Annotated in this window: 57 protein-coding genes, 1 other RNA gene and 1 other annotated feature (2 of these 59 cut by a window edge); of the genes, 13 read left to right on the plus strand and 45 right to left on the minus strand. The window is 51.1% G+C overall.

The window, feature by feature from the left end; all coding sequences use genetic code 11:
- A protein-coding gene (gene proC, locus N4599_RS04175) for a pyrroline-5-carboxylate reductase (protein WP_062813087.1) crosses the window boundary here: on the plus strand, positions 1-683 show its 3' portion. 85 nt of this gene lie to the left of the window's left edge; only the last 683 of its 768 coding nucleotides appear in the window; its start codon lies beyond the left edge, outside the window; it ends in the stop codon at positions 681-683.
- Positions 684-848: 165 nt separating this feature from the next.
- Here the strand turns inward: proC and tsaD are convergent, their stop codons facing one another.
- The 19 genes from tsaD to tadA form a co-directional block, all read right to left on the minus strand.
- Positions 849-1,877: a tRNA (adenosine(37)-N6)-threonylcarbamoyltransferase complex transferase subunit TsaD gene (gene tsaD, locus N4599_RS04180; RefSeq protein WP_260902180.1), complete on the minus strand. Its 1,029-nt coding sequence runs from the start codon at positions 1,875-1,877 to the stop codon at positions 849-851.
- 6 nt (positions 1,878-1,883) lie between these two features.
- Positions 1,884-2,447: a ribosomal protein S18-alanine N-acetyltransferase gene (gene rimI, locus N4599_RS04185; protein ID WP_191363217.1), complete on the minus strand. Its 564-nt coding sequence runs from the start codon at positions 2,445-2,447 to the stop codon at positions 1,884-1,886.
- Positions 2,431-3,156, minus strand: coding sequence for a tRNA (adenosine(37)-N6)-threonylcarbamoyltransferase complex dimerization subunit type 1 TsaB (gene tsaB / locus N4599_RS04190; protein WP_062813089.1), 726 nt, complete (start codon positions 3,154-3,156; stop codon positions 2,431-2,433). The genes rimI and tsaB overlap by 17 nt, the downstream gene beginning before the upstream one ends.
- A 290-nt stretch (positions 3,157-3,446) precedes the next feature.
- Entirely contained in the window at positions 3,447-4,442 is a 996-nt protein-coding gene (gene galE / locus N4599_RS04195) for a UDP-glucose 4-epimerase GalE (RefSeq protein WP_003716054.1), read from the minus strand.
- 115 nt (positions 4,443-4,557) lie between these two features.
- Positions 4,558-5,502, minus strand: a complete 945-nt coding sequence (locus N4599_RS04200; protein ID WP_191363216.1) for a Ppx/GppA family phosphatase — start codon at positions 5,500-5,502, stop codon at positions 4,558-4,560.
- On the minus strand, positions 5,486-7,741 hold the full coding sequence (locus tag N4599_RS04205) for an RNA degradosome polyphosphate kinase (RefSeq protein WP_062813091.1): 2,256 nt from the start codon (positions 7,739-7,741) through the stop codon (positions 5,486-5,488). Before N4599_RS04205 ends, N4599_RS04200 begins: the two co-directional genes overlap by 17 nt.
- Before the next feature lie 2 nt (positions 7,742-7,743).
- A complete protein-coding gene (locus N4599_RS04210) occupies positions 7,744-9,258 on the minus strand; it encodes a hypothetical protein (protein ID WP_062813092.1) in 1,515 nt (504 codons plus the stop codon).
- 183 nt (positions 9,259-9,441) lie between these two features.
- A complete protein-coding gene (locus N4599_RS04215) occupies positions 9,442-10,206 on the minus strand; it encodes an acyl-[acyl-carrier-protein] thioesterase (RefSeq protein WP_062813093.1) in 765 nt (254 codons plus the stop codon).
- Positions 10,207-10,208: 2 nt separating this feature from the next.
- On the minus strand, positions 10,209-11,078 hold the full coding sequence (rsmI, locus tag N4599_RS04220) for a 16S rRNA (cytidine(1402)-2'-O)-methyltransferase (RefSeq protein ID WP_260902187.1): 870 nt from the start codon (positions 11,076-11,078) through the stop codon (positions 10,209-10,211).
- 5 nt (positions 11,079-11,083) lie between these two features.
- Entirely contained in the window at positions 11,084-11,443 is a 360-nt protein-coding gene (locus N4599_RS04225) for an initiation control protein YabA (RefSeq protein ID WP_003715931.1), read from the minus strand.
- Entirely contained in the window at positions 11,440-12,471 is a 1,032-nt protein-coding gene (gene holB, locus N4599_RS04230; protein WP_191363215.1) for a DNA polymerase III subunit delta', read from the minus strand. Before holB ends, N4599_RS04225 begins: the two co-directional genes overlap by 4 nt.
- 13 nt (positions 12,472-12,484) lie before the next feature.
- A complete protein-coding gene (locus N4599_RS04235; RefSeq protein ID WP_003715934.1) occupies positions 12,485-12,808 on the minus strand; it encodes a cyclic-di-AMP receptor in 324 nt (107 codons plus the stop codon).
- A 21-nt stretch (positions 12,809-12,829) separates the two neighbouring features.
- Positions 12,830-13,486, minus strand: a complete 657-nt coding sequence (gene tmk / locus N4599_RS04240; RefSeq protein ID WP_062813096.1) for a dTMP kinase — start codon at positions 13,484-13,486, stop codon at positions 12,830-12,832.
- Positions 13,483-13,731, minus strand: coding sequence for a YaaL family protein (locus N4599_RS04245; protein ID WP_003716042.1), 249 nt, complete (start codon positions 13,729-13,731; stop codon positions 13,483-13,485). Before N4599_RS04245 ends, tmk begins: the two co-directional genes overlap by 4 nt.
- 2 nt (positions 13,732-13,733) lie before the next feature.
- On the minus strand, positions 13,734-14,333 hold the full coding sequence (gene recR, locus N4599_RS04250) for a recombination mediator RecR (protein ID WP_004564572.1): 600 nt from the start codon (positions 14,331-14,333) through the stop codon (positions 13,734-13,736).
- Between the two features lie 5 nt (positions 14,334-14,338).
- Complete coding sequence (locus tag N4599_RS04255) at positions 14,339-14,647, minus strand: YbaB/EbfC family nucleoid-associated protein (protein ID WP_003715920.1); 309 nt, start codon at positions 14,645-14,647, stop codon at positions 14,339-14,341.
- Between the two features lie 20 nt (positions 14,648-14,667).
- Positions 14,668-16,473 carry a DNA polymerase III subunit gamma/tau gene (gene dnaX, locus N4599_RS04260; protein ID WP_062813097.1) on the minus strand — a complete coding sequence of 602 codons (1,806 nt, stop codon included), beginning with the start codon at positions 16,471-16,473 and terminating at the stop codon, positions 14,668-14,670.
- 164 nt (positions 16,474-16,637) lie between these two features.
- An RNA gene (gene ffs / locus N4599_RS04265) (signal recognition particle sRNA small type) lies at positions 16,638-16,724 on the minus strand.
- Between the two features lie 41 nt (positions 16,725-16,765).
- Positions 16,766-17,260, minus strand: coding sequence for a tRNA adenosine(34) deaminase TadA (tadA, locus tag N4599_RS04270; RefSeq protein ID WP_260902197.1), 495 nt, complete (start codon positions 17,258-17,260; stop codon positions 16,766-16,768).
- A gap of 249 nt (positions 17,261-17,509) precedes the next feature.
- Between tadA and nrdH the strand changes: the two genes are divergently transcribed.
- The 6 genes from nrdH (at position 17,510) to N4599_RS04300 (ending at position 25,258) form a co-directional block, all read left to right on the plus strand.
- The gene (gene nrdH, locus N4599_RS04275) at positions 17,510-17,731 is read left to right on the plus strand and encodes a glutaredoxin-like protein NrdH (RefSeq protein ID WP_004564562.1); all 222 of its coding nucleotides are present in this window, start codon (positions 17,510-17,512) and stop codon (positions 17,729-17,731) included.
- A 99-nt stretch (positions 17,732-17,830) separates the two neighbouring features.
- Positions 17,831-20,002 (plus strand): class 1b ribonucleoside-diphosphate reductase subunit alpha, encoded by a 2,172-nt coding sequence (nrdE, locus tag N4599_RS04280; protein WP_004564567.1) that lies wholly within the window; start codon positions 17,831-17,833, stop codon positions 20,000-20,002.
- A gap of 79 nt (positions 20,003-20,081) precedes the next feature.
- Entirely contained in the window at positions 20,082-21,101 is a 1,020-nt protein-coding gene (gene nrdF / locus N4599_RS04285) for a class 1b ribonucleoside-diphosphate reductase subunit beta (RefSeq protein WP_062813099.1), read from the plus strand.
- 431 nt (positions 21,102-21,532) lie between these two features.
- Positions 21,533-24,169: a bifunctional acetaldehyde-CoA/alcohol dehydrogenase gene (gene adhE / locus N4599_RS04290; RefSeq protein ID WP_003715960.1), complete on the plus strand. Its 2,637-nt coding sequence runs from the start codon at positions 21,533-21,535 to the stop codon at positions 24,167-24,169.
- 247 nt (positions 24,170-24,416) lie between these two features.
- A complete protein-coding gene (gene mscL / locus N4599_RS04295; RefSeq protein ID WP_003716095.1) occupies positions 24,417-24,794 on the plus strand; it encodes a large-conductance mechanosensitive channel protein MscL in 378 nt (125 codons plus the stop codon).
- A 176-nt stretch (positions 24,795-24,970) separates the two neighbouring features.
- Positions 24,971-25,258, plus strand: coding sequence for a hypothetical protein (locus N4599_RS04300; RefSeq protein ID WP_003716003.1), 288 nt, complete (start codon positions 24,971-24,973; stop codon positions 25,256-25,258).
- A gap of 250 nt (positions 25,259-25,508) precedes the next feature.
- Here the strand turns inward: N4599_RS04300 and N4599_RS04305 are convergent, their stop codons facing one another.
- The 3 genes from N4599_RS04305 to N4599_RS04315 all read right to left on the minus strand — a co-directional run bounded on the left by N4599_RS04305 (position 25,509) and on the right by N4599_RS04315 (position 29,035).
- A complete protein-coding gene (locus N4599_RS04305; protein ID WP_062813101.1) occupies positions 25,509-26,546 on the minus strand; it encodes a DUF5692 family protein in 1,038 nt (345 codons plus the stop codon).
- A gap of 340 nt (positions 26,547-26,886) precedes the next feature.
- Positions 26,887-28,107, minus strand: coding sequence for an NAD(P)/FAD-dependent oxidoreductase (locus N4599_RS04310; RefSeq protein WP_062813102.1), 1,221 nt, complete (start codon positions 28,105-28,107; stop codon positions 26,887-26,889).
- A gap of 25 nt (positions 28,108-28,132) precedes the next feature.
- Complete coding sequence (locus N4599_RS04315; RefSeq protein WP_260902207.1) at positions 28,133-29,035, minus strand: prenyltransferase; 903 nt, start codon at positions 29,033-29,035, stop codon at positions 28,133-28,135.
- A gap of 60 nt (positions 29,036-29,095) precedes the next feature.
- Here N4599_RS04315 and N4599_RS04320 point away from each other — a divergent pair, with 60 nt between their 5' ends.
- Positions 29,096-30,079 carry a polyprenyl synthetase family protein gene (locus N4599_RS04320; RefSeq protein ID WP_260902208.1) on the plus strand — a complete coding sequence of 328 codons (984 nt, stop codon included), beginning with the start codon at positions 29,096-29,098 and terminating at the stop codon, positions 30,077-30,079.
- Between the two features lie 10 nt (positions 30,080-30,089).
- Here N4599_RS04320 and cydC read toward each other — a convergent pair whose 3' ends face one another.
- The 6 genes from cydC to rplJ all read right to left on the minus strand — a co-directional run bounded on the left by cydC (position 30,090) and on the right by rplJ (position 37,351).
- Complete coding sequence (cydC, locus tag N4599_RS04325; RefSeq protein ID WP_260902211.1) at positions 30,090-31,838, minus strand: thiol reductant ABC exporter subunit CydC; 1,749 nt, start codon at positions 31,836-31,838, stop codon at positions 30,090-30,092.
- Positions 31,839-33,548: a thiol reductant ABC exporter subunit CydD gene (cydD, locus tag N4599_RS04330; RefSeq protein WP_260902213.1), complete on the minus strand. Its 1,710-nt coding sequence runs from the start codon at positions 33,546-33,548 to the stop codon at positions 31,839-31,841.
- Complete coding sequence (gene cydB, locus N4599_RS04335; protein WP_260902216.1) at positions 33,548-34,567, minus strand: cytochrome d ubiquinol oxidase subunit II; 1,020 nt, start codon at positions 34,565-34,567, stop codon at positions 33,548-33,550. Before cydB ends, cydD begins: the two co-directional genes overlap by 1 nt.
- Complete coding sequence (locus N4599_RS04340) at positions 34,568-36,001, minus strand: cytochrome ubiquinol oxidase subunit I (RefSeq protein WP_260902218.1); 1,434 nt, start codon at positions 35,999-36,001, stop codon at positions 34,568-34,570. It abuts the gene before it with no gap.
- A 421-nt stretch (positions 36,002-36,422) separates the two neighbouring features.
- A complete protein-coding gene (gene rplL / locus N4599_RS04345; protein ID WP_003716085.1) occupies positions 36,423-36,788 on the minus strand; it encodes a 50S ribosomal protein L7/L12 in 366 nt (121 codons plus the stop codon).
- Between the two features lie 62 nt (positions 36,789-36,850).
- Positions 36,851-37,351, minus strand: a complete 501-nt coding sequence (rplJ, locus tag N4599_RS04350) for a 50S ribosomal protein L10 (RefSeq protein WP_003716123.1) — start codon at positions 37,349-37,351, stop codon at positions 36,851-36,853.
- Positions 37,352-37,382: 31 nt separating this feature from the next.
- Positions 37,383-37,499, minus strand: a sequence feature (ribosomal protein L10 leader region).
- 205 nt (positions 37,500-37,704) lie between these two features.
- Between rplJ and N4599_RS04355 the strand changes: the two genes are divergently transcribed.
- Entirely contained in the window at positions 37,705-39,081 is a 1,377-nt protein-coding gene (locus N4599_RS04355) for an amino acid permease (protein WP_260902474.1), read from the plus strand.
- A 223-nt stretch (positions 39,082-39,304) separates the two neighbouring features.
- On the opposite strand, the gene N4599_RS04360 is transcribed toward N4599_RS04355, so the two are convergent.
- From N4599_RS04360 to N4599_RS04425, 14 genes are all read right to left on the minus strand, one after another.
- Positions 39,305-40,495 (minus strand): aminotransferase-like domain-containing protein, encoded by a 1,191-nt coding sequence (locus tag N4599_RS04360; RefSeq protein WP_260902221.1) that lies wholly within the window; start codon positions 40,493-40,495, stop codon positions 39,305-39,307.
- 381 nt (positions 40,496-40,876) lie between these two features.
- Positions 40,877-41,569 carry a 50S ribosomal protein L1 gene (gene rplA, locus N4599_RS04365; RefSeq protein WP_003716166.1) on the minus strand — a complete coding sequence of 231 codons (693 nt, stop codon included), beginning with the start codon at positions 41,567-41,569 and terminating at the stop codon, positions 40,877-40,879.
- Between the two features lie 95 nt (positions 41,570-41,664).
- Complete coding sequence (gene rplK / locus N4599_RS04370; protein WP_260902224.1) at positions 41,665-42,090, minus strand: 50S ribosomal protein L11; 426 nt, start codon at positions 42,088-42,090, stop codon at positions 41,665-41,667.
- 176 nt (positions 42,091-42,266) lie between these two features.
- A complete protein-coding gene (gene nusG, locus N4599_RS04375; protein ID WP_003716015.1) occupies positions 42,267-42,812 on the minus strand; it encodes a transcription termination/antitermination protein NusG in 546 nt (181 codons plus the stop codon).
- 109 nt (positions 42,813-42,921) lie between these two features.
- On the minus strand, positions 42,922-43,098 hold the full coding sequence (gene secE / locus N4599_RS04380) for a preprotein translocase subunit SecE (RefSeq protein WP_003716062.1): 177 nt from the start codon (positions 43,096-43,098) through the stop codon (positions 42,922-42,924).
- Positions 43,099-43,109: 11 nt separating this feature from the next.
- Entirely contained in the window at positions 43,110-43,259 is a 150-nt protein-coding gene (gene rpmG / locus N4599_RS04385) for a 50S ribosomal protein L33 (protein ID WP_191363201.1), read from the minus strand.
- A gap of 64 nt (positions 43,260-43,323) precedes the next feature.
- The gene (rlmB, locus tag N4599_RS04390) at positions 43,324-44,070 is read right to left on the minus strand and encodes a 23S rRNA (guanosine(2251)-2'-O)-methyltransferase RlmB (RefSeq protein WP_062812457.1); all 747 of its coding nucleotides are present in this window, start codon (positions 44,068-44,070) and stop codon (positions 43,324-43,326) included.
- Positions 44,060-44,473, minus strand: a complete 414-nt coding sequence (locus tag N4599_RS04395; protein WP_004564552.1) for a Mini-ribonuclease 3 — start codon at positions 44,471-44,473, stop codon at positions 44,060-44,062. The genes rlmB and N4599_RS04395 overlap by 11 nt, the downstream gene beginning before the upstream one ends.
- Before the next feature lie 11 nt (positions 44,474-44,484).
- On the minus strand, positions 44,485-45,900 hold the full coding sequence (gene cysS, locus N4599_RS04400; protein ID WP_260902231.1) for a cysteine--tRNA ligase: 1,416 nt from the start codon (positions 45,898-45,900) through the stop codon (positions 44,485-44,487).
- A 397-nt stretch (positions 45,901-46,297) separates the two neighbouring features.
- Positions 46,298-47,161: an IS3 family transposase gene (locus N4599_RS04405; protein ID WP_260902233.1), complete on the minus strand. Its 864-nt coding sequence runs from the start codon at positions 47,159-47,161 to the stop codon at positions 46,298-46,300.
- 17 nt (positions 47,162-47,178) lie between these two features.
- Positions 47,179-47,874, minus strand: coding sequence for a helix-turn-helix domain-containing protein (locus N4599_RS04410; RefSeq protein WP_062812850.1), 696 nt, complete (start codon positions 47,872-47,874; stop codon positions 47,179-47,181).
- A 158-nt stretch (positions 47,875-48,032) separates the two neighbouring features.
- The gene (locus N4599_RS04415; protein ID WP_260902235.1) at positions 48,033-49,166 is read right to left on the minus strand and encodes a PIN/TRAM domain-containing protein; all 1,134 of its coding nucleotides are present in this window, start codon (positions 49,164-49,166) and stop codon (positions 48,033-48,035) included.
- A gap of 26 nt (positions 49,167-49,192) precedes the next feature.
- A complete protein-coding gene (radA, locus tag N4599_RS04420; RefSeq protein WP_062812459.1) occupies positions 49,193-50,569 on the minus strand; it encodes a DNA repair protein RadA in 1,377 nt (458 codons plus the stop codon).
- A gap of 13 nt (positions 50,570-50,582) precedes the next feature.
- Positions 50,583-51,119, minus strand: coding sequence for a dCTP deaminase/dUTPase family protein (locus N4599_RS04425; protein WP_039930098.1), 537 nt, complete (start codon positions 51,117-51,119; stop codon positions 50,583-50,585).
- Positions 51,120-51,247: 128 nt separating this feature from the next.
- On the opposite strand from N4599_RS04425, the gene N4599_RS04430 reads away from it, so the two are divergent.
- The 3 genes from N4599_RS04430 (at position 51,248) to N4599_RS04440 (ending at position 53,831) form a co-directional block, all read left to right on the plus strand.
- On the plus strand, positions 51,248-51,544 hold the full coding sequence (locus tag N4599_RS04430; protein WP_260902240.1) for a GNAT family N-acetyltransferase: 297 nt from the start codon (positions 51,248-51,250) through the stop codon (positions 51,542-51,544).
- Positions 51,545-51,554: 10 nt separating this feature from the next.
- Positions 51,555-52,238 carry a ribose-5-phosphate isomerase RpiA gene (gene rpiA / locus N4599_RS04435; protein ID WP_260902242.1) on the plus strand — a complete coding sequence of 228 codons (684 nt, stop codon included), beginning with the start codon at positions 51,555-51,557 and terminating at the stop codon, positions 52,236-52,238.
- 252 nt (positions 52,239-52,490) lie between these two features.
- Positions 52,491-53,831, plus strand: a complete 1,341-nt coding sequence (locus tag N4599_RS04440; protein WP_260902245.1) for a C1 family peptidase — start codon at positions 52,491-52,493, stop codon at positions 53,829-53,831.
- A 69-nt stretch (positions 53,832-53,900) separates the two neighbouring features.
- On the opposite strand, the gene N4599_RS04445 is transcribed toward N4599_RS04440, so the two are convergent.
- The 3 genes from N4599_RS04445 to N4599_RS04455 all read right to left on the minus strand — a co-directional run bounded on the left by N4599_RS04445 (position 53,901) and on the right by N4599_RS04455 (position 56,469).
- Entirely contained in the window at positions 53,901-54,767 is an 867-nt protein-coding gene (locus N4599_RS04445; protein ID WP_260902247.1) for an alpha/beta hydrolase, read from the minus strand.
- A 1-nt stretch (position 54,768) separates the two neighbouring features.
- Positions 54,769-55,452, minus strand: coding sequence for a 2,3-bisphosphoglycerate-dependent phosphoglycerate mutase (locus tag N4599_RS04450; RefSeq protein WP_260902476.1), 684 nt, complete (start codon positions 55,450-55,452; stop codon positions 54,769-54,771).
- 66 nt (positions 55,453-55,518) lie between these two features.
- A complete protein-coding gene (locus N4599_RS04455) occupies positions 55,519-56,469 on the minus strand; it encodes an AEC family transporter (protein ID WP_260902479.1) in 951 nt (316 codons plus the stop codon).
- A gap of 178 nt (positions 56,470-56,647) precedes the next feature.
- Here N4599_RS04455 and N4599_RS04460 point away from each other — a divergent pair, with 178 nt between their 5' ends.
- Positions 56,648-57,542, plus strand: the 5' portion of a protein-coding gene (locus tag N4599_RS04460) for a hypothetical protein (RefSeq protein ID WP_062812466.1). Its footprint extends 866 nt past the window's final position; only the first 895 of its 1,761 coding nucleotides appear in the window; its start codon is at positions 56,648-56,650; its stop codon lies beyond the right edge, outside the window.

Below are 57,542 nucleotides of genomic sequence, written 5' to 3' on the forward strand. Positions count from 1 at the left end.
GCATGAACCCAGTCAACCCACGGGTTAGCAAGTTTGCTCAGGAGGCCGGCTTCCGCCTGGTTAACAGCTCCGAAGAAGTAGTCAGCAAAAAACCAGCCGTCGTTATAATAACCACGCCGGCCAATGTCACCTTGGCGGTCTTAGAGAAACTAGCAGGCCTCCCCGCCCACACGGTAATTATCTCCGCAGCCGCCGGGATTCGCTTGGCGGACATTGCTGCAATCCTGCCCACGAACCCGCTCGCTGCCATCATCCCCAACATTCCGGTAGCAGTTAATGCCGGAACAATTGGCCTTGCCTTAGGAGACCACGTTATGGCACCTGCTTTTGATAAAATCAACCACGTGCTGGCTCCACTAGGGGAGGTCATCAGGGTTCCAGAAAGCCAGCTCAGCATTGTTGGCACCATTGGCGGTTGCGGGCCGGCATTCGTTGATGTCTTGATGGACGCCCTGGGAGATGCCGGCGTTAAATACGGTCTGAACCGGTCGACTGCTTACCGGCTCGCCGCTAGCATGGTCAACGGCAGCGGCAAGCTCGCCCTCCAAACGGGGCTGACTCCTGCCCAGCTCCGTGACCAGGTAACCTCTCCCGGTGGCACCACCATCCGCGGGGTCGAAGCCTTGGAAAAAAACGGCTTTCGCTATGCCGTGATGGACGCAGTTAATAAAGCTAATGGTTAAACAAGGGTGGCGGACACTGTTGACGCGCAGCTAACCCATTTGACCTACCTGCCATCTATGCTGCGCCGTTACATTGTTATCTTTAAAATAGTGAAGAGACTGGGCGCTAACTCCCAGCCTCTTCACTATTTATTTACCATTACAAAGATAGTGCAGGAAACCAACCTATTCCTTTGCCCGGTCAAACATCAGTCCCGGAACCGCATTTAAATCCCACGCGGCCCGGTCGCCATGCCGGTAGTCAACTGCTGCTGCCGCACCAATCATTGCGGCATTATCTCCGCAGAGTTTGAGCGGTGCTTGCAGCATAGTCACGTTGGGATGGTACTTAGCCATATCATGGTCCAGCCGATCACGTAGGCCATGGTTAGCCGCGACCCCGCCGGCAAGAATCAGTTGCTTAACCGGGTACTGGTCAAGCGCCCGCATCGTCTTTTCTGCCAGCACGTCAACTACGCTTTGCTGGAAGCTGGCTGCCAAATCATACTTGTTGAGTTCTTCCCCCCGCTGGTCAGCGTTATGGACGGTGTTGATAAAGGAGCTCTTAAGTCCGCTAAAGGAAAAGTCCAGGTTGTCCTCCTTCTCCATTGCCCGGGGGAAGTGGAAAGTGTCCTGCCCCTGGGCAGCCCACTCGTCAATCGTTTTCCCCGCCGGGTAGTTCACGCCCAGAACCCGGCCAATCTTGTCATAGGCCTCACCAGCGGCGTCGTCACGAGTTTCACCGACGATTTCATATTCATGTTCCTTGGGCATGTACACTAGCTCCGTATGGCCGCCGGAAACCAGCAGGGCCATTTGGGGATACTTAAATTCTCCCACAAACCGGGCAGCATAGAGGTGCCCCGCCATGTGGTTCACCGGAATTAACGGTAAGTGGTGCGCCCAAGAAACCACCTTCGCCGCAGTAACCCCGACCAGCAAAGAACCAACCAAACCCGGGCCGTAGGTAACAGCCACGGCCATTAGATCCGGGTAGTCAACGCCCGCTTCAGCCAATGCCTGGTCAATACAGCGGGTAATCCACTCAATGTGGTGCCGACTCGCAACCTCCGGCACCACCCCGCCAAAGCGCTGGTGGCTGTCAATCTGGGTGGCCACGATGTTGGAGAGAATCTTCGTTCCGTCCTCAATAACCGCCACGCTTGTTTCATCACAACTTGTCTCAAAGGCAAGAATTAAGTTTCGTTCTGCCATGTGCTCTTATTCTCCTCTACTCAAAAGGTCTGCCTGCATATCAATTGCGTCCTCGTGGTTATCTAGGTAATAGCGGTGCTTAATTTGCTGTTCACGAAAGCCAAACTGTTCGTACAAGTGCCGGGCGGCCAAGTTATGCACCCGCACTTCTAAACTCAGGGAACGGAGCTGCAAATGGCGGGCATAGGCTACCGCGGTTTTAATCAAGTACGTTCCCAGGCCCTTTTTCTGCCATCCCGGCGTCACCCCGAGGTTGGTAATGTGGAGGTCCAAGTGGTACCAATCCACTGCCGTCCCGATAAAACCAATAACCTCTTCATCGCTGGTAATCACAAGGTACAGACGGTCATGGTGGCGCTGTAATTCTAGCTGAAAAGCAGCGTAACTCCACGGTGCCGTTCCGTAAATCCGCTCTTCAATCTGCACCATCCGGTTAATATCTTGTTCAGTCGCCTGCCGGACCGTAAAGTGGCGGCCCTGAATCATGACTAGCCGCCGACTAAAATCCAGGAGCGGTTGTCGACGGGCATTAATGGTGCAGTGGTACCATGACTTAAACTTCTCGAACATAATTTTGTCTATTTTCTCCTGGGTGTAGTTTCTGCCAGTTGGCTTCCGCTTCAGTAATACGCAAGTAGTGCGGCACAAAGGGATCAATTGCTTGGACCGCTGGTCGGTCTTCCCCGGCCAGTGCCAGCTGATAAGTCGATGGAATCCCGTACGCCCGTGGTGCCAAGCTCACGTTTGCCGGCAGATCATCAAACTGGTCCTGGATTCGCTTGGTTAAGTGGCCCAGTAAAATCACCGGCCGGTCCACCTGGCCTAATTGGTCCAGCAGGGTCGTCATTGCCAAGTGCTGGTCCTCAATCAGGTTGACAAGCCGGCCGTCCTTCCACTGGTAGGCTCCGGCAAAGACATTTCCCCGGCGGGCGTCAAAAAAGGGCACGATTACCTGGTCACTGCTGGGGAGGACATTGCGTGCGACTACTTCTAAGCTGGAAACACCCACCAGCGCAACTTTCAGCGTGTCCGCCAGTGTCTTAGCAGTCGTCGCGGCAATCCGAATTCCCGTATACGAACCAGGTCCCTGGGCCACAACGACCCGGTCAAGGTCCGCGGGGGGCCACTGAACCAGCTTAAAGAGGTTATCAATTGTCGGCATCAGGTAGATGCTGTGATTGCGAACCATATTCAAAGTCGTAGTGGCGAGCAGCTGCTCATCCTCAACTAGGGCAACACTCATTGGGTGATTTGAGGTGTCAATGGCAAGTACTTTCATTTCGATCATCCTTTCAATCATAGACCATCTTATCACACCCACCCCGCTTTTGCTGGTTGAAAGTCGGGCGCAAAAAGAAAACTCTTAAATTACGCGACGGACAGCGGTTTCCACTGGCCAGCAAACCCGGCCACAACACCGCTAAGGACTAGCAAGCGCAAGCCCTATTAACGTCTTGCAAGGACCTTGAGAACGCAAAAACAGCCTTCAGAGTTCGGCTTTACCGAGCTTTGAAGGCTATTTTACAGCGGACTTTGCCAGCCCGTAGCACTTAAAACTTTTCTTTTAAATTAGTCCCGGTCATCGTAACCCTTAGGGTGGGTCGAGTGCCACTTCCAGGCCGTGGCAATGATGTCGTGAACATCATCGTACTTCGGCTTCCAGCCCAGCACTTCCCGGGCCTTATCACTGGCTGCTACCAGCGAGTCGGGATCCCCTGGTCGCCGCGGTGCCATCTTAGCAGGAATCGGCTTGCCAGTAACTTCCCGGGCTGCTTCTAGCATCTGCTTGTTGGAGAAGCCCGTTGAGGAGCCGAGGTTAAAGGCATTGCTCTTGTTTCCGGCCTCCAAGTACTTGATTGCCAGAATGTGGGCATCGGTCAGGTCCATAACGTGAACATAGTCTCGCACATTGGTCCCGTCCGGGGTGTTGTAGTCATCGCCAAAGATGCTTAGTTCGTCCCGCTTGCCTTGCGCCACTTGAAGAATAATCGGTACCAGGTGGGTTTCTGGACCGTGGTCTTCACCAATCGTGCCGTCCGGGGCCGCCCCCGCAACGTTGAAGTACCGGAGGGCAACAAACTTAATCCCGTACGCCTTGTCTGCCCAGGCCATCATTTCTTCCATCATCAGCTTGCTCAGGCCGTAAGGATTAATTGGTTTTTGCGGATCCGTTTCCTTGATCGGCATGTGTTCAGGAACCCCATAGGTCGCAGCAGTTGAACTAAAGACAATGTATTTGATCCCATGATCATGCATTGCTTCTAACAGGGTGATCATTCCACCCGTATTGTTATCAAAGTACTTCAATGGCTTGCTCATTGATTCTGGCACAATTGAGAAGGCCGCAAAGTGAACTACCGCGGTAATGTCTTCGTTCTCAAAGATTTGGTCCAAAAACTTCCGGTCCCGGATGTCACCTTCGTAAAACTTAGCCTGCGGGTTAATTGCGTCCCTGTGACCTGTTGACAGGTTATCAGCGACAACCACGTCTTCACCATGTTCTACCAAGTTCTTTACCATATGGGAGCCGATGTAGCCGGCCCCACCAGCAACTAGAATTGCCATCTTATTTCCTCCTTGCTTCAACTACCGCCAGTAACTGACGACTGAACTCTGTTTACCCAAATTGTAGCACAGACCTCCTAAAATAATTAGTAAATTTTAGTAAAAGAAAGTAAAACTAACCAAAGTCCAGCTTGTGCTCCTGGTACTTGAACAGGAGCCCCTCCCGAAGACCGCTGTTGCTGAACTCGACCTCATCAATCGCTAGCTGACGCATCAGGGCTAGCAGTGGAAGGAGGCCGCCCACAATCACGTCGGCCCGTTCCCAGGTAACTCCCCGGATGGCTGCCCGGCTTGCTCGGTCGCCTTCCAGCAGTTCGTGCATGATCTGAAAAGCCGTTGTCGAAGTCATCGTCAGGCCATGAATGGGGGCTGCCTTGCCAGCAACCGCGTTCCGCCAGCGGTAAATCTTGGCCAGGGCCCGGTTGCAACCGCCCAGAGCAATAATTCGGCTGCCCCGGAAGCGACTAAGCCAGCGCTGATGTGACAGGGCCTCATCAACTTCAACCATAGCGTCAAAAAGGTTGGCAGCCTGAATTTGATCACCAAGGTGGTAACGTTGGGACAAGATCACCGAACCCAGCGGGATACTAATGGTTTCTTCGGCCGCCCCGCTTTCCACACCGACCAGCTCCATGCTGGCACCCCCGGTATCAATAATTAGTCCCCGGTCAATTTCTAAGCTATGGGTTACCCCCACATAGTCGAGGTAGGCTTCCTGGGCTCCGGAAATCACTTGAATGTCAAAGCCAGTCTCCTTTTTCGCCCGCTGCAGAAATTCCGCCTGGTTCTGCGCCTGTCGGACTGCCGCCGTCGCTACCGCGATCACCTTGAGGCGCGAATACTGATCACAGATGGTACGAAATTCCCGCAGTGCATCCAGCGTTCGTTCTACCGGTTCCTTTTTCAGTGTCTTCTCCGGACCCATTTGCGAAGAGAGGCGGACATAGCGCTTAACATATTGCTTGGTCACGGCCTCATTATCCGGGAGCAGTTCACTGATTTTCAGGCGGACCGAGTTGGAACCGAGATCAATCACCGCGAGTCTAGTCGTCTTTGCCATTAGCATCATCCTTTTCTTTTAAGTGCAGGCTCGGGACGTGTTTCGAGAGGGTCTCAAAAACATTAGGGAAGTGCCGGCGGGCCTTTTGCTGCTTATTATCCTGTTTGTTCAGGCGGACCGCCTCTTGAACAAAGTATTCCTGCGAATTAAACGGTGCCGCACCGTCACGGTCCAGCCGTTCATAGTGATCCCCTTCCAGGACCCGTGTTTTGACATTATCTCGCCACATAATATCAAAGATTTGGATAGCCCGGGCTTTGGTATCGGCTTGGGTAACCGGGTACAGTTCCTCTACCCGCCGGTTCAAGTTTCGGGTCATCATATCGGCACTGGCAAGGTAGATTTCTTCATGACCATTGCTTTCAAAGTAGTAGATCCGGGAGTGTTCCAGGAAGCGGCCGACGATCGAGTGGACTTCAATATTACCGTGGAGTTCCGGCAGGTCGTTGCGCAGGCAGGTAATCCCCCGCACCAGCAACTGAACCTTAACTCCGTTAGCTGCCGCGTCGTAGAGGTGGGCGATAATCTGCTTATCCGACAGGGAGTTCATCTTCATCCGAATCAGGGCCGGGTTGCCGGACTTGGCGACTGCAATCTGGTCGTCAATCTTCTGGTTAATGAAGTTGCGAATCCCGTCTGGCGAAACCCGCAGCTGGTAGAAGTACGGCGGGCGGGCAAAACCGGAGAGCATGTTAAAGAGGCTGGTCATGTCGACCCCTAATTCATGGGCACAGGTGAACAGCCCCATGTCAGTATAGAAGTGCGCGGTGACATCGTTATAGTTTCCGGTTCCCAGGTGCATGTACCGGCGCAAGCCATCCTCGTCCCGCCGTATTACCAGGGCGACCTTACAGTGGGTCTTTAAGCCAACTAAGCCGTAGATGACGTGGCAGCCCATTTGTTCCAACCGCTGGGCCCAGCGAACGTTATTCTGTTCATCAAACCGCGCCTTGACCTCGACCAGCACGGTGACCTGCTTCCCCTGCTGGGCCGCCATCCCCAGGTACTTGATAATCGGTGAATTGCCGGAAACCCGGTAGAGGGTCATCTTAATCGCAAGCACGGCGGGGTCGGTCGCCGCCTGGTGGATAAAGTTGACCACCGCGTCGAAGTTATCATACGGGTGCTGGACCAGGTAATCCTTTTGCCGGATGGCCTTGAAGATGTTATGCTCCATGTCCAGCTGGGGGTTCAAGTAGGGTTTGAACGGTTTGAAGCGCAAATCTGCGTGACCATCAACCATCCCTGATAGTTTTTTCAGGAAGGTCAGGTCAACTGGCCCGTCCACCCGGTAAATTGACCGTTCTGAGACGTGGAGGTTGTCAATCAGCTGGTCCTCCAGCCACTCATCAATCGTATCTTCAACCTCCAGGCGCATTACCTGACCGTGTTCCCGTTCCCGGAGCTGGTGCTTGACGGCCCGCAGCAAGTCGGAAGTATCTTCTTCCGCCACGTCCAAGTCCATGTCCCGCATGACCCGGTAAGTTGCTGTCGCCAAGATCTGGTATCCCGGGAAGAGCAGGGACAGGAATTCCTTTACCAGCTCATCAATCAGAATAAAGTTGTTTTCACCCGGCAGGCGGACTAGGCGCTTGTAAATCTCAGGCACCCGGACCGTCGCAAATTTAATTTCTGCTTCCTGACGGTCATCGTGGGGCTCGTTTTGCTTTTTATTAACCTCCTGGTCCCCTTCCAATGTTTCATGCTTGCCAGGCTGTTGGGCGGTCGGATCCCGTCGCAAGCTGATGGCAATGTTGAGGGAGCTATTGGAGATAAACGGGAACGGCCGGGAGCTGTCGTCCGCCATTGGTGTCAGTACCGGCATCAATTCATCATTGAAGTAGCGCCGGATGAACTCGTACTGCTTCTGATCCAGGTCCTTGATATGGAGGATATCGATCTGCTCTTTGGCTAACTGGGGAATAATCTGCTGGTTATAAATCTCGTAACGCTCCTGGACCATCCGGTGTTCCTTGCGGTTAACCGCGTTGAGCTGCTCTTCCGGCGTAAGGCCCGAGGCATCGGTCGTCGTGACGTTGGCCGCAGCCAGTTTATGCAGGGACGCCACCCGGACCATAAAGAATTCATCAACGTTACTCTGGGTGATTCCAAGAAAGTTCGCCCGTTCCAACAGCGGGTTGCTGACATCGGTCGCCTCACCGAGAACCCGGCCATTAAAATCAATCCAGCTGAGTTCCCGGTTGACGTAGTTTTCTGGTTTATAAAAGTCCTTATACATTCCTAATTGCCCCTCTCAATTAAGACCGGTTGAATCCCAAAAACATCGTTAAACAGCTTGGCCTTCGAACTAAACGACCACTTCTCCAGAACAAGGTCGTCGTTTGCAGTCGCCTTGATTTTCAAGCGATTATCGCTCGTCAGCTTGAGGCTGACCGCCGTAATCTTTTGTTGGCGGGAATCATCAAGGGAATCCACCACCCGCAAAATCGCGGCTAACTTGGCAATCGTCAGCTGAATATCATCGTCCAAGTGCCGGTAGTGCGGTTGCATCGCGGTCGGTGACTCCGCACTGTGGTACCGGGCCACCTCGGCAATAATTCGGTTATCCTCGTCCGACAGGCCAATCAGCGGGTTTGCCCGCAAGATATAGGCTGAGTGGCGGTAGTGACCGCTCTGGTTAATAAAATTCCCAATATCATCAACTATGCTGGCAATTTCCAACAGCAAGCGCTCATGGTTGTCTAGCCGGTGGATTGGCCGCAGCTGGTCAAAGAATTGCAGGGCAAACCTAGTCACAAAACGCTGGTGACCATTATTGACCCCGTACCGTTCCGCCAGGTCGTGGGCCGAAGTCCGAATCATGGTGTGAATCTGCTGACGTGACTGGTCGTTATTAACGGCAATCCCGTTCGTCAGCCCGTCCATCACCGAAATATCGGTTACGTAAATATTCGTCGGGTGGATCAACTCAGCCGCCCGGGCAATTACCAGGTAGTTCGGCACCAGCAGCTCCCGTTGGCGCCCCTCGACCAGTTCTTCGTCCCAGAGGCGCTGGCTTGGTGCCAGCAGGTCGATCCGGTCGGTGGGGTTGCTAAGGATCTCCCCGGGGATTTCGCCTAAGTGGTGCCGGCGCTCAATGTAGCGCTTAGCCAGGGTCGGCGCATTTTGAATCAGCAGGGTCGTCTTTTTCTTTTGGATCAGTTCTGGGGCGATATAGCCCAGCTTGCTGTTGATGTAATCCTGGATGATTTCCTCTGGATTAGTGGTGGTTTGCCGCAGGCGCTCCACCAGGCGGCTGATTTGCGCGCCTCCGAGGTCAAGCTCCCACAGGGTTTCAAAGTTACCGTGGTGGAAAAAGGCCAGGGTCATCGAATCCAGACCCAGACTCACCAGGTAAAGGCAGTGCTTGCTTAGCTTATTAAACTCTGCTAAGTGGGTAACGACACAGCTCATTGATTGGGCCATCAGCTGGTTATTATTTAGCCAGTGAATTCTGAGCCCTGACCGCACTTCTAATTGGTCGGCCACGTACTGGGCTGTGACCTCATCCAGGTCTTCCAAGGCCCCGTAAAACGATATTTCCTTGACTTGATAATCCTTGACCAGTTGCTTAAAGCCGTCTAGGTTGTTGACAATTGCTTCCATATTCTGAGCATAGTTGGCAATCTTCTCAGTACCAACCATCAGGGCGCCAGACTGAACATTGTTAACCACCTTCAGGCTTGGCAGTTCAATAATGCGTAAACTTACCTGGTTCGGTTCCAAGTAAATTACTGCTGTTAGTGATTTGGCCATTCTATCCCTCCTCAATCTGGTTCGCAGTTCTCTATGAATCCATTATAGCTTATGATTACGCCGGGCCAAAATGGAATCCATTACTGAAATAATATTTACCGCTCGTCAGGAATTAGCTGGAGGATAAAAGAATACACGCCTGAAAATCGACCCTAAAGCCAACTTTCAGACGTGTATTCATCACTAAACTGGTTGCCATTCTAGTTCGGCCGTAGTACAGCACCGGCCGCCAGCCCAAATTTCATGAACCGTGGTGACCCCTTTTTCCTGCCGTTTGAGGTAGTAACGACTTTCAACCGTTGCCCCTTCCTGAACCTCGGCCTCGTAGTTAATCCTAAAGGCGACCGGCCGGTGTCCCCGCAGGAAGTCCGGCCCCAGCGGATCCAACATCCAATCCAGGTAGCGGGCATTATTGACGTGGTGGTTAATGTCGATATCAAAGTACCGCACTTGGTAGTCACGCGCGGCGTACTCAGTGGGCAGCTGCTCCGGCTTAGCTAACCGCGGCAGCCGCTTCTTTAGGGGTGACGCAAAGGGGGTGATCAGTTCGGCGGGAATCCGCATCAGCCGCCGGGCCTTTAAGTCCATCATCACAAAGAGGGCCTTAACATGGACATACTGCTGCTGGTGGTCAAGGTCCGATAGCCAAAACTCCCGCAGGGCAAAGAATTGGTTGTAGGCCAGCGCCCGGGTGCCAATGATTACCTGGTCGCCAAAATGGGGCTGGTGGGGAGCTAGCTGTCCCTCATAGCCAACAATCACCCAGGCGCCCCCGCTCTTATCGACCGCGGTCCAATCCAAACCCACAAAAATCGAATGGGCATCTGATACCATTGTCATCATGCTCAGCAACATGCTTATACTGGGATGACCGGAATCAGTGCACTCATAGTAAGTCAGCTGGTGCTGCATTTCATAGCAATTAGCGTTTTGAATCAACTTTGTCACAATCATTCTCCTATGTGGTGATATTCCCGGTACAAGTCCTGCCGGTTGAGCCGGTTCCGCTTAGCGACCAGCTTGATTGCGGCGTTCGTTGATAACCCGCGCTCAATTTCCTGGTCCACCTGTTCCACGGGGGTCCCTTCGCCCGCACCTTGCTCATCTGCCGGGTGGTCATTGCCGGCAACCAGGACGACGAATTCGCCGCGGGGCTGGTGGTCAATGAAGTAATCCCGTAATTCAGCCAGTGTCCCCCGGCTGAACTCCTCATAACGCTTCGTCAGTTCCCGTGCTAAGACGGCCTGCCGATCATCGCCCAACACTTCGGCCAGCGTTGCCAGTGTTTTTTTTAGCCGGTGGGGAGCTTCATAGAAAATCATTGTTTCCGGCCGGTTGACAAGTGCCTGGAGCTTACTGACCTGCTGCTGGTGTTTTCGCTCCAAAAAGCCATAAAAGTAAAATGGCTGGGGTGCGAGGCCGGAAGCAATCAGGGCGGTCAGGCCAGCATTGGCACCGGGCAGTGGCACGACTGGGATCCCAGCAGCCACTGCCGCGGCGACCAGTTCCTTTCCCGGGTCCGAGATCGACGGCATCCCCGCGTCACTGCACTGGGCGATCTGCTGCCCCGCCTTGAGCTTAGCCAGCAGTTCTGGAATCCGCTGCTCAGTATTATGCTCGTGAAAACTGATTTGGCGGGTCGTAATTTCAAAATGATTGAGCAGCTGCTGGGTATGACGCGTATCTTCAGCAGCAATCAAGTCAACTGCCCGTAAGGCCTTAATGGCCCGAAAGGTCATATCGTCCAAGTTGCCAATCGGGGTCGGCACAAGATAAAGGCGGCCCGTCTGTTCATTATTAAAACTGCTTACCTGCTGCATCACACTTACTCCTGTCTTCCACTCTGTTCGTCCATGCCACTAAAAATGGCCTCATCACAGAAAATACAGCTTTCATGGGGGGCGAGGCGCTCGCCGAAGTGTTTTCGGCAAACGTGAAAGCCCTGGTGATAAAGCTCATTTAACGTCCGGCGCCCCGTGGAAAGTTGTTGTTCCCCGTGCTGGTCCCGGAGCTTCTTGATGGCCTCTTGAAGGTGGCGATTTTCAATCGTCAGCTCAGCATTCTGTGCCAGGGCCACGTTCAGTTGCGACTTTAACGCCGCCAGTTCGTTCCCCATTTCCGTCAAGTGGCTCCCCAGCTTGGCGAGGTTGTCGTAGATATTATTTTGCTGCTGATTTTCGTTCATACGCGCGCCCCCGTTTTCCCGTTCAAAGTCTGGACAATTTGAATCGTCAACTGCTCACTGACGTTTTGAAAACTAATGTTTTGTTCTAGCTGGTGGCGGGTGGCCAACGTTAACTGGCTGACCGCAAGTAGCTGCTTGAGTGAGTACTGTTGGCTGACCTGACGAAGAAACTCCAGTTCATCCGTAAAATGTAAACGGGTCGTTTCAGTGACCCCGCTCGCCACCAATAGGGTATCCCGCCAGAGGAGGGTAATCAAGTCCAAGAGTACCTGCTGGTGTTCCCGGTCATGGCCGGCCAGTTTGACCAGGTCCGTCGCCACGTCAACAAAGGCCATCATCTGCCCGGCACTGGCATGCTGATACCACCGGAGCACTCCCTGGATAGCATTAGCTAACCAGTCATCCGCACACCACGCCTCGACTGCTGCTACCGAGTCAGTCAGCCCTACTGCCACTTGTGAAAGGCGGTGGCTAATCCCCCGGTCAGCCAACACCCCAAGGAGGTCCGCCCGTTTTAGCGGGGCCATCTCTAATACCTGGGTCCGGGATTGAATCGTCGGCAGGACGGCACTCTTATTGCTAGTCAACATCAAAATGTAGGTTCCCGGCCCCGGCTCTTCAATAAACTTCAGCAAGCTGTTAGCCGCACTGGTGGTCATTTTCTCCGCATCTTGGATGATAAAGAGTTTTTGACTCCCCTCCATCGCGCTTTTCGTAAACTCGCTTTTAAGGTAACGAATCCGGTCAACCTTAATTTGCCGGCCCTCTAGTGCAGCGACCACCACGTCAGGATGGTTGCCGCTCAAAATGCGTTGGCATTCCGGGCAGATCAAGTCGGGCTCGTTATTTTGCGGGTGCAAGCAAAAGAGGCGCAATGCTAACCACCGCGCCACTTCACTTTTTCCTGAACCAGCAGGGCCAACGAGGAGGTAAGCGTGTGCCAATTCCTGGTTATCAATTACCCTCTTCAGCCGGTCGACTAAGCCTGGCTGGAGTTCATGGGCTGTCGTTGCTTGTTTGCCTGCCACCTAGATCACCTGCTTAAAATTTAAGAAACTGCTCAATCGGCAATACGAAAACGGTCGCCCCGCCGATACGCACATTAACCGGGAAGGCTGACCCACCCTCAGCGTCGATATGCATTTGAGAGGTCACGTACTGTTCCCGCGATTCTGCATTCTTCTTGATTACGTCGAGAACCGTCTGGACCCGGTCATCCTTGACCCCAATTAAGAAGGTTGCGTTGCCCTCCCGAAGGAAGCCCCCGGTCGTAGATAGTTGGGTAACCTGGATTTCCGCCTTGTTGAAGGCCTTCCGCAGGCGGTTACTGTCCTTAGATTGAACAATTGCAATAATCATTTTCATCGTACTCACCCCTAATGGTTGTTATTCAAATAGGTCTGGAAAACGCTGGTGAATTGTTTGAGCAACAGCGGCAATCACCTGGTCCAACGGCTGGCCGGCATCAATCAGCTTGATCCGATCCGAGTGGGCCTGGTGCAGGCGAAGGTAGGCGGCCCGCACCGTCTGGTGGAAGGCCAGCTTTTCTTCATCCAGCCGGTTCACCTGGTCGGCCCGGTGCTCGGCAATCCGTCGCAAGCCAACTTCCGATTCGACGTCTAAATAAATTGTCAGGTCAGGAAGCAGGCCATCGATTGCAAACTGGTTCATCTGCCAAATCGCTTGCTCGCCGAGGTGGCGGCCCGCTCCCTGATAGGCAATCGAACTATCAACGTAGCGGTCACACAGGATGACTTTGCCCGCCCGTAAGCCAGGGACGATTTCTGAAACGATATGTTGACGCCGAGCGGCCGCAAACAGCAACGCCTCGGTCCGCCCATCCATATCCGTATTTTCGGGACTAAATAATACCTGGCGGATCTGCTCCGAGATGTGGTTGCCCCCCGGTTCCCGCGTATACATTACCCGGTCGGCACCCAGCTGGTCAACCAGTTGCTGCTGGATCGCCCGGAGAACACTGGTCTTCCCTGCTCCATCCGGTCCCTCGAACGAAATAAATTTTCCCTGTACTTGCGCACTCACTGACTGATGACCCCCTTATTCAACTTGCCATGCACCTTATACCGCCGGGCAATGTTGTATAGGTAAAGGTATTTTTGCTCTTGGATCTTTGCCCGGTCGCGCAGCTCACTGCTGACGTTGGCCTCATAAACGGCCCGCTGGGTTTCGCGGGCGTGATCCCAGCTCGCCTTAGTATCATAAATCGTGTCCAGCAAGTGTTGGTTCCGGGCCTGCTTAACCCGGTCGGACTGACGTTTAAACAGCATTTTCACATCTCCGTTCGTCCTTGAACCGCCTTAAACAACGTCATTTCATCAGCGTAGTCAATGTCAGCCCCGACTGACAAGCCATGGGCTAGTCGGGTGACCTTGATTTGAGCCGGTTTGATTAACTTTGCAAGGTAGCCGGCCGTTAGTTCGCCATCAGATGACGCGTTCGTCGCGATGATAACTTCCTTGACCTCTTCGTTCTTTTGCAGCCGTTTCAGGAGACTAGCAATGTTAATGTCTTCAGGTCCCGTTCCGGCTACTGGTGAAATTACCCCGTGGAGGACGTGGTAAAGGCCGTGGTACTCGTGCATCCGCTCAAGGGCCATAATATCCTGCGACTGTTCGACCACCAGGATCTGTGACTGGTCACGGGTCTTGTCCCGACAAATCGGGCACGGGTCATCCTCAGTAATGTTGCCGCAAATACTACAACTATGAAGATCCCGCTTCGCCGACAACAACGACTTAGCAAAGTTAGTCACGTCGTCTTCTTGCATCCCCAAAGTATAAAAGGCTAGCCGGGTTGCAGTCTTTTGGCCGATTCCGGGGAGCTTGGTGTAGCTCTCAATCAACTTAGCTAGTGGTTCTGGGTACTGCATCGTGCCTACATCCCCATGCCGCGCGTGTACTTGCCCAGCTTCTGCTGAGTGGCGTCATTAACCTGCTTCATCCCGTCATTAATAGCGGCAACAACCAGGTCTTGCAGCATATCTACGTCGTCAGGGTCAACTGCTTCCGGCTTGATCTTCAAGTCAACCAGGGTGTTATCCCCCGTGAACGTCGCCGTCACCATGTCATCGGGAGCCTTCCCAATGAACTCCTGCTTAGCCAGTTCTTCATGTTCGGCCATCATTTTCTTCTGCATTGCCTTAGCCTGCTTCATCATCTGCTGCATATTCATTCCGCGCATCATTATCCATCATTCCTTTTCTATTAATTATCTTCTACTTTAACGATTTCGCTGCCAAAGAGTTCTTCCGCCTTGCTGACCGGATCAGCCGGTCCGGCCGAATCACTGGTTGCCGGGGATTGCTGGTCATCACTGGCCGCCTCCGCCGAATCCTGCTGGCCAGCTGGCGTCGGAGCCGGGGCCTCATTAGCCGGCTGGCGTTTATCCAGTCCGTGATCCCGGATATATTCCCGCCTGATTTGCGGCCACTTATCCTTCGGTACAAACACCACCTTGCGTTCGGTCCCCGTCAGTTCCTGCAAGCCCTGTTCCATACTGGACAGGAGGGCCGAATCATCCATCGCCTGCTGAAAGAGGAAGGCGTAGTCGAAAGCAACAATTACACCGCCGGTACTGGCTGCCACCGGTTTAGAAACATGGAGCAGCGACCGTTGGGGAACGCTGAGTTTCGATAAGAGTTCCTGCCAGAGTCCCTGGATTTCCACCAGGTCCCGCCGGGTCGCCTTGCCCAGCACCGGGTTAATCTGACTGAGTTTGACCTCCACGTTGCGTTGTTGAACCCGGGGCTGGCTCGGCTGCTTAACGGGCTTTGCCGCGGCGGCCGTCGGCGGGGCCGCCTGTAGTTGGCTGACCGTGGCTTGCAGCTGTTTAACCGTTGCCTCTAGCTGGGCAATCGTCTGCTGATCCGCACTGGTTGACTGCGGCTGTTTTGCTGGCACCGGGGTGGTGGCAGGTGCCGGCTGGTCATCGATCTGCCCCAGCTTAACCGTCAGCACTTCTAGGTAAACGTCGGGGTGGGTGGTGAACCGCATCTCCTCTTGAATGCCATTAAGCGCGTCAATCATCTGGTACAAGACCGTTGCCGGGGCCGCGGCACTCATCTTCTGGAAGTCCTCGTCGGTCAGTCCCGTACTCTCGACCATGATGAGTTGGGGTGATTCTTGGTACAGGAGTACGTCCCGGATGAAGGAAATCAGGTCCTCAATAAAGCGTTGCCCGTCTTTACCCGCGTTAAGGATGTCCTTCATCGTGTTCAAGGCGTCGGCACTCTTGTGAGCCGTTACTTCAAAGAAATACTTTTCCAGCAACTGCTTGGTAACGCTCCCCGTCACCGTCAGAGCATCCTTGAGCTGGACTTGGTTATCGCTGAAGGATAATACCTGGTCAAGAATACTCAGGGCGTCACGCATTCCGCCCTCGGCCGCGTTAGCAATCACCCAGAGGGCTTTTTCTTCATACTGGACTTGTTTTTGGTCCAAGATATACTTCATCCGCTCATAAGCATCCTGGGCGGAAATCCGCCGAAAGTCGAAGCGCTGCACCCGGGAAATAATTGTCAAAGGAATCTTGTGCGGCTCAGTCGTTGCCAAGATAAAGACCACGTTTGCTGGTGGTTCTTCCAGCGTTTTGAGCAGCGCGTTAAAGGCTCCCGTCGACAGCATATGCACTTCGTCGATAATATAAACCTTGTAATCCGCTTGGGTCGGCGCGTACTTGGCCTTATCCCGGATATCCCGAATTTCCTCCACCCCGTTATTTGAAGCGGCATCAATTTCGATCACATCATTGAGCTGGCCGTGCGTGATTGCCTTACAAATAGCGCACTCATTGCACGGCTCGCCATCCTTTAGATGGTGGCAATTAATGGCTTTGGCAAAGATTTTAGCGGCAGATGTTTTACCGGTCCCCCGGGGCCCCGCAAAGAGATAAGCGTGACTAATCTGGTGGGTGACAATTGCGTTCTTCAAGGTCTGCGTAACCACCTGCTGCCCCACTAGCTCGTCAAAGCGCTGGGGACGCCAAACCCGGTATAATGCTTGGTAACTCATCGCGTGGCTTCCTTTCTTCATTCTTAGTACATTACTTAAATATTATACTAGCTTTCTGCTAATTTTCGATAATAAAACTTCTGCTCTTCCCAACAAATTTGGAATAATTAAGAATATAAAAGGGAGAGCTGTGGCTAACAACAGCTCTCCCGCTTTAATTTCAATCAAACTTAGAGCACAAGGCACATCAAACTTAGTGCTGCTTCCTTCCGGACCTGACACGGTTCGTAAGCGCACCCTTGCCCTAAGGCCTTACGGCAATTAGTATAATACACTACTTCAGCCGGAAATGCTAGTCTCCTGCCCGACCTTTTTTGCGGGCAGCCTTTTTCCGCCGCCGAATTGCCCGAAAGAAATCCTTTAGCACCTGACTGCATTCAGCCTGCATAATTCCGCTCTCTACCCGGGCCTGGTGGTTCAGCCGTGAATCATCCAGTAGGTGGTAAAGACTATCAACCGCCCCGGCTTTAGGATCAGCCGCCCCGTAATAGAGATTGGCAATCCGGGCGTTGATAATGGCGCCGCTGCACATAATGCAAGGCTCCAGGGTCACATACAGGTCACAATCTTCCAGCCGCCAACTATGAAGTCGTTCACAGGCCTCCATAATTGCTAACATTTCAGCATGGTAGGTGACGTCTTGGAAATGCTCCCGCATATTGTGCCCCCGTCCAATGATCTGGTTATCCTTAACCACGACTGCCCCAATTGGCACCTCGTTTAAAATTGCTGCCTGCCGGGCCTCAACTAAGGCCGCCGCCATAAATTTTTGTTGTTCTTTTTCCATTGAAAACTTTCCTCAAATTTTTCGCCATCTCGTCCTAATTCAGTGTATAATATTAAATTAGTTCCGAAAACTTATCTAGTGATTAAATAAAAAAGTTTCACGCTAAAATAGTTAGCGTGCTCCGTACTACATATTGTGTTTCACTGATTGTCGCCCACGATATGTGGTACTTTTTTAATTGATTTTTTCGATATTCCAGCTATACTTAGTAACATCAACTACGAATTAATTTCCTGGGAGGTTTTCATTATGGTTACTGTTTTTTCTAAAAACAACTGCATCCAATGCAAGATGACCAAAAAGTTTTTGCAACAGCACCAAATCAACTTTGTTGAACACAATATTGACGAACAGCCGGAATACGTTGACCAGCTAAAGGCAGCTGGTTTTCTGGCCACCCCAGTAGTCAAATTACCTAACGGCAGTGCTTTTTCTGGCTTCCGGCCGGATCGCTTGCAGGCACTGGCCTAACTAATTTGATATCCGACCCCGTTTCAAACCAGGCGCACCTATGAGCGTGCCTGGTTTGCTTATTGTTTCAGCAATCTTTAGAAGGAGCACTTACTAATCATGGCCTTATCTGACATTGATATTACCAAAGTTAAATACTACGACCTCAACAACGAAGTCAACATCCCCCGTAACGGCAAGATCCAACTGGACAAGGACCAGGAAGCACTGGCGGATTTCATCGCCCAAAATGTCCGGCCCAACACCAAGCAGTTTGCCTCATTAACGGACCGCTTCCAGTGGTTAGAAGATAATGACTACATCGAAGAAGGCTTTGTGGACAAATACAGCCCAGCCTTTTTGACCAAGCTCTATGACTACTTAAAGGCTCAGGATTTCCACTTTCATTCCTTTATGGCAGCCTACAAGTTCTATGCCCAGTACGCTCTCCGGACGGATGACAAGGAATACTACCTGGAAAACTACATTGACCGGGTCGCAATGAACGCCCTCTACCTAGCGGATGGGGATGAAGAACTCGCAATGGACCTGGCGGACGAAATCATCCACCAGCGCTACCAGCCTGCTACCCCAACCTTTCTCAACGTCGGCCGGAAACGGCGGGGGGAATTCGTGTCTTGCTTTGCCATCCAGGCTACTGACGACATGAACACAATCGGCCGGACCATCAACTCCGCGCTCCAGCTCTCCAAGATTGGCGGTGGCGTTGGGATCAACCTCAGTAACCTGCGGGAAGCTGGCGCCCCAATCAAAAAGATCAAGGGAGCCGCTAGTGGGGTCGTCCCGGTTATGAAGTTATTGGAAGACAGTTTCTCCTACTCCAACCAGCTTGGTCAGCGGCAAGGGGCCGGTGTGGTCTACTTGAGTGTCTTCCACCCGGATATTATTGAATTTCTCGGTGCTAAGAAAGAAAACGCCGACGAAAAGATCCGGCTAAAGACCCTGTCCCTTGGGATTACGGTTCCCGATAAGTTCTATGAGTTAGTTGAAAAGGACGCGGATATGTACCTCTTTAGTCCTTACGATGTGGAACGGATTTACGGCAAGCCCTTCTCCTACGTTGACATTACTAAAGAGTACGACAACCTGGTCGCTAATGATGAAATTCGCAAGAAAAAGGTTAATGCGCGGGACTTGGAAGATGAAATCAGTAAGCTCCAGCAGGAGTCAGGTTACCCATACATCATCAACATCGATACGGTTAACCGGGCCAACCCGATTGACGGTAAGATCGTCATGAGCAACCTCTGCTCAGAAATCGCCCAGGTTCAGGTCCCATCCAAGGTTGCCGATGACCAGTCTTACGAAACTCTGGGAACCGACATCAGCTGTAACCTCGGTTCTACCAACATCGCTAACATGATGGATAGTCCAGACTTCGGCCGCTCTGTCCGTGCCATGATGCGGGGCTTAACCCACATCAGTGACGTTGAAAACCTTACCGTCGTCCCAAGTATCAAGCGCGGTAACGCCCTCGCCCACTCCGTTGGTCTGGGAGCAATGGGGCTCCACAGTTACCTGGCTAAAAACCATATCCAGTACGGCAGCCCGGTTGCCATCGAATTTACCGGCGTCTACTTCATGCTGCTCAACTACTGGTCATTAGTCGCTTCAAACGAAATTGCCAAGGAACGACAAGAAACTTTCCATAACTTTGATAAGAGTAGCTATGCTGATGGCTCCTACTTCGATAAGTACACCACTAAGGATTGGGGACCACAATCTGACGTCGTTAAAGACCTTTTCCACGGAATCTTCATCCCAGGGCCAGCCGACTGGGCAGCCCTCAAGGAAAAGGTCATGCAGGACGGGCTCTACAATGAGTACCGCCTCGCCGTGGCACCAAACGGGTCCACTTCCTACATCAACGACTCCACTGCCAGCCTGACCCCAATTATCAACCGGGTCGAAGAACGGCAAGAAAAGATGATTGGGAAGATCTACTACCCAGCGCCATACCTGTCTAATGACACAATGCCTTACTACCGTTCCGCTTACGACATCGATATGCGCAAGGTCATTGACACTTATGCCGCCGCACAGCAACACGTTGACCAATCCATGTCCTTGACCCTCTTCATGCGGTCAACCATCCCGGAGGGCCTCTATGAGTGGAAGAATGGCCGGACCAACAAGATGACGACCCGTGACTTGAATATCCTACGGCACTATGCCTACCAGAAGGGAATCAAGTCAATTTACTACATCCGGACCTTTACGGATGATAATGACGAGATTGGTGCCAACCAGTGTGAAAGCTGCGTCATTTGATTTTCATAAAAATCATTGCTAAAATTTGAATTCAATTAAAATATTATAGGTTGATTAATTTAAGGAGCAGGCTAGGTAAATGAAACTTGAAGAATTTAAACCATTAAACCAATATAAGGCCATCAATTGGAATGAAATTTCCGACATGATTGACAAGGCAACGTGGGAAAAACTGACTGAGCAGTTTTGGCTGGACACCCGGATCCCGGTTTCCAACGATATGGACGACTGGCGCAACCTCGATGAAGACCACCAGTGGACCGTGGGCCACGTCTTCGGGGGCTTGACCCTACTGGACACCGTCCAATCTGAGGCTGGGATGACGGCCCTCAAAGAAGACGTTAAGACCCAGCACGAAACGGCGGTATTGAACAACATCCAGTTCATGGAATCCGTCCACGCCAAGAGTTACTCCACCATCTTCTCCACACTCAATACTCCCGACCAAATTGACGAAATCTTTAACTGGTCTGATACCGAAGAGTACTTGCAGAACAAAGCGACGAAGATTGCCAATATGTACCTGAACCCGGCGGAAGATCCGTTGAAGAAAAAGGTTGCCAACGTCTTTCTGGAAACCTTCCTCTTCTATTCTGGTTTCTATACCCCCCTCTACTACCTAGGACACAACGAGTTAAACAACGTGGCGGAAATCATCAAGTTGATTTTGCGTGACGAATCTGTCCACGGTACCTACATCGGCTACAAGTTCCAAGTGGGTCTGCATGAACGGACCGAAAAGCAACAACAGGACATGAAAGACTGGCTGTACAACTTCCTGTACGAACTCTACGATAACGAAGAGAAGTACACTCACCTGCTGTACGACAAGATTGGGTGGACCGATGACGTTCTGACCTTTATCCGTTACAATGCCAACAAGGCCCTCATGAACCTGGGGCAGGATCCACTCTTCCCAGATACGGCAGCTGACGTCAACCCCGTCGTAATGAACGGGATTTCTACTTCCACTTCCAACCACGACTTCTTTAGCCAGGTTGGTAACGGCTACCGGCTTGGTGAAGTGGAAGCGATGAAGGATGACGATTACCGGATCATGGACCCTAATGCCGGAAAAGATAAGAATTCCCGGGACTAACCTTTCCCTAAGGATTGATTCTTTATAAATAGTTAGGAACTAGCACTTGAGGCTGAGAATTAACTCAGCCTCTTTTTTGTTTTAAAGCTAAAAATGCCTCAGCGTAACCATTCTTCGTTGTTCACTTTTTATTAAAGTAATAGGGCTTGTGTCACACCCTCTTTTTTGGTTCCTCCCCCATCTCTAGCAATTGTGAACCAGTGATCATCGTCAAATGTGCAACCGATTGCGCAAACTGGACCTAAACTAAATTTATACCAATCTTTTTTGTAGCAACCACGGCCTTGCTACCATCGGATTGGAAGCGAATTCATTCCTATTAACCATTGTGCAATTAGTCACAAGGCTATTGAAAAGAACAGCCGCCTAGTGTACTATTAATCATGTTCAAAAGGTAACAAAAACATAAGAAACGAAGGAGAAACTTGATTATGGCAACTTCAAAGAAACATCAAGTTGAGCAAAAGCAAACTGAGCAAGACAAGCAGCAAGCGGCCCACGAACTGATCGATGGATTGGTTCAAAAGAGCCAAGTTGCTTTTGACCAGTTGCGTAACTTTACACAAGAGCAAGTAGATAACATCTGTCAGGCCATGGCTCTGGCAGCGGAAGAACATCACATGGACTTAGCGGTCAGCGCCGCAAATGAAACTGGCCGTGGTGTTGCCGAGGATAAGGCCATCAAGAACATCTACGCCAGTGAATACATCTGGAACAACATCCGCCATGACAAAACGGTTGGCATCATCGAAAACAACGACGAAGACCAAACGATTACCATTGCGGACCCACTGGGAATCATCGCCGGAGTAGTTCCTGTTACCAACCCTACTTCCACCACGATTTTCAAGTCAATCATCTCCGCCAAGACCCGGAACACGATCATCTTCTCGTTCCACCCGCAAGCCTTTGAATCTTCTGTAAAGACCGCGAAGATCCTCCAGGCAGCCGCTGAAAAAGCGGGTGCGCCAAAGAACATGATCCAATGGATCCCACAATGCAGCCGTGAAAACACGAACGCCCTGCTCCAGCACCCGAACATCGCCACGATTTTGGCTACTGGCGGTCCCGGCTTAGTTAAGGCCGCTTACAGTTCTGGTAACCCAGCCTTAGGGGTTGGCCCTGGTAACGGCCCAGCCTACATCGAAAAGTCAGCCAACATCGAACGGTCCGTTTACGACATCGTTCTTTCCAAGACCTTCGATAACGGGATGATCTGTGCCTCCGAAAACTCCGTCGTGGTTGATGACGAAATTTACGACCAGGTTAAAGAAGAATTCCAGAAGTGGAACTGCTACTTCGTTAAGCCAAACGAACTGCAAACCTTCTCCGACGGCTTCATTGACCCACAACGGCACCAAGTACGGGGCCCAATCGCCGGTCGTTCTGCTAACGCCATCGCGGAAATGTGTGGTTTGAAGAACGTCCCGGACAACACGAAGGTCTTGATTGCCGAAATCGACGGTGTTGGTGATGACTACCCACTGTCCGCCGAAAAGCTGTCACCAGTGCTGACCATGTACCGGGCTAGCTCCCATGAAAACGCCTTTGACATCTGTCGGCAACTGCTGCACTACGGTGGTGAAGGGCACACGGCCGCTATCCACACCTTGGATGACGACCTGGCTACTAAGTACGGCCTTGAAATGCGGGCTTCCCGGATTATCGTTAACTCCCCATCAGGGATCGGTGGGATTGGTAACATCTACAACAACATGACCCCATCCCTGACCCTGGGGACTGGTTCCTACGGTGGTAACTCCGTTTCTCACAACGTTACTGATTGGGACCTCTTAAACATTAAGGTGATCGCTAAGCGGCGGGAAAACCGGCAATGGGTTAAGATTCCCCCAAAAGTATACTTTCAACGGAATTCACTGAAAGAATTGCGCGATATTCCAAACATTAACCGGGCCTTCATCGTTACTGGTCCCGGAATGAGCAAGCGAGGCTACGTTCAACGGGTTATCGACCAACTCCGCTTACGGCAAAACGAAACCCCATTCCTCGTCTTCGATGACGTTGAAGAAGACCCATCGACGCACACCGTCGAAAAGGGTGTCGCAATGATGAACGACTTCAAGCCGGACACGATCATCGCCCTTGGTGGTGGTTCGCCAATGGACGCCGCTAAGGCAATGTGGATGTTCTACGAGCACCCAGAAACTTCCTGGTACGGGGTAATGCAAAAGTACCTTGATATCCGGAAGCGGGCTTACCAGATCAAGAAGCCAACTAAGTCCCAATTGATTGGGATCCCGACGACTTCTGGGACCGGTTCAGAAGTAACGCCATTCGCGGTTATCACCGACTCCGAGACCCACGTGAAGTACCCATTAGCTGACTACGCCTTGACGCCAAACATCGCCATCGTTGACTCCCAGTTTGTAGAAACTGTGCCAGCAAAGACGACTGCTTACACGGGTTTAGACGTTCTCTGCCACGCCACTGAATCCTACGTTTCCGTCATGGCAACTGATTACACCCGTGGTTGGTCCCTGCAAACCGTTAAGGGCGCAATGGAATACCTGCCGAAGTCCGTTCAGGGCGACAAACTTGCCCGGCGGAAGATGCACGACTTCTCCACGATGGCCGGGATGGCGTTCGGACAGGCCTTCCTGGGAATCACCCACTCCCTGGCCCACAAGATGGGTGGGGCGTTCGGTCTCCCTCACGGTTTGCTGATTGCCATCGCCATGCCACAGGTAATCCGCTTTAACGCCAAGCGGCCGCAAAAGCTGGCTCTCTGGCCACACTACGAAACTTACCACGCTACTAAGGACTACGCTGACCTGGCCCGCTTCATCGGCCTTAAAGGCAACACGGATGAAGAACTGGCCGAAGCCTACGCCCAAAAGTACATCGACGTTGCCCATGAATGTGGGGTTACCCTGAGCTTAAAGGCGAACGGGGTTTCCCGTGAAGAATTCGACAAGGTCGTTGACGAATTAGCCGTCCTGGCCTACGAAGACCAATGTACGACGACTAACCCGGTAGAACCACTGGTTAGCCAGTTGAAGGAACTGCTGGAACGCTGCTACAACGGTACGGGTGTCGAAGAAAACTAACTAATTACCAATTACCTAAATCAATCAATCTACCTCACACCTAACCGCGCAGCAAAAGACAAACGCTCAAAATCAGCTTACTAGCCGATTTTGAGCGTTTTTTCTCACTCTTATTCATCCAAAAAGCTGCCCCGCACTGCTTATCCTCCACCTTCCCTTGATTTTTGATTAAGTTCAGCGCCTAAGATAGCTAAGTCCCCGCCCTGTTTGCTATAATATTGTTACCAAAATAATCAAGGAGGATGCTATGCTCAAAGAATTTAAGGACTTTATCGCCCGGGGCAACGTCATTGATATGGCCGTTGGGATCATTGTCGGGGCTGCCTTTACGTCAATCGTCAACTCACTCGTCACCAATTTAATCAACCCCTTGGTGGGACTCTTTGTCGGTAAAATCGACCTCTCCAACCTCGTCTTTACCGTCGGCGACGCCCAGTTCAAATACGGTGCCTTTTTGAATGCCGTAATCAACTTCCTGATTATTGCCTTCGTAGTATTCATGCTGGTAAAAGGAATCAACCGCTTTCGAAAGAAAGAGGCGCCAGCACCAGCCAAACCATCACCGGAAGCTGAATACCTCAAGGAGATTACTGAACTCTTAAAGGAGCGGAAAGCGGATAACTAGGATAAAAGTCGACTGGTGTTCATCAATGGATTAATCTGCTTGTTTTAATCCATTAATAATCATTTTAAAACCGTTATGTTTTGCTTTATCACAAAGTGAAGTTATAATTAAATTGAATAATAAATAACGTTATTTATTATTCACGGTAACCAATATGATCTAAGGAGGGATGTCTTATGTTTAACACTGTATTTTGGATTCTAGCCATTTGGTTCGTTATTAACGTCATTTGGATGTGGTTCAGACTCGACGATCAGAAGTTGCAAAAGACCTTCGCCTGGATTAATGTTTGTGCCATTATTATCGGTTTCTGTGTCTACTACATGGCCGGGCCAGTCGGAAGTGGAATTGACGGCTGGTTTACCGCAATGAATTGGATCAACATCTTAGTTGCAATTCTCCAATTCTACTATGGATACCGGAGCCACTCTGCTGGTAATGTTCACCATGCTGGCAGTCACTAAAACGAAGCACGTTCTTCGTTAATCACACGGACCCGTGAGCTGTTGCCGTCGCTCACGGGTCTTTTCTTATGGTGCTTTTTGCGTGCTCACAACAGTAGCCAGAGCTCTCTTTATTGGAGAATAGATAATGGGAGCTAGAAACTTTAATAAACACAAACAGGCTCCAGTGCTCGGTAAAACCGAACTCTGGAGCCTACGTGTCAATGGGGGCGGATAATCACGCTCCCCCACTATTACTAAAGCAGCGGTATTAACGACGGGCCATTGCTTCGTCGTAATCCCTGGTACCAACGAATACCGGTTGCAGGTATGGGTTGATGTGCTGCTTGATTGCCCGCTTCCAAATATCTGTGAAGACAACCACGTTAATCACAATTGAGAAGACAGCAATAATTCCCATCATGTGCGGATCAGCAGCAGTTGGGTGAACTGGCGGGTTCATGACCCCGTCCTTGTAGAGAACGGGCAGAACGGAGAACTTGCTATGATCTTGGAAGAGCGGGAAGACTTGGGCAAACATACACCAGATTGCTAAGGTGTTAGCCCGGTTTTGAATCCAGCCACCCTTGTTCCAGAATTCAGCAGCAAAAGTTGGTGCCAACAGCAGGGCCAAACCACAGTACCAAGAGTGGGTCGGCAGGTTGCTGTAAGTGTACTCGAAGTTCCAGACATCGTAGGCCAGGATAAATTCCCAGGTCATGTCCGGCCACAGCATATCCTGCTCATTCTTGGAGGAATAAATCCCGAACCAGCCGGTCATACAGAAGACATTGATAATCCCGGCCAGGCCGTTGAGGACGTTCCACCAGCCACCGTAGAGCCACACTCCTTCAGAGGAGAGCCACCACTGGCTACCGGTCGTTTCGAGGGCGTGCATCCCCCGAATCGCTGACTCAAAGTCACTCCCCACGGCGATAAAGATGTTAATCGCCACAATCACGAACGGGAAAATCTTAAACCAGTAAGCCTTTCCCAGGTGTCCCCAGTGGTACTTGAGGATCATAAAACCGATACAGCCGAAGGTCGCCGCATAGAGTTTGGCATAGTGGAACCAGCTGTTCATATGAACATAGGTCGGATTGTGCAGCGCCCAGGCTTGCCCCTGCCCAGCACAGACGTAAATGGCAATAAAGTAAATCGTCAGTGCAATCGGGAGGACCACAAAGAAGAAGAGACCGCCGACTCTCGTCCGCCGGGCAATTTCGTTGGTAACCACCAGGCAAATAAATACGAGAATCCAACCGAAAAATTGCCAACCTGATTGGCTACCGTAAACTTGAAATAGCATTGAACTAGGCCTTCCTTTCCTAAAATTTGTCTTAGCTGACACCTTTATTTTAACTTATTTAGCTTGGCCGTTGGTAAGCGCTTTCTTCACTTTGTCGCAGAATAGTACAATTGACCAACAACATCCTAAACATTTAGCCGTAAATATGTCCATAAAAAGGGAGCGTGACAGAAGTCATTTATGACTTCGTCTTCACGCCCCCGTCGACGCGCAGCTAGTCTTTAGAAAGCACAAAGGGGCTTCAGAGTTCGGCTTTGCCGAGCACTGAAGCCCCTTTGTGTACTGCGCTGTTCGCTTTTTATTAAAGTAATCGGGCTTTTGTCACAGCCCTTTCATAATTCTAATGGTAAAGGTCGAAACGGCCCTTGGCAAACAGCTCTCTGAAGCCGCCCAATTCCATCAGCGACTTATTCATAATCATCTTCTTCATGACCGAAGCAGGATAGCCCTTAAAGGAGTGGCCCCCTGCTTCACCAAAGGCACGGGTGTTGCCGACGGAGGCCACCGTCCCCAGGGACTTGTAAGTGTAAGCCCCTGGACGGCTCGTCCCCTTGACCCGGGCAGCGATGTCCTTGGCAACGTAATTAGCCATCGACAGGGCAATCTGGGCAGTGGTTGGGTATGGCCGCTTGCCATCAGGCGGCATTACCGCGGCCACGTCACCGATCATGTAAAGATTATCATGATCAGGGGCGGTCAGGTGGGCTGTGTCCATTACCCGACCGCGCCGTTCTTGCAGGTGTGATTCAGCCACGACCGGACTGCCGCTGACCCCGGTCGTCCAGATAATCGTGTTGCCCACAATCTTGTGCAACGGGGTCCCCTCTTCATCATTTGCGCCCTTGTACAAAACCACGCCCGGCTGAATTTCCTGAATCAGGGCTTCGGTGATGATGTTGACATCCAGCTTCTCCAGGAGCTTGATTCCATAATCGGCGAGCTTATCATTGAACATTGGCAGCAGGCGCTTGGAAGCATCAATGATGTCAATCTTGATTTGGTCCGGCGTGACCCCAGCGAGCTTAGCATAGCGCACCCGGGCATCAGCAAGGGCCCCGGCTAGTTCGATTCCGGTAAAACCAGCCCCACAGATGATTATTCGCAGGTCATTTTCGTCCTTCGTCTGCCGGTAGTCCTCCATCTGCTTGATGATGTGCTCATGGATGGCTTCCGCTTCCTTGACGTCGGTCATTGGCAGGCTGTTTTCTGCCGCGCCTTTAATACCAAAGGTTTCAGAAACGAAGCCGAGAGCAAAGACACAGTAATCGTATTCCAGCGGTGCATGTCCGTCCATGATTACCAGGTGCTTTTCCTCATCGACCCGCGCTACGTGAGCCAGGATCAGGGTCGTCATCCGTGGATCTAACACATCGGTGATTGGGAAGGTAATCTTGCTAGCCGGCAGGTTCCCGGAAGCAACCTCGTGCAGGTCAGTTGCTTCATAGTGGTAGTCATTTTCATCGACCAGGGTAATCTCGACCTGTCCCCGACACTTCTTTTGCAACTCAACGACGGTCTTGAGGCCGGCATAGCCAGCACCTAATACAACAACTTTTTTCATTTTTCAGTTCCTCCAATTATGCTTATTAGATTAAAACACCGAGCCAGTAGGTAAACAGCTGAGCCAGCGAACCGACCAGCAGGATTTTAACCCCGCAGATAAAGGTTTCCTTCTTCACCTGCTTTTCCATCAGCAACTTGTTCTGGTGATAAGTAAACGGTAAAATAACAAGTGACAGCAATACAGTCATTGGCGCAATTTTCAAAAATGGCGAAATAATAATCATGACAAACGCAAGCACGTTTTTGACTGAAAACGCGATTAGGGCGTTGCGCTTACCAATAAAGTGGACGATGGTCGTCCGCTGGTTATCTTCATCTTCCTGGGCATCACAAATGTTATTCGCCAGGAGCAGGTTGGAAATCCATAATTCATCAGGCAAGGCGACAATGAAGACCCGCCATAGCGTTGCCCAGTTCCATTCAAACTGCTGGTAGGAATTCAGGTAGACGCTGAGCAGGACGATCATAAAGCCCATCGTAAAGCCAGAGAATAGCTCCCCTAGTGGCAAGCTGGAAAGCGGGTGCGGCCCGGACGAGTAGAGGATTCCGACCGCAAAGCAAAAGATTCCCATCCACAGGACCAGCCACCCGGCTTGGTAAACCAGCCATAATCCCAGCAGGGCAGCCACCACGGAAAAGCTGACTAATAAAGTTAATACCAGTCGGGGGGAAAGCTGCTCACGACCGATAATGTTCGTTTTCCGCTTGTAGTTTTGCTTATCAACTGCATGGTTATAATCGTTGTAGTTATCAAGCATATCAACCGCCATGTTGAATAAGAGCATTGCCACGAAAAAGATAATTGCTAAGGACCAATTCAGCGAGTGAAAGTAACACAAGCTAAACGCCATTCCCAATAGGAAGGGTACCACACTCGCCGTCTTCGCCTTGATTTCAACTAGCTCCAAGAACACATTTAACGACACTAAACCACATCCTTTCGGTATAATTATAACTAAAGATAGCATATAAGGAAAATCATTACTATGAATAACAATTGGCAAACTTATCCACTTATCAGCACCCAACTCAAAGCCGTCAACCAGTGCATCCAAGAACGCATTGACTGCCAAAACGCGGAGCTGCACACCGCCATGTTGACCATGGCGAACAATGGCGGCAAGTACCTCCGGCCGGCCCTCCTCCTCTTGACCAGTCAGATTTTTATGCCAAGCAGCCGGGACGATGAACGCTTAATTAAACTGGCAGCGTCGATTGAAGTCCTCCACATGGCAACCTTAATTCATGATGACATCATCGACGATTCACCCGAACGGCGGGGGGCCGTCAGTATCCAAGCACGTTTTGGCAAGGACACTGCGGTCTACGCTGGTGACCTGCTCTTCACGGTCTTCTTCGACCTGCTCCTGGAAGCCATCCCCGCTTCGCCCTACCTGCAGGTCAACGCCCAGGCAATGCGGCAGATCCTAGATGGCGAGCTGGGACAGATGGACCAGCGTTTTAACCTCCAGCAAACGCTCAACGACTACCTCGCCAACGTACGGGGGAAAACCGCTGCCCTATTCAAGCTGGCGGCGCAGGAAGGAGCCTACTTCGCGGCGGCCACCACTGAACAGGTAGCAAGCGCCGCCGCCTTCGGTCAGCAGCTGGGGATTGCTTTCCAAATGCTGGACGATATCCTCGACTATACCGGGGGAAAGAAGCTCAATAAGCCCGTGCTTGAAGACCTCGCCACCGGGGTCTACTCCCTCCCCCTGCTAATGGCCCTGGAAACACCGGCCGCTGCCGAGCAAATCAAACCCCTGCTTGCCAAAGGACGCCAGTTAACAGCATCAGACATCCAGCGGGTTCAACAGGACGTCATTGCCGGGGGCGCCGTCGAAAAGAGCCGGCAGCTCGCCACCCAGTTCACCCAGGGGGCGCTAACTGAGTTGACAAAACTTCCGGCCACAAAAGCACGCCTGTTCCTACAACAAATGACGAACCGCCTACTAAAGCGCAGTAACTAAGCCGCCAGGATTAAAGTCCCTGGTCGGCTTTTTTTAGTTCCCGGTAACGCTGGTTGCTTTGCCATAATTCTGTCGGTGTCCCGTGCATGGCAAGCTGACCATCTTCAATGAAGATTACCTGGTCGACCTGGTCAATTCCCTGCAGGTGGTGGGTAATCCAAATCAGCGTTTTACCAGCGAGCTGCTCGAAAATCGTATTGATAACGGCCTGCTCGGTAATCGGGTCAAGACCGACTGTCGGTTCATCCAGCAGGATGATTGGCGTGTCCTTGAGCAGAATCCGCGCCAGGGCCAACCGGTGGCGTTCCCCACCAGAAAAGCGCAGGCCCGCCTCATCAACCTTGGTGTCTAAACCATGAGGCAGGGCTGCCACCATCTTGGCTAACCCTACTCTTCGGAGGACCGCCCAGATGTCATCATCGCTCGCCTCTTCATTTCCCAGCCGAATGTTGTTAGCAATCGTCGTGTTAAACAGGTAGGGTTGCTGGTTGATGACGCTGATGTAGTCCGCAATCTGGTCACCAAATTGGTCGGTCGGGACCCCATTCAAAGTCACCTTCCCAGCTGACGGAATCCGGTCGCCACGGAGCAATGCTGCCAGGGTGCTCTTCCCGGCGCCGCTCCGCCCCAGGATTGCCAGTTTTTCCCCTGGCTTGATGGTTAAACTAATGCCCCGCAACACTTCCTTGCTCGTTTGGGGATAAGTGTAGTGGAGATCCTGAACCTTCAGCTCATAGGGGGCCTCAATAGTTGGCGCTGTGCTTGGCCGCTCCGCAAGTGCCGGCAGGTCGTTTAACCGCACCAAGGAATTGGTATAAACGTTGGTCTCCTGGGCGGCCGCGGGCAGGGGTGCGATGGCGTCAATCAGCGGAAAGACCGCCAAAACGAAGGCCGCAATCCAGTTTGCCGGGCCACCGGGCTGACCGCCGAACCGGGCCGCGCCCCAGATAACCAGGCTAAGCACTAACAGCAAGACCAGCACCTGCATCAAGAAGTCGCGAAGCCGCTCAAACTTATGCATGGCTCGGGCAGTTGCCAGGTATTGCTGTTCATTTTGATCGTGAAGCTGGAGGTAGGCATTACTCCGCCCCGCCAGCACCCAGTCAGCGATTCCCAGGACGTTATCGGTCAGGTTAACGTAGAGCTGGTCCTTAACCTGCTTCTCATACTCCTGCCGGGCCCCGTTAACCAGCACTGACCAGAGCGGGATGGCAAAAATCATCAGGCCAAAGAGAAGCAACATCCACAGTCCCATCAGCGGCGACAAGATTCCGAAGGCAACCACAATCAGGGCGTACAAGCCCCAGGCCACGAACATTGGGAAGAGGGTCCGCAGGTATAAATTCTGGATGTGGTGAATATCATCGGACAGGAGCCCCAGGATATCACCAAGCTGGTACTTACTAGAAAACGACGCTGCATCATGCTCTAAAGTATTGTAGAGGCGCTGCCGCAAGCGGGAAGTCATCTTGAGTACCCAGTTGTGACTCACCAGCCGTTCCAGATAACGGAAGGCTGGACGGGTAATCCCGAAAGCCCGGGTCAAAACAATTGGCACGTAGACTAACAGGATATTCTCTGGCCGGGTCGCCGACTTACTGATTAGGTAACCGGCACTGAACATTAACCCGGCGCCACAGATAAAAGTAACGATCCCAACGGAAATTGCAAAAATCAACGTTTTCCGGTAACGCCGCAAAAAGGGCCGGACCCAGCGGTCAGCTTTTAAGGCGCGTAATAAGGGAATCCGCTTAAACATCTAGTCTTCACCCCGCATTTCTTTCATCAACTGCTGGAAGTATTCATTGTGCTGCTGGAGATCAGCAAAGGTCCCCTGCCCAACTAACCGGCCATGATTCATCACCAAAATATAATCCATCTCTTTCATCCAGTGCAGCCGGTGGGTAGCGAAAAATACCAGCCGGTGATCCATCAGCGGCAGCATCCGCTTCTTCAAGTCTAACTCGGTTTCAATATCCAGGTGGGCAGTCGGTTCGTCAAAGATCATGACCCGCCGCTGTTTATCCAGGAAGGCCCGGGCTAAGGCAATCCGCTGGGCCTGACCACCGGACAGCACCCGGCGGCCGCTGCCGATTACAGTGTCCAATCCGTCTGGCAGGTCGGCAAGGAGGTCCTCTAAGCCAACCACCTTGATTGCCTGCAAGACCTGCTCATCGTTAACGTCCGGAGTGTAAAAGGCGATATTTTCCCGCAGGGTCGCCGTAAAGACGTACGGGTTTTGTGGAATATAGAGCAGCTGTTTGCGCCAGTCAGGGATATCGAGGGTGGCCGCGGCCTGCCCCTGGATGGTAATTTGGCCCGCGGTAGGGGTCAAGAAACCGCTGAGCAGGTTGATCAGGGTCGTCTTCCCGGCGCCGCTCATCCCAATAATGCCGACCTTCTGGTAGCCACGAATGCTTAATGACAGGGGCGCGATAGCAACCCCATTCGGGTACTTAAACTGAATCTGGTCCAGCTTTAATTCGTCCTCCGCCTGCCATTCATGCAGGGAAAGGTCAGCCGTTGGGGCCACCGGCCGGTTAATCAACTGGTGAATCCGTTTAAACGAATTTTTCCCGTTGAGGGTCGCATGGAAGTCGCTGGCAAAGTTGCGAATTGGCAAGAAATATTCCGGCGCCAAGATTAAGACGGCGAGGGCGGGATATAAGTCGATTTTCCCCTTAATCAGGTCAAAACCGAGATAAACCGCAATTACCGCAATCGAAAGGGTCGTGAAGAAGTCCAGTGCAAAAGTTGACAGCATGGCAATCTTCAACACCCGCATCGTCCGTTCCCGGAAGTGCTCGCTCGAATTGAAAATGCTTCTGGAATAGCGTTTGCTCAGGCCCAAGTACTTCAGGGTCGCAATTCCCCGCAGTGAATCAATAAAATTATTTGATAATTTCTGGAAGTTGCCAAACTGCTTCTCCGCCTTCGCCTGGGCCGCCTTCCCGAGAATAATCATAAACATTACGATTAACGGATACATAATCAGCAGGATAATTGCCGAACGCAGGTCTAAGAAGCCGGCCGCAATCAGGACAATCACCGGCACAATCATCATCGTCAGGGTCTTTGAAAAGATTAGCTTGATGTACTGACGGACTTCCGCCACCCCGTCAAGGACCATCGTAATCATGCTCCCCGTCCCCTGCGCTTGCACTAACGCGGGGCCCTGTTGGAAGAGCTTGGACAGCAACCGGCGGCGTAATACCTGCGCGGTCTGCCCCGCGTAATAGTCTAACCAGCGTTCACTCAGCAAGTTCAAGAGCTGGCGGCCGGTGAAGCACACCGCAAACGCCAGCAGCGGCGGCCAGTTTAGCGCATGTCCCTGCCATAATTGCGTGATCACGGCGCTCAGTGCCAGCGCTTGTCCAACAATCAAAAAAGCCTGCAGAACATCCAGTCCCGCAAGCTTCCGACTGATTGATTTAGCTCCCGCGAGTTGAAATAGCTCTCGATCAATCATTAATAATTTGCCTCCCCTACGCGTGGCATAGCGATCCGCTTCCGGAAAATCCAGTAAGCCCAGACCGTGTATGCCAAGACGCATGGTACCAAAATAACCGTGGCAATCGTCATCACAATTAAGGTGTAATTGGATGAGGATGCACTCTGAATCATCAAATCAAACTTGCTGCTGATTGAAGAAATCATTACCCGTGGGAAGAGTCCACAGAAAATCAGTGCAACCAGCGCAATCAAGGTTAAGCCGCTCGCCGTAAATGCTTGCCCCTGCTTGTTCTTAAAGGTCGAAATGTGGGCCCAAACAGAGAAGCCGACGATCAGAACCAGGCATGCCAGCGTGGCGATTGGGTGAACCGCCAGGAAGTCGGTCTGGAACAATAGGAGCAGTGCGAAGACTACTTCACCAACGTACAGTACCCAGTAGAGTGCCTGAGCATAGTTCTGGGACCGTTCAGAGATCGGGCCCTTGGTCTTCAAAGTAATGTAGTTTAGACCATGCAGGTAGGTCAGCAGTGCCAGGGCAATCCCGCCAACGATTGAGAACCAGTTAAAGTAGTCAAAGAAGTGGGCATGGATATTGCCCGCGGCATCAATTGGCATCCCCTTGATCATCGAGATGAACATCACCCCGAAGAGGAAAGGAGCAAAGAAGCTGGACCAGACCATAATCCGGTCCCAAATCGGCTTCTTGCTATCAGAACTCTTCGCCCGGAACTCGAAGGAAACACCCCGGAGAATCAAGCTGACCAAAATCAGCAGTAGAATCAGGTAGTAACCAGAAAACAGGGTTGCGTACCAGTACGGGAATGACGCGAACATGGCACCACCAGCGGTGATTAGCCATACCTCATTGCCGTCCCAGACCGGGCCAATTGACCGGATCAGCTGCGTCCGTTCACCTTCGTTGTGTGCAAGCGTGCCAACAGCCATACCGACCCCATAATCGAAGCCATCCAGGAAGAAGAAGCCCGCAAACAGGACGCCAATCAGGATAAACCATAAGATTTGCAGAAATGACATTTAGAAGGCCCCCTTTGCGAATGGATCCGTGGCCTTTTTATCTGCCTGGGCCTCATCCCATTCCACTGGGTCGTTACGCAGGAAGCGAACGATCAGTGCAATCAGGATAATTGCCAGAACGGTAAAGAGGACGAAGTAAACAATATTGGACGTCAACAGTGACGCAACCGAAACGTTTGGCGAAACACTCTGGGCAATGGTGAAAAGTCCGTAAACGGTCCACGGTGCCCGACCAAACTCGGTAATGAACCAACCAGCGGTGTTAGCCAGGAATGGTGAGAAGGTCAAAATTGCCAAGACCCAAAGCATCCACCGGTGGTTGTAAAGGGTTGGCTTACTCTTCCTGGTCATAATCAAACCGACGATTGATACCAAGAAAAGTAATGCCCCAAAGCCACACATTACCCGGAAACTCCAGAAGAGGGTGTTAACCGGAACGTAGTAGTTCATCTTCTGCCCATCAATGTGGGTACCATACTTCTTTTCAAGCTGGGCGTTGATTTCTTCCATCCCTTCAACTGAACCAGACAGTTTGTGATAGGAAAGAACACTCAGAACACCAGGAATTTCAACCTTCCCCTTGACCTGATGGGTCTTGGTATCGGCAATCCCAACGACCGTCCACGGTGCCGGACTCTTGGTGGTCTTGTAAACCGCTTCGGTCGCCGCAAACTTCATTGGTTGTTCCTTGATCAGGTACTGCATCTGCATATCACCGGCGACGATGGCACCCAGTGAGAAGATCAGCATCAAGGTCAAGCCGATCCGCATCGTCTTGTGGTAAATCAGCTTGTTTTCATCGGACAGGGCCCGCTTCTTCAGTAGCTGAAAAGCGGCCAGCCCAGTGATAATGGTGGCCCCAGTCAGGACCGCAGTCAATAGAACATGAGAATATTCAAACATTAATTGCGGGTTAGACAGTAAGGCGCCAAAGTCGACCATTTCGGCCCGGCCGTTGCGAACGGTAAAGCCAACCGGGTGCTGCATGAACGAGTTCGCTGATAAAATCCACAGGGCGGACGTCATGGTCCCAAAGACAATCATCCACATAAAGAATAAGTGCAGCCCCTTCTTGACCCGGTCCCAGGTAAAGACCCACAGACCGATAAAGGTTGATTCAATAAAGAACGACAGCAGAGCTTCAAAGGCTAGTGGCGCACCAAAGATATCCCCCATGAACCGGGAGTAGTCTGACCAGTTCATCCCAAATTGGAATTCCTGAATCAGCCCGGTAACAACACCGACTGCAAAACTCAGCATAAAAATATTGCCCCAGAACTTCGTCATCTTTTTATATGACGGGTTGTTCGTATGGACATACATGCTTTCCATAATTGCAACGACGAGGCCCGTCCCAATGGTAAATGGGACGAAGAAAAAGTGGAAAACCGTCGTCATCGCAAACTGGAAACGCGCTAAACTAACAATATCCATTGTTAATCCCCTCCAGTAAACGAAATAACTTATCACAGTTTAACAATAATTGCTTATTACATGTTAAGTTTACAACGCAAAGCGCTTACTTTCAAGGACGATTAAATTTTTTATATCTATATTTTGGCGACCTAGTGATTGATAATGGCTAGTGGCTTTCCTTGACTATCGACTAATAAAAATCAAATCATAAGAAAGAAGTGCCGGCGGGCTTTTAAACGACTAATCAGTAGATAACAGAATTGAAGGTGTGCGGTGATCTATTCACCTCTATGCAGCACCTATAAAAAAAGCGGGAGTGCGCTACACACCTTCATTTCACTCCCCCTTTTCAAGTCCTAATAATAAGTCAGCTCCGCCGTGACAGAATTAATTTTAAAATAAAAAAGAGGCTGGGTTAATACCCAACCTCGCTAAAGAACTATTTAAGGGTAACAGTAGCACCAGCGGCTTCAAGCTTTTCCTTGATGTCGTTAGCTTCGTCTTCCTTAACGTCTTCCTTGATAGCAGAAGGAGCACCGTCAACAAGGTCCTTAGCGTCCTTCAGGCCAACACCAGTGATGTCCTTAACGGCCTTAATAACCTTAACCTTAGCGGCACCTGGTTCAGTCAATTCAACAGTGAAGCTGTCCTTAGCAGCAGCGTCGCCACCGGCAGCACCGGCAACAGCAACTGGGGCAGCAGCTGAAACGTCGAATTCTTCTTCGATTGCCTTAACAAGATCGTTAAGGTCAGAAATTGATGCTTCCTTTAATGAAGCAATGATAGCATCCTTATCAAAAGCCATGTTTATTTCCTCCAATATTTAGGTAATTGATTTTGATTTGATATTGAACCGATAAACGGTAATTATGCGGCTTCGTCTTCCTTGTCGGCAACGGCCTTGACTGCCCGGGCAATCTTCCGCATTGGGTCTTGCAATGCAGATGCAAGCATGGACAACAGGTCTTCACGACTAGGCATCGTAGCGTATTCGTTGATTTCATCAAGAGTCTTGACACTCTTTTCGATGAAGCCACCCTTGATTTCAAGAGCGTCGTGATCGTCAGCGAACTTCTTCAAGATCTTAGCTGGGGCAATTGGGTCCTCATCGGAGAAAGCCACAGCAGTTGGACCAACAAAAGTTGACCGCAGATCTTCGTAGTCGGTACCTTCAACGGCCCGGTCAAGAATCTTGTTCTTGATAACTGACATCTTGACACCGGCATCACGGAGCTGCTTACGCAAGTCAGTAACTTCGGCAACAGTCAAACCACGGTAATCAACAACGATAGCTGATTGGGCGGCGTTAATCAAATCAGCGGTTTGCTTAACGACTTCCGCCTTCTTAGCAATAGCTGCTTCACTCATGAATTTTCACCTCCTGCAATGTATTTTGATCGGATTTATAAAAAAATCCCTATGACCGCAGACATAGAGAAGGAATTTACATTTCTTCCTCGGCAGGCAATATTAAGGCTTGCGCCACCTGAGTCTTAGGCAGAGTCATATTTAATCAACTTTAATAGTATAGCATAGTCGTTGGCTTGCTGTAAAGCACCTTTTGCAATCTATCCCGATTCCTTTTTCGAATTATAATTCTTCTAAAATAAGCATTTTACATTAAGTAAGGAAATCATTAAACTGGATATCGTAAAGAAGGAGTGATTAATTTGCATAATCAAGGCCATATCCGGCACACGCTCCAGTCCCGTCACCTGTCAATGATCGCTCTTGGCGGCACGATCGGTACCGGCTTGTTTATTGCCTCCGGTTCAGCTATCACCACGGCGGGTCCCGGTGGCAGCCTCGTCGCCTATTCCATTATGGGACTAATGGTGTTCTTTTTGATGACCAGTCTAGCTGAAATGGCAACCTATAATCCCCGCAGCGGGTCGTTTGCAGAGTACGCCAACCGCTACGTCGACCCAGCGCTCGGCTTCGCAATGGGCTGGAATTACTGGTTCTGCGGTGCGATTACCGTGGCGGTTGAACTGTCGACCGTTGGCATCGTCATGAACTTCTGGTTTCCCCACGTTCCCGGCTGGATTTTCAGCCTGCTTGCCTTTGTCATTATTTTTATCATTAACTATTTCTCGGTTCGGGCATACGGGGAAACCGAGTTTTGGCTGGCCCTGCTCAAAGTCGCGGCCGTAGTTATCTTCGTAATTGTCGGCATTGCGGTTATCATGGGCCTAATCGGTGGGCATCACGCGCTCGGCTTTAAGAACTTTACCTACAAGCAAGCGCCGTTTGTCAACGGAATTCCCGGCATCATCAGTGCCTTTGTCGTCTCCGGCTTCTCCTTTCAGGGAACCGAAATGGTCGGCATTGCCGCCGGGGAGTCTGCCGATCCGCAGCACAGTGTTCCCCGGGCAATCCATGCGACATTCTGGCGAATCTTATTATTCTACGTCCTGACGATTTTTGTCATCGCCTGCATCCTGCCCTACACGAATAAGAACCTATTGAGTTCCGACGTCAAGGATATTATCACCAGTCCCTTCACGCTGATTTTCCAGTATGCGGGGCTGTGCTACGCTGCGGGCATCATGAATTTCGTAATCTTAATTGCGGTCCTGTCATCGGCTAATTCCTGGCTGTACGCCATCTCCCGAATCCTCTTCTCCCAGTCAATGGACGGTTTCCTCTGGACGGGATTCCGGGCCGTTAACCGCCGGGGGATTCCCATTTTGAGTTTTCTGGCAATGGCCGCGCTTAGCCTCGCCATGTGGGCCCTCCAATTTATCGGTCCCAACGTCTACAACTACCTGATTTCCGCGAATAGCTTAGGCGGCTTTATGGAGTGGCTGGGGATTGCTATTGCTCATTTCCGCTTCCGCCGTGGTTTCCTGCGGCAGGGCCATTCACTGGACGAATTGGACTACCACGCCGGCCTTTTCCCGTTCGGTCCCATCTTTGCCTTTGTCCTTTGTGTCATTGTGATTGCGGGACAGAACGTTGACGCCTTCATCAAACTGGACTGGTCCAACATCCTGATTACCTACATGTCCGTCCCGCTCTTTATCTTCTTCTACTTCTATTACAAGCTACGACACCACACACACCTGGTACCATTAGACAGGATGAAATTAAAATAACTCGGACTTAACGTAAATGGAGAGTGAGAAAAAACGCTCCAAATCGGCTAGCAAGCTGATTTGGGGCGTTTGTCTTCGAACCTCCACAAGGATGGCTAAGTTGGTCAAACGCTGATAAATCAGCGTTGGAACTGCCAGCCAGCTACTGCGCTGAGGCATTACTAACTTTAAAATATTAAAGAGGTTGAGTTAATTCCCAGCCTCCATTTTTCTATAAATTAATTTACTTCACTGCTTCTTGGAGGGCTTCACCCAACTGCTTCATCCCCGCCTTAATCTTGTCCTCTTCGGCGTTGGAGTAGTTCAGGCGGAAGGCCCCTGGCTGTGGCTTGCCAGCAAAGAACGGGTCGCCCGGAACAAAGGCCACGTTGTGTTCCAGACACTGCTTAAATAACTCAACCGTGTCATCAACCCCCGGCACTTCGACCCAGAGGAACATCCCACCCTCCGGATCGGTGTACTTAACGCCGGCCGGGAAGTATTCCTTGATTCCTTCAACCATCAATTCCTTGCGCTTGCCATAGAGCGCGCTGATTTCCTTAACGTGGGCGTCTAAGTCATTATGCACCAAGAATTCAACCACGGCGTACTGGGCCAGGTTGTCGGTGTGGAGGTCAGCAGACTGTTTAAGCACCGTCAGCTTATCAACTACCTTAGCATCGGCCACTAACCAGCCAAGCCGGAAGCCGGGGGCCAGAGTCTTTGAGAAAGTACTCATGTACAGGACGTGGCCATCCTTGTCAAAGGACTTAACCGCGGGCACGTGCTGGCCAGCAAAGCGAATCTCACCATACGGGTTATCTTCCAGCACTAGGACATCGTACTTAGCAGCCAACTCAGCGAGCTTTTGGCGCCGGTCCGCTGGCATTGTCCGCCCGGTCGGATTCTGGAAGTTTGGCACCGTGTAGATTAACTTAGTCGATGGGTTCGCCTTCAGCGCTGCCTCGAGGGCATCCATCTTCATCCCATCATCGTCCATCTCGACACTGACAAAATCAGCACCGTAGGACTTGAAGACGTCCAGGGCACAAAGGTAGGTCGGTTGCTCAACCAGGACGGTGTCGCCAGGATTGACAAATGCTTTCCCTACTAAGTCCAGCACCTGCTCAGAACCGGTGGTTACCAGGACATTTTCTAACTCACCCGTCACGTTTTCCTTTTGTTTAACGTGTTCTAAGATTTGTTCACGCAGGGCGGTTACACCCTTGGCGGCCCCGTATTGCATGGCTTCTTGGCCGTGTTCTTCAAAGGCCAGGTCAACCGCCGCCTGCATTTCCTTAACCGGGAATAATTCAGGAGCTGGCAGGCCACCAGCAAAGGAAATAATTTGCGGATCCGCCGCTGCCTTTAAAATGGCCCCAACCGCATCCGTGCCGTCTGCTGGAACTCGTTTAGAAAATTTAAACTCTGTCATTGTCGTCACTCCTTATTCGTGGTTAATAATAAATTAGATATTTCTAATAGAAATATCATTGTTTTGTAGTATACAATACAAAGTTGCGATTGTGAAGCACATTTTGCAAGAAGCTAATTTAAATTAATTTTGGTTCAAACCGGCCGTTACCATCAGTAAATTAATTTAAAAAATAAAAGAGAGTGAGAAAAAACACCCCAAATCGGCTAGCAAGCTGATTTGGGGTGTTTGTCTTCGAACCTCCGCAAGGATGGCTAGGTTGGTTAAACACTGATTTATCAGCGTTTGAACTGCCAGCCAGCTACTGCGCTGAGGCATTATTAATCTATAAAATAGTTAAGAGGTTGAGTTAATTCCCAACCTCTCTTGATTATCCCATGCTTAGAAGCTTTCCAGGTCAAGCGTAACACTTGGGCCGAAAGTTGAAGCGATGGAGGCGTGCTTGATGTAAGTACCACGCACTGAAGCAGGACGAGCCTTAACAACGATGTCTTCCAACGTCTTCAGGTTTTCAACCAGCTTGTCAGTGTCAAAGGATACCTTACCAAATGGCACAGCAACGTTACCATCCCGGTCAGTCCGGTAAGTTACTTGACCAGCCTTGGCGTCAGAAACAGCCTTGGCAACGTCCATCGTAACCGTACCAGTCTTCGGGTTTGGCATTAAGCCCTTAGGACCAAGGACCCGACCCAGGCGACCAACCTTAGGCATCATGTTTGGCGTAGCGATTGCAACGTCAAAGTCTAACCAGCCGTCTTGGATCTTTTCTACCAAGTCATCGGAGCCAACAAAGTCAGCACCGGCTTCTTCAGCAGCCTTAGCGTTGTCACCTTCAGCGAAGACGATCACGGTTTGGTCCTTACCAGTACCGTTAGGCAAAACAACGGCACCACGTAATTGCTGGTCTGCTTGCTTAGTATCTACGTTTAAGTTGAATGCAACTTCGATTGAAGAGTCAAAGTTAGCAAAGTCAATGTCTTTTACCAATTGAACTGCGTCGTTAACAGCGTAAGCTTTCTTAGTGTCAACCTTTTTAAGCGCATCTTGGTACTTCTTACCACGATTCTTAGCCATCTTGTGTTTTTTCCTCCTTGCAAATGTGGTCTAACGGAGTTAATACCTCCCACGGAGACGCACCACTTTAATGGGACGTCCGGACTGCCGAGCAATTAGTCTTCAACAGTGAAGCCCATGCTCCGTGCAGTACCTTCGATCATGCGCATCGCTGCTTCAACGTCAGCGGCGTTTAGATCTTGCATCTTCGTTTCGGCGATTTCCTTAACTTGGTCCTTGGTTACAGAAGCAACCTTCTTCGTGTTAGGTTCACCGGAACCGTGTTCAACACCAGCGGCCTTCTTCAGTAAGACAGCAGCAGGCGGCGTCTTAGTAATGAAGTCAAATGAACGGTCCTCATAAACGGTAATTACAACTGGGATCAGCATACCCTTTTGGTCAGCGGTCCGTGCGTTGAATTCCTTCGTGAAGCCCATGATGTTAATACCTGCTTGTCCAAGTGCAGGACCTACTGGTGGAGCTGGTGTTGCTGCACCGGCAGGAATTTGCAACTTGACAACGTTAGCTACTTTCTTTGCCACGAGACAAAACCTCCTTAGTCCGTGTTGTGGTCATGATGAGGCAGAAAATTTACCTCTCCCACAGTATGTTAATAGCATACCTTAAAAAAATACCATAATTAGACGGGCATTTCAAGCCTGGATGTTGCCCTTTCCGCGAAGCAACTGCTAATGGGGCACCTCCTCGCGCAGGGCAACTATTCCACCGTATCGACCTGGTCAAAGCCTAATTCGGCAGACGTTTCCCGGCCAAACATTTCGACATTGACCTTCAGCTTCTGCTTTTCATGGTCGACTTCGGTAACCTTCCCGGTCAGGTCAGCGAACGGTCCAGCAATTACCTTGACGGTGTCGCCTTCCTTGACGTCAATATCACTGACGGTAATGTCAGCCCCCATCCGCTTCATGATCCGCTCTACTTCATCGGGAAGCAGCGGCGTTGGCTTGGAACCACCACCGTGAGAACCCAAGAATCCGGTTACCCCTGGCGTATTCCGGGCGATGTACCACGCTTGGTCAGTCATGATCATTTCGACCAGGACGTAACCGGGGAAAGTATTTTCAGTGACCTCTTTAGCCTGGCCATCCTTAACTTCCCGAACCGTTTCTTCCGCAACCACTACCCGAAAGATGTAGTCCTGCATCCCCATTGATTGGGCCCGTGACTCCAAGTTGCTCTTCACCCGGTTTTCGTAACCAGAGTAGGTATGCAGCACATACCAACGTTTTTCATGCGATTCCACGATGAATCCTCCTCTTTGATTTAACTTTTGCCAAAATAAAAAAACTTCGTATCTCCACGAAGCTCATCACAGTTAGTATAGCAGACCGCTATTTGTTTTGCCACTATTGTTAAACAAATAGCTTCATAAATGATTGAATTAACCAGTCGAAGAGGGCAAAGAACAGGACAAAAAATAGGGTCAGGGAAATAACAATTGTCGTATCCCGCCGGTTTTCCCGTGCCGTTGGCCAAACAACCAGCTTCATTTCATGGTTAACACTTTTAATAAATCGAATCAAGTGCATAGTATCCTCCACTATTTACTCTCGCGGTGCAATGTATATTCCCCGCAATGTTTGCAAAACTTGCGCAGCTCTAACCGGTCTTGGCGGTGTGGATTAGCGGCCACCGTATAGTTTCGCGCCCCACACTTGGTACATTCCAAGGCCACCTTCTTTTGGGACATACTAACACCTCCACGTACAGTATAGACTATCACGAATCCCCAGGGAAAAGCAAGCTAACCGGGCTTATAAGGGGTGCCGGGAATTAAAGCCCTGGTAGATCAACAGGCTGGCGGCAACACTGGCATTAAGGCTCTGAACGTGGCCAATCATCGGAATCGTCAGCATCTCGTCGCAGTTCTTCTTGAGCAGGGGCGAAATTCCCTTGCCTTCATTACCGATTACCAGTGCCACAGCACCATGGGCATCCCAGGTCCGGTAGTCCCGCCCCTTCATGTCGGTTCCAAAGAGCCAAACGCCACGGTCTTGCAACTCCTTGGCGGTCTGAACGAGGTTAGTAACCCGGGCAACGGGCACGTGTTCCAACGCTCCCGTTGAAGTCTTCGCCACGACCGACGTCAACCCCACCGCCCGGCGCCGGGGAATGATAATCCCGTGCACCCCGGCCGCATCCGCAGTTCGAATAATCGAGCCCAGGTTGTGGGGATCTTCCAGTTCATCCAAAATCAGGAAAAACGGGTCCTCTTGCTTTTGGGCGGCGTTTGCAAAGAGGTCGTCCAAGTCAGCGTACTGGTAAGCCGCCACTGCCAGCGCTACCCCCTGGTGGTTTTGGTGGTCAGTCAGCTGGTCCAGTTTCGTCTTCGGAACTGTGGAAACTACCAGACGCTTCTGCTTGGCGAGCTTAATGATTTCCGCAATCGCGTCTGCTTTCAGTCCGGCCTGGACGAATACCTTGTTAATTTCCTGGTCGGCCTTGAGGGCCATTACCGCGGGGTGGCGCCCAATAATAAAGTCAGTATTTTCAGTTTTCATGCTTTGTCCGCCCTTCTTCAACTTGTTTAATACACCATGCTGCTAGTTCAGCCAGTCGCTCTTGCTGACCTGAAAGCTGGAGGTACCCCATCAGGGCCTCAAACCCCGTCGAAATACGGTAAGTCAGCACCGAGGTGTGCTTGGCGTGGGTGTGGCTGTTAGCGTTGCGGCCCCGTTTGAAGTAGGCCCATTCTTCCGCGGTCAAGAGCTCATCAGCCTTCATCAGGTCGATCAGCGCTGCCTGAGCCTTTGCTGAGACGTAGTGGGTCGCAATGTGCTGCAGCTTGGTGGGCTTGCTAAGCCCCGTGCTTAATAAATGCTGGCGGATAAACACTTCATAGACGGCGTCGCCCAGGTAGGCGAGCGCAATCCCGTTCAACTGCTGGTAGTTTGCTTCTTCCATACTTTTGCTTATTACTGCTCCTTCTTGTAACGCGTTCCCTGGGGAGTATCTTCAAGGATAATCCCCTGTTGTTTTAATTCATCCCGAATTTGGTCGCTGCGAGCGAAATCCTTGTTCTTCCGGGCCTGGTTCCGCTCCTCAATCAGCGCCTTGATCTGTTCGTCGTCAATGTGGTTATCATGGGCAACGAGCTTGATGCCAAAGATGCTGATCAGCTGGGCCAGCTTGTCCTTGTATGCCTGGAGGGCCCCCTGCTTGACCGCTGCTTGCTGGGCGTAAGTGTTGGCCGCCTTGACCAGCTCATAAACCACGGCAATCCCGTTTTGCACGTTGATATCATCATCCATGGCCGTGGTAAAGCGTGCGGTAAAGTCTGCCAGCTGCTGGGTTACCAGTGCGTCGTCTCCTGCTGCCGCGTCCTGCTGTCGGTAGGTCAGGTTGTCGTAAGCGGTCTGGATGTGTTCCAGGTTATTTTTAGCATCCGTCAGGTTATCCTCGCTGTACTGGATGGGCCGCCGGTACTGGGTCGTTGCCATAAAGAAGCGTAGCACCTGCGGGTCGACCGTCTTGATAATATCGTGGACAGTAATGAAGTTGTGCAGGGACTTGCTCATCTTCTCGTTGTCCTTGCCAATCGTTACAAAGCCATTGTGCATCCAGTAGCGGACGAAGAGCTGGCCGGTCGCCGCCTCACTCTGGGCAATTTCATTTTCGTGGTGGGGAAATTCAAGGTCCTGTCCACCGGCGTGAATATCCAGGGTCTGACCGAGGTACTTTGTGGACATTACCGAGCATTCGATGTGCCAGCCAGGACGGCCCTGGCCCCATGGGGAATCCCAGCTGATTTCACCAGGCTTGGCCGCCTTCCAGAGGGCGAAGTCCATCGGGTCCTCCTTTTTGCCAATCTCATCGGCGCTGACGTGTTCACTGGCACCAACTTCCAGGTCGTCAATCGACTGCCCAGACAGCTGACCGTAGTGGGCAAACTTCCGCGCCCGGTAGTAAACATCCCCGTCGCTTTCGTAAGCATACCCCTTCTCAATCAGTGTTTGGACAAAGGCAATGATGTCGGGAATGTTTTCGGTTGCCCGGGGGTGCTTGGTTGCCGGTTCAATATTAACCGCCGTCGTGTCCGCCATAAAAGCCTGGATGAACTTATCCGCCAGTTGGGGCACGGTAATCCCCTGCTCATGAGCGGCCTTGATCATTTTGTCATCCACGTCGGTGAAGTTAGAAACGTAGTTGACCTGGTAGCCTTTAAACTCAAGGTAGCGACGAACGGTATCAAAGGCGATGGCACTACGCGCGTTGCCAATGTGAATATAGTTATAAACGGTGGGACCACAGACATACATATTAACAACCCCCGGGTGGAGGGGCTTAAATTCTTCTTTTTGCCGGGTTAAAGTATTGTATATCTTCAGCATTTTGATCTTCTCCCATCGTTGATTGAAATCTTCCCAATAATTTTAACACATTCGGCCTACCGGTTCGGGATTTTCTCACCATAAACAATTTTTGGAATTTTGGTCATACTTTCTTCACATTTAATTGTTACTATAATAACCGTAGCAAGGAGCAATCCTTACTACATTCAATGAAACCTATTATTTTTCAATTACTCCTCCCAATAGTAACCGAAAAAATAATAAAAATTGCGAAATCTCCCCCAAGATTATCGTAATACTCCCTAATGAGATAGCTCCCAAGCTATCTCTTTTTTGTACTAGCTAGCCAAACAACGGCGCAGTACACAGATGGGCTCCAGTGCTCGGCAGTTTGGACTGCACCCTGTCAAGTAGACAGGTAATTATACAATGAATGTTAGGCAGCTTGATGCCGGTATTCTACCGGGGTCAGGCTGTTTAATTTTACTTGATAACGGTGATGATTGTAGAAGTAGATATATTGATCAATTGAAGTGACTAGTTCCTCATAGCTTCGGAAGATTTGTCCATAGTAGGCCTCGTCCTTATAGTGGCTCCAGAAACTTTCCATCGGGGCATTATCAATGCACTTCCCGACGCGGGACATACTGCGACTGATACCATGCTCGGCCGTCAAACGAGCAAACTCCTTGGAAGTGTATTGGAAACCACGATCACTATGAAGTAATGGTTTGGCAGTCGGATAGAGTTTTAAAGCCTGTTCAAGCGTCTTCATTACCAATGGGTTGTCATTGCGCTGGCTAACGACATAACTAATAATCTCGCCGTTGTATAAGTCCTTAACAGCACTGAGATAGGCTTTTTGACCATTACCATAAGTCAGATATGTTACATCAGTTACCCACTTTTCATTTAACCGTTTAGCTGTGAAATCGCGGTTAAGGAGGTTCGGCTCATAGCTTTGTCCACGAGCGATTGTGCAGCTGTGACGAGGACGACGAATCACCGCCCGCAGGTTCATTTCAACGAGAAGTCGCCGAATGCGCTTGTGGTTGTAGTGGCAGTTATAGCGGCGATTAATGAGCATCGTTAGTCTGCGGTAGCCCCAGGTACCCTTCATTTCCCAATAGGCCTGTCTGAGCCGCGCTTTTAGTTGCTTATTGACTGCTTCTTTAGTAGGAAGTGGTCGGGAAAGCCAGCGATAGTAAGCTGATCGTGAGACCTGGGCAAGAGCACAAAGTCGCTTGACTAATTGCCCTGGAAAAGCCTGACAAGTAGCCTGAATGGCCTGATATCGCATCAGATGACTACGATTATTTACTTCTTGTCTTCGTCCTCCAGGGCACTTAATTTTTTTAGGAAGAAGTTTTCCGCGGCGAGGTCTTGATTGCGGGCTTCTAGTTCCTTAATCCGCCGTTCCAATTGTTCTTCTTTACTTAACTTAGCCAAAGCCGGTTTTTGCATTTGATGTCCGCGATGATCAACGAGTGCTTTTCGACCGTCACGTTCATATTTCCGAACCCAGCTATAAACCTGGCTGTAAGAAACACCATACTTCCTCACCGCTGTTTGGTAGTCCTTATCATTGGCAAGCGTGAAGTGGACAATTTCCAGCCGTTGATCGTAAGTAGTTTTCCGCGGTGTTTTCATCTTGGTAGAACCTCCCGTAATCTTCTTCAAGGTTTTACCGTTAGTATACTGGTTCACCCAACGCATGAGAAGACTACGACTGGAGATATTATACTTACGACAGCACTCTAGTTGCGAGTAATGATTGTCCAGATAATCCAGGACCGCCGCTCGCTTGAGGTCAGTAGGATAACGGCGACAAGTGTGTGACTCCTTTAAGCCCGCCACCCCATTATTCTGGTAGTTAACGATCCACCTTCTTAAAGTTGTCCTGGCAATTCCCAGTTCTCGGGCCACCCCGCTTAAAGAGTGCTTTCTCTCCAGAACCTTTACCACGGCTACTAGCCGCTGATTTAGAGTATGATTACTAGTTCGATTGGACATAAAAACTCCCCCTAGAGTTAGATACAGAATTTTGTATAATTCCGTGTCTACTCTAAAGGGAGCATATCAGTTTGCCGAGCTCTGGAGCCCATTTTGCTTTCGAAAGACTGGGTGTGTGCCGTCACGCACCTAGCCATTATTAATTCATCATTTTGAGATTACTTCTTGTCCTTCTTATCCTTGGCAGGATTTTGACTATTGATTCCCTTTTGGGAGTGTACCGGCCGGGCAAAAATCATCCGCCCCGCATCCGTCTGGAGGGCGCTGGTGACCTCGACCTCAATCGGTTGGTTCATGAAGTAACGGCCATCCTCAACTACGACCATCGTGCCATCATCCAGGTAGGCAACCCCCTGCTGGCGTTCCGTCCCCTTCTTGACCACGACCACGTTGAGCTTTTCGCCTGGAATGACCCGTGGACGCAGCGACTTTGCCAGGTTATTGATGTTTAAGACATCAACGTTTTGGAACTGGATGACCTTGTTGAGGTTGTAGTCGTTAGTGACGATCGCCCCGTTGACCTTCTTGGCGAGGGCAATCAGCTTACTATCGACTTCCGGAATATCCTCAAAATCACCGTCGTACATCTCGATTGGAACGATTTTTTCCTTGCGCAGCTTATTCAAAATATCTAAGCCCCGCCGACCGCGGACCCGCTTGATGCTTTCGCCCGAGTCAGCAATGTATTGCAGCTCGTAGAGGACGAAATTCGGCACCAGTAGGGTTCCTTCTAAGAAGCCGGTCTTGACCAGGTCGTAGATCCGCCCATCAATCAGGATATTAGTGTCCAAAATCTTGTAATGGTGATAGTTGGCGTCCTGTTGCTTGATGACCTCATGCTGGCCCCCAGCGTCCTTATTGCGGCGCAGGGTTGCCAGGTTTTTCCAATCATCCAACCGTGAGGTCCCAATCTTGAAACCGTAGTAACTGAAGACAATCATCAGCAGAATCGGCAAAACATTGTTGATTACCGGAATCCGGGTCCGCCAGAGGGGAATTGAAATTAGGACGGCCAGCACAAGGCCCAGGATCGTGAGCAGGGCCCCAAAGAAGATATAAATCGGGCTCTTGCTGGTCAGGTCATGCTCCACCTGGTGAATCACGTTCAGGGTTGGCTTCATGAGTGCTAAGGATAATAACCAAAAAATAATAGCACCGATGGCAACATCCATGAAGAACAAAAGCGAACGGTCAAGTTGCCAGTTAAAAACATCCCAGAGCAGTGGCAGGTAGTAAAAACCAACCGTTGCCCCAAGCAATATATAAATCAAGCGAATTATTCGTTTCAGCATTAATTGCATCCCTCCTTAAAATTAACCTAGCCGAGGGCCAGCCGGAGTGCTTCACGTAAAGTCGTAACCCCGACGACCTCAATCCCGGTTGGTGGTGTCCACCCCTTTAAGTTGTTCTTGGGGATGAAGATTCGTTCAAAGCCGAGCTTCTGCGCCTCAGCGACCCGCTGTTCAATCCGGTTCACCCGGCGAATTTCACCGGTCAAACCGACTTCGCCAACGAAGGCGTCGGCGGGACGTGTCCCCTTATCCCGGTAGCTGGAAGCAATGCTGACCGCGATTGCCAGGTCGATTGCCGGTTCATCCAGCTTGACACCGCCCGCTGCTTTGAGGTAGGCATCCTGATTTTGCAGCATCAGGTTGGCTCGCTTTTCCAAGACGGCCATTATCAATGATACTCTGTTTCGACTTAAACCGGTAGCAGTTCGCTGCGCATTCCCGTAGACCGTGGGAGTCACCAGGGCTTGAATTTCTACCAGAATGGGCCGCGTCCCCTCCAGGGAAACCACTACGGAAGAACCGGTGGCATCACGAAGTCGTTCCTCAAGAAAAATCTCTGAGGGGTTCTTGACCTCACTGAGGCCGTTGGTGTGCATTTCAAAAATCCCCAGTTCATTGGTCGAGCCAAAACGGTTCTTGACCGAGCGGAGGATCCGGTAAGTATGGTGGAGGTCCCCTTCAAAGTAGAGCACTGTGTCCACCATGTGCTCCAGAATCTTCGGCCCGGCTAGGGCACCGCCTTTGGTCACGTGGCCCACGACGAAAACCGTAATGTTATTGCTCTTGGCAATTTGCATCAACTGGGCAGTAACTTCCCGAATTTGAGAAACACTACCGATTGCTGAACTGACGTCCGTTGCCTGCATTGTTTGGACAGAGTCAATCACTACGTATTCGGGCTTGAGGTCACGGATCGTTTCCTTAATACTATCCATATTGGTTTCCGGGTAAACATAAAATTCATCCCCGGACACGCCGAGGCGTTCTGCCCGCATCTTAATCTGGGTGCCGCTTTCCTCTCCTGAAACATACAGGACCCGGTGGTGTTCGTCACTGAGCTGGCCGGAAACCTGAAGAAGGAGGGTTGATTTCCCGATACCGGGATCCCCACCAATCAGGATTAGGGAGCCAGGAACGATCCCACCACCGAGAACCCGGTTCAGCTCATTGAGCTTGGTCTTGACCCGGGGCGTTTCCTTACTATTAATTTCACTAATTTTTTGCGGCTTAGCAACCAACCCGGTCAGGGTCGTCGTTGCCCGCGTCGCCGCGGCCTTGCTTTCTGATTGAACTTGTTCTTCTACCAACGAGTTCCATTCCCCGCAGTTGGGGCACCGACCAAGGTAACGGCGGGAGCTATAACCGCAATTTTGACACACGTACTGTGTCCGTACCTTTGCCATTCCTTATTTCTCCTTACTTTTTCGTTGAACCAAAGCCACCTGTCCGCTGGGCCTGGGGGGCTGTTTCTTCATCGGCAAGCAGGTAGGGCAGGAAAATTCCCTGGCCAATCCGTTCGCCCTTCTTGATGTGGTAATCTTTCAAGCCAAAGTTAATTAATTGGAAGAAAATTTCTCCCTCGTTGCTCTCGTTGTCATAGTAGTCGGCATCAACAATCCCGATTCCGTTGGGCAGGATTAGCCGCCGCTTGAGAGGACCACTCGACCGGTTGGCTAACAGGAGAAACTCGTCCTTGCCCATGTAGGCCTTGATGCCAGTTGGGACCAGGTATGGTTTCAGGCACTTATCCGCCGCCTGAAAATCAGCGTCGCCCAGCTGCTTTTGCTGGTGAAGGGTCCACAGTGCTTTGAGAAAATTCCCCTTCCAGATTGACGGGAGGGTAAAATCTTCTGAGGCAGCAAAATCATACCCTGCGGCCTGAGCTGTCTGCCGCTGGGGGAGGGTTAGCCCCTGGTCCTTCTTGGCCGTGACAATTTTAAATCCACGTTTCACTTTCATTCACCTCGTTAACGTAATCAGTGCTTTTAATATTATAGGATAGATTAAAAGTGAATGGTATTGCTTAGCTTGACTTTTCAGCTGACTTTATTGAAAATTAAAGTTGATTGGATGTGATTAAGATGCAATTTCAAGTTGAAGATCACCGGATTGTTGCCAGCGACCCTGGTCAGCCGTTGATTGGCGAAATCAGTTTCCCCGCCGTCAGCGACGACCGGGTCGTGGTGGAGCGTGTGTTTGTCCACCCTGATTACCAGGGCCAAGGCATCGCTGCCCGGCTGGTCCAACACTTTGTGGACTACGCCAAGGAACAGCACTGGACCGTCAAGTTAATGTGTCCTTACGCTAAGGCCCAGTTTAAGCAGCATCTGGAATACCAAGAACTGCTATTGCCAAAAGATCGGATCAATCTCAACTAGGAGGATGAAAATGAATCAAGACGAATTAAAAGCACAAACGGGACGGGAATCTGTCAAGTACATTAAGTCCGGCATGATCGTCGGCCTGGGAACGGGCTCCACGGTCCGCTACATGGTCGATGAACTCGGTAAGCAGGTCCAGGAAGGCAAGCTCACCGACATCATCGGGGTTACGACCTCCACCCGGACGGCTAAACAGGCCCGGGACCTGGGAATTACCATCAAGGATATTGACGACGTTGACCACATCGACCTGTGCATTGACGGAGCCGACGAGGTCAGCGACGACTTCCAGGGAATCAAGGGTGGCGGTGGCGCCCTCCTCTGGGAAAAGATCGTTGCCAATGCCTCCAACAAGATCATTTGGATCGTTGACGAAAGCAAGCTGGTCCACAAGCTCGGCAAGTTCCCGTTGCCAGTCGAAGTCATCCCCTTTGGCGCTCAACTGGTCTTCAACCGGCTGGAAAAGAAGGACTACAAGCCAAGCTGGCGGATGGACGGTGACCACAAGTTCCTGACTGACGAGAAGAACTACATCATCGACCTCCACCTGGAAGAAATTGACCACCCGGTAGAACTGGCCGACGAACTGATCCACATGGTCGGGCTCGTTGAAACCGGTCTCTTCCTCAACCGGGTCAACGACGTCATCGTCGGCACCCAGAATGGTCCGAAAATTTTGCACGCCCGGTAACGGATATTTAGATAAGAGGCTGGGAACTAACCCAACCTTTTAATATTTTAAAGCTAGTAATGCCTCAACGCAGTAGCTGGCTGGTAGTTCAAGCGCTGATAAATCAGCATTTGAGCTACCCCAAATAGGCTTGCTGCGCGGCGTATCCATCCTTGCGGGGGTGGGACTACGAACTAGACAAGCTAGTTCTGTCCCACTCCCTGTTCGTTTTGTTTTATAATAAAGTTTAAGTAATGCTAAGGAGGATTTTTAATGAGTTTTTCCATTTCTAACGAAGACATCGCTAATTTCCGGGCCGACTACAACAGCCGGCGGGACAGTCGCGTCTTAGAGCGCACCGTCACCAAAAACGGGGTCCGCAATGCCAGCTTTGATTGGCACTCCATTGCTGACGACACCCCGCACTTTTCGATTGACCTCAAGACGGGAGACGTAGCTGACCAAAAGCAATCCGGCCGCTGCTGGATGTTCGCCGCCCTCAACACCATGCGTCACGAGATGCAGCAGAAGTTCAACCTGCCCGACAACTTTGAGCTCTCCCAGGCCTACCAATTCTTCTGGGACAAGTTTGAAAAGGCCAACTACTTCTACGAAAACGTTATTCGGACGGCCAACAAGCCCACCGATAGCCGGAAGGTAGCCTGGCTGATGGCTGCACCGCAAAGCGATGGTGGACAATGGGATATGCTTTGTGCCCTAATCAGCAAGTACGGGGTGATGCCAAAGGCCGCCATGCCAGAATCATTCAACTCCAGCAACTCCCGGGGAATCAACGACGTCTTAAACAACAAGCTCCGCCACGACGCCGTCATCTTGCGGGGGATGATCAACAACGACCACGCCAGCAAAGACGAATTAAACGCTACCCGGCAGAAGATGCTCAACGAGGTCTACCGGATGCTGGCCTACACTTTTGGCGAACCAGTCCAACACTTTGACTTCGAATACCGGACCAAGAAGGACAATGAATACCACCGCGATGCCAACATCACGCCACAGGAATTCTTTAAGAAGTACGTCGGCTGGAACCTGGACGACTACGTATCAATCATCCAGGCCCCAACCGCGGACAAGAAGTACCACCAGACCTACACCATTGATATGCTGGGGAACGTGGTCGGGGGCCGCCAGATCAAGCACCTCAACCTGCCAATGGACGAATTCAAGCAGCTGGCGATTGACCAGTTAAAGGCCGGTGAAAGCGTTTGGTTCGGTTCCGATGTCGTTAAGTACTCCGAAACCAAGCTCGGAATCATGGCCCTCAACACCTACAAGTACGACGAACTCTTCGACGTGGACCTCGACATGACCAAGGCCGAAATGCTTGATTACGGTCAGAGCATGATGGACCACGCAATGGTCTTGACCGGGGTTGATATTGTGGACGGCAAACCAACCAAGTGGAAGGTCGAAAACTCCTGGGGCAATAAGGTCGGTCACAAGGGCTACTTCGTCATGAGCAACGAGTGGATGGACCAGTACTGCTTCCAGGTTGTCATCAACAAGAAGTACCTGTCTGACAAGCTACTGAAGGAACAGGCGCAAGACCCAATCGTTCTCAAGCCATGGGACCCAATGGGAACGCTGGCCTAAGAAAATAAATTTAATGGATAGCAAAAGGTCGTAACTGGACGAAATTTCGTCCGGCTACGACCTTTTTACTTACTTCACTTTTTTATCCAAGAATTCCAGAACGGTCTGGTAGATTCGTTCGCTCCAGAAATCCTTTTCGTGGTTGGCACCCTTTACCCGGTAAGCGGCAACATCATAGCCGTCCGCTTCCAGCTTATCGTACATCTTGACCATTTGCTGGTAAGGGACGACCTTGTCAGCATCGCCGTGAAAGAGAAGGAATGGCGGGTAATCCTGTCCCGGTTTGACTTGGTCGAGCGGGCTCATATCCTTAGCGATTTCCGGCCACTTCTTGCGATCCATCCCCAGCAAGCAGAACTTGAGCAGTTCGCTGCCCGGGACCGCCGCCGTGTAGTCGAAGGTGTCGAGCACGTCCATCGGGGCAAAGCAGCTGACGACCGCGTTGACCCGGTCAGACTCGGTCCGATAGAGGTGACCAGCATAACGGGGATCATCACCGGTCAGGCCGACCAGCATTGCCGCGTTGGCACCGGAGGACGTCCCCCAAATCGCTACCCGGTCGGGATCAATCGCAAACTTAACTGCTCGCCGCCGCAGGTAGCGGATGGCCGTCTTAACGTCCTCCAGGAAGGCCGGGAACGGGTAGCCATCGAGGGTATTCCGGTGTTGAACTGTCGCCACGACATAGCCCGCCTTAACAAACTGAACCAGCTGGGGAATCTGTTCCCCCATCTTGCCAACCCGCCAGGAGCTACCCTGGACAAAGACGATCAGCGGCCGGGGCGCAGGATGGTACTTGAGGGGGAAGCGCTGGGTCCAGGGCTCCAGAATCGCCATTTTAAGCGGCCGCCCATCCACCGCCGCGTAAGTAACGTTGTCAATCAGGCGTACCTGTCCTGTCAGCTCTGGATTATTTTCAATCTCATGAATTACCATCTTATTCGTCCTCCGTCGTGATAAAGGTCTTCTTAACTACGTGCAGGTGCTCATCGAACCGGTACCAGATTGGCTTGCCATTTGGTACTTCAACCTGGTCAATCTCATCGTCTGGAATTTTATCCAGGTATTTAATCAGGGCCCGCAACGAACTCCCATGGGCTACGATCAGTTGGTTTTTGCCGTCCAGGAGCCGGGGAGCCACCTGGTCTTGCCAAAACGGTAGCAAGCGCCGCTGGGTCATCGCCAGGCTTTCGCTCAACGGCATCTGTACTCCAAGCCGGTCATAACGGCGGTCATGCTGGTGGTGAGCCAGTTTCGGCGGTACTTCGGTATAACCTCGCCGCCAGCGGTGCAGCTGGTCAGCACCGACTTCCGCCTTCACAACAGCTTTATTACGCCCGGACAAGGCGCCATAGTGGCGTTCGTTCAAGCGCCAGGTCTTGTGGACCGGAATATATAACTGGTCAATTTCACCCAAAATAATATTAGTCGTGACAATCGCCCGGGCCATGTAGGACGTGTTGGCATCGGCGAATTGAATGCCGGTCCGCTTGAGTGCCTTGCCGACCGCGACGCCCTGCTCAATTCCCTTCGGTGTCAGCGGGACATCCGTCCAACCGGTGAAAATGTTATCCCGGTTGGCCTGGCTCTGACCATGACGAACGATTACTAAGTCTACCATCTTCATTCTCGCACTCCCTTTACCTTTTCAATAATAGCGTACTTTCGTTGCCTTTACCAAGAAATCCTACAGGAAGGTCTTGATGATTACCATTAGGATTGGAATCACAATCACACTTAAAACCGTCGTTTCCGTCACCATGATGGCGGCGTAGCTATCGTCAGCGTGGTAGAGTTTCGAAACAACCGGGGCGTTAGTCATTACTGGCATCGCAGCCTGGAGAATAAAGACCTGCTTCATCAGCGGCGACATTGAACTCGGCAATACCAACAGGGCCATCAACGCGGGTGCAAAGAGGAAGCGACCCAGCAAAATCCCCCAGGCGTCCCGGGAAAGCCGCATCCGGCTGAGGCCGGCGTTGGAAATCGCAATCCCGATAAAGATCATCGACATTGGAATCGTCAGGGCGCCGATGTAAGAGAGGTCACTCATGATAAACTTCGGCAGGCTGACGTGGAGCATTACTAAAATGACCCCCAGGATAAAGCCCAGCAGTGGCGGTGAAAAAATCTTCTTGATGGCCGTGAGTGGGTCGATCTTGGCCTCGTGCAAACCGTCTTTTTGAATCAGCCAGACACCAAGCGTCCAGAAGAAGGTCGTGTTCGCCATGTAGTAGACGAGAACGTACGGGATTGATGAGTTGCCGAATAGGGCAAGGTTGATGGGCAGGCCGATAAAGACGGTATTGGAATTAAAAAACATCGACGAAAAGAGACCAATGTGGGCGCGCTTGATGCCAATTGCCCGTGCCACCGCAAAGGAAAGGGCAAAGAGAATCAGCATGGAAATCACCGGATAGCGAAGGTCCGGTAGCAGGGTCTTCAACTGCTCCGCCGAAAAGTCGTGCATGATCGTGGTCACCATGTAGCACGGAAGCGAGATTTGGGTGACAAGCCGGGAAATAACTCGGGGCGATTGTTCGTTAAACCAGCCGCGCTCGTTCAGCACGAAGCCGACGACGACCATTATTAGGATAATCAGGACACCGGAGACGGCGGACAGGAAGATGGAGATCATTTTTTCATCTGCTTTCACTCATAAGATACCGTTATTGTACACCCCGAAAGCGATTCCACGTTGGCGGATTTTGCGACAATTTGGGTAAAACGGTTCAAATTCATTCAGCAGCCTAATACTAATTAGCTTATAATAGTAATAATTGTGTTAACTACTAAAGTAAAATGTGAGATGGATAATGAAAGTAAAATGCAAAAAGGTGCTTAATTGGGCCCTGCCTTACCTGGCAATTGCCACGATAATCTACATCATTATGTACCCCCAGCTGATTTCTCACGGGGTTATTCTCGGTACTGACTCAATTTTCCACTTCAACCGTTTCTACGATACTGCCAAGCAAATTCAGCAGGGCAACTGGAGCTATTTTCAAAGTAATTTTTCCTTCCAGCAAAGTGGCCGGGTAATCAATGCCGTCTATGGTCCCCTCTTTGCCTACCTTAACGGGATCCTCCTCGGCCTGCTGGGCACCTGGTTCCGCTACCAGGTCATCTCGAGCTTCCTCGTCTATTTCATCGGTGGCGTGGGCATGTACCAGCTGGCAATTAAGGTCAAGGCCAGTCGGCGGATTGCCCTCCTTGTCAGCATGATTTTTCTCTGCCTCGGTTGGCTACCCCGCTGGGAACTGGCGCAGAACATGAATGCCTGGGGGGCGGCGCTTGCACCATACATGATCATGCTGGGCATTACCATGCTCCAAGATCGAGCACGCCCTGTCCACTGGCTGCCACTAATGAGCCTGATGACCATTATTGTTCAGATTCACCTCCTTAGTTCGCTTTTCTTCACGCTTACCCTCGTGCCCTTCTTCGTGATTGGACTAATCCGAACGAACCACCGGGGACAGATGCTGGCGGCGACCCTCAAGGCGATCGCGGGGACGATTGTCCTGACCGCCAACGTCTGGGGCGCCCTGCTGATGCTCAACCTCCACAACCACATTGCCAAGCCAGCACCATTTGACATGGTCGATAACGCCCTGAAGGCCTCCCGTTTTTCAAGCACCCGGGACTACCTGATCTATTTTTGCTGGCTCCTCTTCCTGCTCCAGCTACTGTACGTCCTCGCGACTTTCC

The sequence above is a fragment of the Limosilactobacillus oris genome (assembly GCF_025311495.1).
In the GTDB taxonomy this organism is placed as follows: Bacteria; Bacillota; Bacilli; order Lactobacillales; family Lactobacillaceae; genus Limosilactobacillus; species Limosilactobacillus oris_A.

What these genes read in the sequence shown, in the direction of transcription:
- N4599_RS04300 (WP_003716003.1), top strand. Translation starts at nt 24,971, where the DNA reads ATGTTTAACACTGTATTTTGGATTCTAGCCATTTGGTTCGTTATTAAC.
- N4599_RS04235 (WP_003715934.1), bottom strand. Translation starts at nt 12,808, where the DNA reads ATGAAAATGATTATTGCAATTGTTCAATCTAAGGACAGTAACCGCCTG.
- N4599_RS04340 (WP_260902218.1), bottom strand. Translation starts at nt 36,001, where the DNA reads ATGGATATTGTTAGTTTAGCGCGTTTCCAGTTTGCGATGACGACGGTT.
- nrdE (WP_004564567.1), top strand. Translation starts at nt 17,831, where the DNA reads ATGGCCTTATCTGACATTGATATTACCAAAGTTAAATACTACGACCTC.
- rplA (WP_003716166.1), bottom strand. Translation starts at nt 41,569, where the DNA reads ATGGCTAAGAATCGTGGTAAGAAGTACCAAGATGCGCTTAAAAAGGTT.
- galE (WP_003716054.1), bottom strand. Translation starts at nt 4,442, where the DNA reads ATGGCAATTCTAGTTGCTGGTGGGGCCGGCTACATCGGCTCCCATATG.
- N4599_RS04210 (WP_062813092.1), bottom strand. Translation starts at nt 9,258, where the DNA reads ATGGCCAAATCACTAACAGCAGTAATTTACTTGGAACCGAACCAGGTA.
- adhE (WP_003715960.1), top strand. Translation starts at nt 21,533, where the DNA reads ATGGCAACTTCAAAGAAACATCAAGTTGAGCAAAAGCAAACTGAGCAA.
- N4599_RS04395 (WP_004564552.1), bottom strand. Translation starts at nt 44,473, where the DNA reads ATGGAAGAAGCAAACTACCAGCAGTTGAACGGGATTGCGCTCGCCTAC.
- recR (WP_004564572.1), bottom strand. Translation starts at nt 14,333, where the DNA reads ATGCAGTACCCAGAACCACTAGCTAAGTTGATTGAGAGCTACACCAAG.
- N4599_RS04405 (WP_260902233.1), bottom strand. Translation starts at nt 47,161, where the DNA reads ATGCGATATCAGGCCATTCAGGCTACTTGTCAGGCTTTTCCAGGGCAA.
- nrdH (WP_004564562.1), top strand. Translation starts at nt 17,510, where the DNA reads ATGGTTACTGTTTTTTCTAAAAACAACTGCATCCAATGCAAGATGACC.
- rplJ (WP_003716123.1), bottom strand. Translation starts at nt 37,351, where the DNA reads ATGAGTGAAGCAGCTATTGCTAAGAAGGCGGAAGTCGTTAAGCAAACC.
- tsaD (WP_260902180.1), bottom strand. Translation starts at nt 1,877, where the DNA reads ATGGCAGAACGAAACTTAATTCTTGCCTTTGAGACAAGTTGTGATGAA.
- cydD (WP_260902213.1), bottom strand. Translation starts at nt 33,548, where the DNA reads ATGATTGATCGAGAGCTATTTCAACTCGCGGGAGCTAAATCAATCAGT.
- dnaX (WP_062813097.1), bottom strand. Translation starts at nt 16,473, where the DNA reads ATGAGTTACCAAGCATTATACCGGGTTTGGCGTCCCCAGCGCTTTGAC.
- rpmG (WP_191363201.1), bottom strand. Translation starts at nt 43,259, where the DNA reads ATGTCCCAAAAGAAGGTGGCCTTGGAATGTACCAAGTGTGGGGCGCGA.
- N4599_RS04310 (WP_062813102.1), bottom strand. Translation starts at nt 28,107, where the DNA reads ATGAAAAAAGTTGTTGTATTAGGTGCTGGCTATGCCGGCCTCAAGACC.
- rlmB (WP_062812457.1), bottom strand. Translation starts at nt 44,070, where the DNA reads ATGAAAACTGAAAATACTGACTTTATTATTGGGCGCCACCCCGCGGTA.
- mscL (WP_003716095.1), top strand. Translation starts at nt 24,417, where the DNA reads ATGCTCAAAGAATTTAAGGACTTTATCGCCCGGGGCAACGTCATTGAT.
- N4599_RS04410 (WP_062812850.1), bottom strand. Translation starts at nt 47,874, where the DNA reads ATGTCCAATCGAACTAGTAATCATACTCTAAATCAGCGGCTAGTAGCC.
- N4599_RS04445 (WP_260902247.1), bottom strand. Translation starts at nt 54,767, where the DNA reads ATGGTAATTCATGAGATTGAAAATAATCCAGAGCTGACAGGACAGGTA.
- nrdF (WP_062813099.1), top strand. Translation starts at nt 20,082, where the DNA reads ATGAAACTTGAAGAATTTAAACCATTAAACCAATATAAGGCCATCAAT.
- N4599_RS04245 (WP_003716042.1), bottom strand. Translation starts at nt 13,731, where the DNA reads ATGCTGTTTAAACGTCAGTCCGACCGGGTTAAGCAGGCCCGGAACCAA.
- secE (WP_003716062.1), bottom strand. Translation starts at nt 43,098, where the DNA reads ATGCACTTGATTCGATTTATTAAAAGTGTTAACCATGAAATGAAGCTG.
- cysS (WP_260902231.1), bottom strand. Translation starts at nt 45,900, where the DNA reads ATGCTGAAGATATACAATACTTTAACCCGGCAAAAAGAAGAATTTAAG.
- N4599_RS04440 (WP_260902245.1), top strand. Translation starts at nt 52,491, where the DNA reads ATGAGTTTTTCCATTTCTAACGAAGACATCGCTAATTTCCGGGCCGAC.
- rimI (WP_191363217.1), bottom strand. Translation starts at nt 2,447, where the DNA reads ATGTTCGAGAAGTTTAAGTCATGGTACCACTGCACCATTAATGCCCGT.
- N4599_RS04430 (WP_260902240.1), top strand. Translation starts at nt 51,248, where the DNA reads ATGCAATTTCAAGTTGAAGATCACCGGATTGTTGCCAGCGACCCTGGT.
- rpiA (WP_260902242.1), top strand. Translation starts at nt 51,555, where the DNA reads ATGAATCAAGACGAATTAAAAGCACAAACGGGACGGGAATCTGTCAAG.
- N4599_RS04450 (WP_260902476.1), bottom strand. Translation starts at nt 55,452, where the DNA reads ATGGTAGACTTAGTAATCGTTCGTCATGGTCAGAGCCAGGCCAACCGG.
- tsaB (WP_062813089.1), bottom strand. Translation starts at nt 3,156, where the DNA reads ATGAAAGTACTTGCCATTGACACCTCAAATCACCCAATGAGTGTTGCC.
- radA (WP_062812459.1), bottom strand. Translation starts at nt 50,569, where the DNA reads ATGGCAAAGGTACGGACACAGTACGTGTGTCAAAATTGCGGTTATAGC.
- N4599_RS04415 (WP_260902235.1), bottom strand. Translation starts at nt 49,166, where the DNA reads ATGCTGAAACGAATAATTCGCTTGATTTATATATTGCTTGGGGCAACG.
- cydB (WP_260902216.1), bottom strand. Translation starts at nt 34,567, where the DNA reads ATGTCATTTCTGCAAATCTTATGGTTTATCCTGATTGGCGTCCTGTTT.
- rsmI (WP_260902187.1), bottom strand. Translation starts at nt 11,078, where the DNA reads ATGCAGCAGGTAAGCAGTTTTAATAATGAACAGACGGGCCGCCTTTAT.
- N4599_RS04455 (WP_260902479.1), bottom strand. Translation starts at nt 56,469, where the DNA reads ATGATCTCCATCTTCCTGTCCGCCGTCTCCGGTGTCCTGATTATCCTA.
- N4599_RS04360 (WP_260902221.1), bottom strand. Translation starts at nt 40,495, where the DNA reads ATGACAGAGTTTAAATTTTCTAAACGAGTTCCAGCAGACGGCACGGAT.
- N4599_RS04355 (WP_260902474.1), top strand. Translation starts at nt 37,705, where the DNA reads ATGATCGCTCTTGGCGGCACGATCGGTACCGGCTTGTTTATTGCCTCC.
- N4599_RS04200 (WP_191363216.1), bottom strand. Translation starts at nt 5,502, where the DNA reads ATGGCAAAGACGACTAGACTCGCGGTGATTGATCTCGGTTCCAACTCG.
- tadA (WP_260902197.1), bottom strand. Translation starts at nt 17,260, where the DNA reads ATGGAAAAAGAACAACAAAAATTTATGGCGGCGGCCTTAGTTGAGGCC.
- N4599_RS04305 (WP_062813101.1), bottom strand. Translation starts at nt 26,546, where the DNA reads ATGCTATTTCAAGTTTACGGTAGCCAATCAGGTTGGCAATTTTTCGGT.
- cydC (WP_260902211.1), bottom strand. Translation starts at nt 31,838, where the DNA reads ATGTTTAAGCGGATTCCCTTATTACGCGCCTTAAAAGCTGACCGCTGG.
- N4599_RS04225 (WP_003715931.1), bottom strand. Translation starts at nt 11,443, where the DNA reads ATGAACGAAAATCAGCAGCAAAATAATATCTACGACAACCTCGCCAAG.
- N4599_RS04320 (WP_260902208.1), top strand. Translation starts at nt 29,096, where the DNA reads ATGAATAACAATTGGCAAACTTATCCACTTATCAGCACCCAACTCAAA.
- rplL (WP_003716085.1), bottom strand. Translation starts at nt 36,788, where the DNA reads ATGGCTTTTGATAAGGATGCTATCATTGCTTCATTAAAGGAAGCATCA.
- N4599_RS04205 (WP_062813091.1), bottom strand. Translation starts at nt 7,741, where the DNA reads ATGTATAAGGACTTTTATAAACCAGAAAACTACGTCAACCGGGAACTC.
- N4599_RS04255 (WP_003715920.1), bottom strand. Translation starts at nt 14,647, where the DNA reads ATGATGCGCGGAATGAATATGCAGCAGATGATGAAGCAGGCTAAGGCA.